The following is a 57,671-nucleotide window of genomic DNA, read 5'->3' as shown; positions in this document are numbered from 1 at the left end:
GCGATACGCGGCGATGCAGAATATGCACGCGAAACGACAGGATGGGGCGGACGGTCGGTGCGGCGCGCGGCGGTCATGCACAATCGGGGATAACGACATCGATGATGTGTCGGATGAAAGCAGAATCAAGGAGGAGAACGATGCTGAGCATCAACTGGAGCGACGTGATGAACGTCATCGCTTCAATCGCGCCGCAGCTGATCGCCATCGGCGTGGTGTTCGTGCTGGCTCTCGCGCTGACCATCGGCGTGAACAGGAAGACGGTGAAGAACGTCGCCACCCGCAAACTCGTGCATTCCGAATCGTGGATCGTGTTCATGGTCGCCGTGGTCGTGGCCGTGTCCATGATGCTGTTCGGCCCGCTGGCCTCGCTGCTCAACAGCGCGACCGCCACCAAGTACACGCTGTCGGACACCACGATCTCCAACGCGAACAAACTCGCCAAGGAGATCCAGTCCGAGGCGATCACGATGCTGAAGAACGAGGACTCCAACCTGCCGCTCGCCTCCAAGAAGGTCAACGTGTTCGGCTGGGGCTCCACCAACCCGGTCTACGGCGGCACCGGCTCCGGCTCGATGAACCAGTCCTACAAGACCACTTCCATCCTCGACGGCCTCAAGCAGGCGGGCGTCGAGACCAACACCGAGCTGAGCAAGCTGTACACCGACTACCGCGCCGACCGTCCGGTCGTGGCCATGGCCGAGCAGGATTGGACCCTGCCCGAAGTGCCGGCCAAGCAGTACTCCGACAAGCTCATCTCCGACGCCAAGGCGTTCTCCGACGAGGCCGTCGTGGTGATCACCCGCGTCGGCGGCGAGGGCGCCGACCTGCCGAAGGACATGACCGCCAAGGGCATCACCTACCACAACAACTCCAAGGACTACAAGGACTTCCAGAAGGGCGGCAGCTTCCTCGAGCTCAGCCAGACCGAGAAGGACATGATCGACCTGGTCACCAAGAACTTCGACAAGGTCACCGTCGTCTACAACGGCGCCAACACCTTCGAGCTCGGCTTCGTCGACAACTACCCGCAGATCAAGTCCGTGCTGTGGTGCCCGCCCGCCGGCCAGACCGGCTTCTCCGCGCTCGGCGAGGTGCTCGCCGGCGACGTGAACCCGTCCGGCAGGACCTCCGACACCTTCGTCAAGGACCTCACCCAGCAGCCGAGCTACAACAACGCCGGTGATTTCAAGTACGACAACATGAAGGAGTTCGCCACCGAGAACTTCGAGGAGGGCAAGACCTCCCCGGCGTTCGTCAACTACGTCGAAGGCATCTACGTCGGCTACAAGTACTGGGAGACCGCGGCCGACGAAGGCGCGATCGACTACGACGACTACGTGCAGTACCCGTTCGGCTACGGCCTGAGCTACACCACCTTCGACCAGAAGATGGGCGACGTGACGTACTCCGACGGCAAGGTCTCCTTCGACGTGACCGTCACCAACACCGGCGACAAGGCCGGCAAGGACGTCGTCGAGACGTACTTCGACCCGCCGTACACCAACGGCGGCATCGAGAAGGCCAGCGCCAACCTGGTCGCCTTCGAGAAGACCAAGGAGCTCAAGCCCGGCGAATCCGAGACCGTGAAGATCTCGTTCGACGATGACGACATGGCTTCCTACGATTCCAAGACCGCGAAGGCCTACGTGCTCGAGGCGGGCGACTACGGCATCTCCATCCAGTCCGATTCGCACACCACGATCGACGAGAAGACCGTGACCGTCGACAAGACGATCACCTACGACTCCAAGTCCAACACGCACTCGGGTGACAAGACCGTCGCGACCAACGTGTTCGACGACGCCGAGGGCGAGGAGCAGGGCATCACATACCTGTCCCGTGCCGACCACTTCGCCAACTACAAGCAGGCGACCGCCAAGCCGACGAACTACACGCTGTCCGCCGACCTCAAGGCCAAGTTCCGCAACCTGTCGAACTACAAGCCGTCCGAGACGAACGACGACTCCGACCAGATGCCGACCACCGGCGCGAAGAACGGCGTGCGTCTGGCCGACCTCACCGGCAAGGACTACGACGATCCGCTGTGGGACAAGCTGCTCGACCAGCTGACCTTCGACCAGATGGACAACCTGATCGCCTTCGGCGGCTACGGCACGCAGGCCGTGAACTCCGTCGGCAAGATCGCCCTGACCGACGTCGACGGCCCCGCCTCCCTGAACAACAACTTCACCGGCGTCGGCTCCATCGGCTTCCCGTCCTCCACCTCCGTGGCGTGCACGTGGAACAAGGATCTGGCCCGCCAGTTCGGCGACGGCATCGGCGACATGGCCCACGACATGCACGTGGCCGGCTGGTATGCCCCCGCCATGAACATCCACCGCAACGCGTTCGCCGGCCGTACCTTCGAGTACTTCTCCGAGGACGGCTACCTGTCCGGCGTGATGGCCTCCCAGCAGGTGGCCGGCGCGCAGGCCAAGGGCGTGTACGCCTTCATGAAGCACTTCGCCCTGAACGACCAGGAGACGAACCGACTGAGCGAGCTCAACACCTGGGCCAACGAGCAGTCGATCCGCGAGATCTACCTGAAGCCGTTCGAGATGAGCGTGAAGGAAGGCGGCGCGGGCGCCGTGATGAGCGCCTTCAACTACATCGGCACCGAGTGGGCCGGCTCGCACTCCGGATTGCTCAACACCGTCCTGCGTGACGAGTGGGGCTTCCGCGGCATGGTCCTCACCGACTACTTCGGCGGCTACGGCTACCAGAGCGGCGACCGCGCGATCCGCGGCGGCAACGACCTGATGCTCGCCACCACCGACGTGACGAACCATATCACCGACAAGTCCGCCACCTCGGTCAAGGCGATGCGCACCGCCTCGCACAACATCCTCTACACGGCTGCCAACAGCTGGCTGTACGAGAACGGCGAGCCCGACGTCGCCACCCCGATCTGGAAGACCATCTCCTACGTGGTCTGGGGTGTGACCGCCGTCCTCGCGATCGGACTCGAGGTCCTCACCATCAAGCGCTACCTCGCCCGCCGCAAGGCCACGAAGTAGCCCCGCCTCCCGGCCTCCTCTGATAGGACATCGCCGTAAAGCAAACGCCGGAGGCGTTTGTAGGCGATGTGTGAGCCGACAGGCGAGCTGATGTGAAGTCAGGCTGACTGGGGGAGAGAAGCGGCCGCAGGCCGCGGGTAACCGCATCATCCAACCGATGCCGTTCCCGCAGCCTGCGGCCGCTTCGCTGTCTCTCCTGATTCCCTGTTCCCGTCTCACCAGTCCGTTCGCCGGCGCACGATCATGATCGCCACGATCAGCAGCGCCGCGACGGCGGCGACGATGGCGATCGTCGGCGTGCTGAGCTCCCGCCGCCCGTCGTCTTCCGTAGTCGACCGGCTCACGGATTCCGCGGTGAACGGGGAGACGTCCACCGCGAGCAGCGCGGCCGGCCGTGCGGAGCCGGCGGCCGGGGCGAGCAGCACGTACCAGACGCCGCCGTCCTGCGAGAACGTCCAGCCGGCCGCGTGGCCGATCGCCGTGCCGGAAAGATCGGAGTCGCCGGCGGTTCCGGAACCGCCATCGCCGTCGTTTCCCCCGACCGTCAGCGTGCGCGTGACCGTTGGGTCGTTCCCGTCGAACGTGTTCACGCGAAGCATGATCGCGTTGCCCGCAGTCCCGTTGCCCGTCGCGCCGCCTCCGTCGCCGATTCCATCACCACCGCGGTCGATCGAATACAGCAGCGTGCCGTCCGGATTGATGGCCGAGACGAGATCGCCCGCCTCCAGCCATTGCATGGTGCTTTCGTCGACCACGAGTCTGCCGTTCGTCATGCCGACGAGCAGGCGTGCGCCGCTCGGCGCGAGCAGGATGCGGTCGAGCGGCAGGTGCCGTCCGAACATCGTGCGCGCCACCGTCGCCCCGCCCGAACCGGTGCCCAAGTCCGAGCCGGAACCGGAATCCGAGCCGGGCTCATAGGCGTCGACGTCGATCGCCAGCACCCGCGAATCGGCGGTGCCCACGTACAGCGCGTGACGGTCCGCTGTTCCGGTGGCGTAGACGGTCGGCGACACGTCGTCCGCGATGTCGTCCATCACGCCGGTGGCGACGTCGACCGCCATCAGCCGCAACGATCGTCCGGCGGCAGCATCACCGTCGTCGGTCGTATCGCCGTCATCGCCCGTATCGCCGGTACCGTCCGCATCATCGACGCCGACAAACCATACCGTCCCGGCCGAGTTCGTCGTGTACGGCGTGACGTCGCGGATTGCGGCGGCGGCACCGTCGTCGTCGGCGTATCGTAGCGGGACGGCGGCGACGTTCTCGCCGCCTGCCGCCGCGAACGTGCGCAACGTCCACGAGCGCTGCGCATCGTCGCCGCCATTGCCGCTGGTGCCGTCGGGTTCGATTACGCCGATACGCGCGCCGTCCGGCGACAGCATGTAGTCGCTTCCGGTCGAGGGATGCAACGTGACCGTGAGATCGTCGACGCCGATCGCGGCGACGCCGTTCGCGCCGTTGACGAGCATCGTCCTGCCATCCGGCGTGAACTCGACGTGCGGCCGGGACGTGGCGAAACCGCCGTCCACCTGTGCGGTGCCGTCCGCGGACAGGTCCGTGATGCGGATCCGGCAGACCGTGCCGCTTTTGTCGATCGCGAACAGGAACCGGCCGCCGGGAGCGGACGTCAACGCGATCGGATCGTCGCCGAGACAGGAGGCGTCGCGCAGCGTCGTGACGGGAAGCGCGCCGGTGCGCTCGATCGCCGATGCCGCGGAAGGAGCTGCCGTGCAGAGCGCGACCGCGGTGCAGAAGGCGAGCATGGCGCGCATCAGCGTGCGCGCCGTCGCCGGAAGATGCGTGTCATGGCCGAACATGGGAGGACTCCTTCATCGTCCGTCGTTTCCGTTGTTTTCCGTCGGATGCCGTATCCGTGATTCCAGCGTATCCGTGGCGTTCCGCGACGTCGTCGCATACGCCCGAAGGCATCAACGTTTGTCGTGACGGCGGCCGGCGTCGCCCGCATCGAAGCGTCCCGTCAACGTTTGATGATGAACCGTCGCGCGCACGGTGCCGCCGCCCGTCGCCGCGTGGGAATCGGCGATACACTGCGGATTATGGAACGGTCCGAAGAGGTACGTGGAAACGATGACGGCGGGACGGGCGTCTCGGTCGGCATCGTCGACAACGACGCCATCACCCTGTACGCGCTGCGCGCGATCATCCCGCGGATGCCGGGCATGCGGCTGGCGTGGGAGGCGACGGCCGGTCGGGAGGCGTTCGTCAGATGCGTGGAGGACGACGACCGCCCCGACGTGCTGCTGGTCGACATGGGGCTTGCGGACATGCCCGGCCCGCTGCTGTGCCGTCTCATCCGGTCCGCCGCGCCGCGCCCGCCGATGCTCGCCATCACCTCGTACCCGATCGAACTGTACGCGTCGGACGCGGCCGAGGCGGGAGCGCAGGGCATCATCGGCAAAACGGACATGCGCGACCTGCAACGGGCGATACGGATCGTGGCCGCCGGCGGAACGGTGCCGTCGCAGGCCGCACCCGACGTGCGTTTCGACGATGCCGGGACGGCGTTCCAACGCATCCGCCGCACGCCCGCCGAACCGGCGGCGACGCTGACATGGCCGGAGATGGAAGTGCTCAACCTGAGCGCGCAGGGGCTCAACCTCAACGAGATCGCGCGACGGCTCGGCATCCAGCCGCCCACCGCACGATCCCACGCGCGGCACGCGCGCATCAAACTGAACACACGGACGTTGGGGGAGGCGTTGGTCAAATGGAATCAGGCGAAACGACGCTGAGACCGGTCGACGACGATCTGGCCGTCCACGGCATGCGATGGCGTGCGCTGCACGACGCCGTCACCGGGGAATTGTCCGCGATCGCGCTGTTGTCGCAGAGCGCGGAAGAAGGGGAGTGCGGCGGTGCCGATGGTGCGCGTGGTCGCGTTGGTTCCGTTGGCTCGGGTGATTTTGTTGGTTCGGGTGATTCCGGTGATTCTGGGGACGGGCGCGCGTTGATGAGGGATATCAACCGGCTGTCCCTCGCGGCGTTGGACAACACCCATGAGGTCATCCGCCTGCTGTCCGAGGCCGATGGGACGTCGGCGGGCGTGGCGGCTGCGTCGGGTGCGGCGGGTGCGGCTGTGTCGGCCGCGTCGGATGTCGCCCGGTATTTCGGGCGGCAGGAGCGGCGGCTGCGGAATCTGGGATTCCGCGGGACGATGACGGTGAACGTCGACGGCCGCCGGATCGCTCCGGGCATGGCGCGACTGATCCGCACGTGTGGCAAGGAGATATGCGCCAATATCGCCCGTCATGCGGATGCGGCTGTGCCGTACCGGCTGACGGTGCGGTGCGAACGCGATGACGTTCGTGACGTCGGCGCCATCATCATCGAGCAGAGCAATGGCGTCACGGGCCATGCCGCCGGTGTTGGCGTGCGTGACGGTGGCGGCGTGCCCGCCGGCACCGCCGCACACGCCGGCCGGCGGACTCTGCGATCGGGCTTCGGCCTCGCCCTCCTGCGTGAACAGGTCGAGCGCCACGGCGGCACCCTATCCCACGAAACCCGCAACGGAACCTGGCGCATCCGCATCCGGTTACCTCGATAGTCGGGGACGGAGACGGAATGCGACGGCGCCTCAATCAGCTCAATCGGATTGCGTTGTATTTCCGTAGAGAGGTGAAAGCATGGCAATAGGGGCCTTTCTCGTAGTTGTTCGGGTACGGGCCGCGAACAGGGCTCCAAGTCCATCCATCTCCGCCACGATTGGCCAAATCGTTTCGCCGCCTTCCCGGTCTGACGTACCGCATCACCGCATCAGCGACCACTTCCATGCGGGGATGACGTGTATCGTGCCGGCTTCGACCGCGACGGTCTCCTCATCATGCAACGTCAGGATGCTTCCGGAACCGAGGTGAGTGCGTGCCATGACCGCGGCCAACGAGCCGATCTCGCGGTTCCGCGTCTTCGTGGCGGTCATGTCCGCGGTCACCTGATACAGCGCGTATGGTTCGGCGGCGAGGGCGTCGCCGACCAGGAAGTCGACCTTCTCCTGCTTGGGGCCGGGCATGGTGTAGGACGTCACAGCCTCCGTCCTGCGTCCGGCGGTGCGGCGGTGCAGTTCGCAGAACACGGCCGTCTCCAATCGTTTGCCGAGATCCTGCTGGTTCGCGCGGGAAACCGCGTAGGCCATGCCCTGATCGACCGCGTACATCTTCGGCACGCTGGTGCTGCCCGGTTTGAGCGCCGTGCGGTATTCGGGCAGCTCGTAGACCAGATACGCCTGCTTGAACAGTTCCAGCAGCGTATTGACTTTGTCCCAATACACTTTCCAGCCGGTGGCTTTCAATGCGGCGACGAGTGCGTTGACGGACAGCTCGCACGCCGTGTTGCGCAATAGGTAGAGTGCGGTCTGCGTGGCCATCGCGATGTTCTCTCGTCCGAACTGTTCCGCGACGTCGCGCGCCACCACGTCGCGCATGTAGCTTTGCAGCATCTCGACGCGATCCGGCTCGATCAGCCGTTGCACACCGGGGAATCCCCCTTCGACCAAATAGCGTTCGTATGCGCCTTCGAATCCGGTGACCTCCTGTGGCGAGAACGCCTCATTAATCACTTTAATCACTGCGGAAGCATCATCGGATTCGCCGTGGCCGTCCGGAACGGCATCCGGCACGGCGATGCCGCGGAACGTGCAGTATTCCCGGAACGACAGTGGCATCATCGCGTGCGCGTGCGATCGACCACGGAAGTTCGTGGCAATCTCCTCGCTGGACAGTTTCGATGATGAGCCGGTGATGACCAGCGTCACCTTCTCATGTTCCGTGATGCGTTGGCAGAATCCCTGCCAGTTCGCACATTCCTGCACCTCGTCGAGGAACAGGTACGCGCCTTCGCTTCGCGCTTCGGGCACCTGACGCCAGTACTCGTTGACGACGTCGTCGAGCACGTCATCCGGCATCGGCAGCAGGCGGTCGTCGGCGAAATTGAAGTAGAGGATGCGGTCGCGCGGCACTCCGGCGGCCAGCAGGTCATGGATCTTCTGGAACAGGTAGAACGTCTTGCCGCAACGCCGGATGCCGGTGATGATGTGCACGATGTTGAACATGGCGGGCTTGTCGAGTTGACGAATCACCTCGTCGCGGCGCGAGGGGGTGGGGATGTCGAGGCGCATGGCCTCGCGTACCAGCATGGCATAGGATTCGCGCGGATTGTCCGGAACCATGGTCGCCTCGTTCCTCTCATACGTTTATCGTCGCAACCTTTACGGTATCACTTCTTAAAAATTTTGAGAAGTAATACAGTGAACTTCTTAAGAATTTTGAGAAGTGGTATGCGTGGATCGTTCCGTAAGAGCCTGCGTGCCATTCGTGCGGAGGAAACGACAGGTTGTGTGCACGCCGCCCCACGCGCCCGCGAATCCTGATTGAATCGAAGCAACGACGATGAAGAAATCGAACGAACAAGCCAATCACTGCAAGGGAGAGTGACATGGAACTCGAAGAGCTTTCGGTGGCCGAGAAGGCGGCGATGCTGTCCGGCGGAAGCGAATGGGATTCACGCGGCAACGACCGCGCCGGCGTGCCCAGCTTCGTGATGAGCGACGGCCCCCATGGCGTGCGACGCCAGCTCGGCGAAGGCGACCATCTGGGTCTCGGCGCCTCCAAGCCCGCCACCTGCTTCCCGACCGCCGGCACCGTCGCCGGCTCGTGGGATCCGGCGCTCGCCGAGCAGATGGGCGAAGCGCTCGGACGCGAGGCGCACGACCTCGACGTGAACGTGCTGCTCGGCCCCGGCCTCAACATCAAGCGCAACCCGCTGTGCGGCCGCAACTTCGAGTACTATTCCGAAGACCCCATCGTCGCCGGCCGCATGGCCGCCGGCCTCATCCGCGGCATCCAGTCGAACGGCGTCTCCGCCTGCCCGAAGCATTTCGCGGTCAACAGCCAGGAGCTGCGCCGTCAGGCCTCCAACTCGGTCATCGACGAACGCACGATGCGCGAGATCTACCTGACCGGCTTCGAGATCGCCGTGCGCGAGGCCACGCCGATGACGATCATGACCTCGTACAACGAGATCAACGGCGTCTACGCGCACGAGAACAAGCATCTGCTGCAGGACATCCTGCGCGATGAATGGGGATTCGACGGCATGGTCGTCTCCGATTGGGGCGGCTCCAACTCGGCCGTCGCCGCCGTCAAGGCGGGCGGCTCGCTCGAGATGCCGAGTCCCGGATTCACGTCCGTGCGCGAACTCGAAGACGCGGTCAAGGCCGGTGCGCTCGACGAGGCCGACCTCGACGCCCGCGCCCGCGAGGTCGCGAAGATCGCCGGCCGCACGCGCCTCGATGGCGTCGGCCGCGACGACCTGCTCGACGAATCCGTCATCAAGGCGCATCACGAGATCTCCCGCCGCGTCGCCGAAGGCTCGATGGTCCTGCTGAAGAACGCCACGACCGGTACAGACGGTACCGACGGCACGCCCACCGCTCCCATCCTTCCACTCAAGCCGGGCGCGCGCGTCGCCGTCGTCGGCGACATGGCGAAGACCCCGCGATTCCAGGGCTCCGGCTCGTCCAAGGTGAACGCCACGCGCGAGGAGAACATCCTCGACGAACTCGGCAAGCTTGCGTCCGAAAACGCCGCGTCCACCGCCGCCGCCCCCACCGTCGCCGGCTACGCGCCCGGCTACGACCGCCAGGGAGCCGTGAAGCCGGAACTCGTGCGCGAGGCCGTCGACCTCGTCTCGCGCGACGACGTGGACGTCGCGCTCGCCGTCGTCGGCCTCGACGAACGCAGCGAATCCGAAGGCCTCGACCGTGCGACGATGGCCATCCCGCAGGCGCAGAACGATCTGATCGCCGCGCTCGCCGCAACCGGCAAGCCGGTCGTCGTCGTGCTCGTCGCCGGCTCCCCGGTCGAACTGCCGTGGCACGATGACGTCGCCGCGATCCTCTACATCGGACTGTCCGGCCAGGCGGGCGCGTCCGCCACCGTGCGCGCGCTCACCGGCACGGTCAATCCGTCGGGCCATCTCGCCGAGACGTGGCCGATGCGCTACGACGACTGCCCGTCCGCCGGCTGGTACCCGTCGACCGGCCGCGATGCCGTCTACCGTGAGGGCCCGTTCGTCGGCTACCGCTACTACGAGACCGCGGGCGTGCCCGTCCGCTTCCCGTTCGGCTACGGCCTGTCCTACGCCACGTTCACGATGACGGGACTCGTCGCCGACGAGACCGGCGTCACCGTGACCGTCTCCAACGACTCCGACGTGGCCGGCGCGACCGTCGTCCAGCTGTACGTGAGCGGCCCGTCGCGCGGCGCGGCAGGCGCGCACGCCGGCGCGGACGGCGCTCACGGCGCCGCCGGCGTGCTGCGTCCCGCGCGCGAGCTCAAGGGATTCGCGAAGGTGATGCTCGCCGCGCACGAGACGCGCGACGTGCGCATCGACTTCGACCGGTACACGTTCCGCCACTTCGACGCCGCCGCGCGCGCCGGCGCCGGCGCGTGGCGCGTCGAGTCGGGTGTGTGGACGCTGTCGGTCGGCTTCGACGCCGAGACGCTGCCGTTGAGCGAGTCGTTCGCCGTCGCCGGCGACGTGGACGCGACCGGCCCCGACCCCGCGCTCGGCCACTATCTGACCGGCGACGTCACGCACGTGACCGACGCCGAGATGGCCGCGCTGTTCGGTCACGACGTGACCGCGCGATCCGTCCGTGACGGCGAATCGGCGACGTTCGGCGTCAACGATCCGATCTCGAGTTGGAGCGGTTCGCGCGGATTCATCGCGAAGACCGTCGCGAACACGTTGAAGAAACGCGAGGCAAGCGTGCGCGAGAAGACCGGTGCACCCGACCTCAACACGCTGTTCATCCTCAACATGCCGCCCCGCGCGATGAGCAAGATGACGCAGGGCATGGTCGATTCGGCCATGGTCGACGCGATCGTCGAGATCGGCAACGGGCACACGTTCCGTGGCCTCGGCTCGCTCATCGGGGCATACTTCCGCAACCAATCCGCCAACAAGCGCACCGCGAAGGAGATCAACCATGACTGACGCAAAGATGGGCCCGATCCGCCGTTGGATCGCCACGCATCCGACGATCTGGGAGTTCATCCTGTTCAACGTGCTGTCGAACATCTCCACGATCGCGCGATTCGTGGTCACGTGGATCGGCACCGCCGTGTTCGTCGCCGCGCTCGGGCTTACCGCGCCGTTCCACTTCCTGATCTTCAACTACCCGGAATCCGGCAACGGCGTGGGCGGCTTCCTCACCTTCCTCTTCGCCGAGGTGATCGCGCAGGTCGTGAACTTCTTCGTGCAGATGAAGTGGGTGTTCAAGTCCGATTCCAGCTTCCACGACGCCGCATGGAAGTACGCGATCCTCGCCGTCGTGATCGTCGTCGTGAACCTCGTGCTGCCCGGCTACGTGACCGCGCTGTGCCAAGGCTGGGGCATGAACGCGGGGCTGGCCGGCACGATCGCCTCCGTCGTGAACACGCTCCTCGCCGTCGTCGTCAGCTATCCGCTCCTCAAGTTCTGGATCATGCCCAAGAACAAGTAGCGGCGGACTCGCATCACCGTCCCGGAATCAGCACGGTGAGAGTGAACCAGTGGTCTTCGGCCGTGATCGACACTTCGCCGCCGTACTGGGCGGCGATGTGCCGGATTGATTTCACACCGAATCCGTGGCCGGTCGCATTGCGTTTCGTGGTGCGCAGATCGCCCGCCGCATCCTTCTTCAGCACCGCGTCATAGTAGTTCTCCACGCGGATCACCGTGAACGCGCCTTGCCGGTACAGGGCGAGCCGGATCAGCCGCCGCTCCGGATCGGCCAACCGCGACGTCGCCTCGATCGCGTTGTCCAACGCGTTGCCGAACAGCGTCGCGATGTCCATCGAACTCATGCCCGCGGCGCCCAGCAGCGCTCCGTCCGCGACCGCCGTGAACGTGATCCCGCGTTCCTCGCACACGCGCGTCTTCGTCGTCAGAATCACGTCGAGTACCGGATTGCCGGAATGTTGCTGCGCACTGTACTCGGCGACCGAACGCTCCAACTGCTCGAATCCCGACGCCGCATGCTCCGGATCGACTTCGGCGCGCAACGCGGCGATCTGATGTTTGAGATCGTGCGCGAGCCGTCCGATCGACTCCAGATTCTCCTTCGACGCGAGATACTCCTGATGCTGGCTCTCCAACTGCGCGTTGATGGAGGCGAGCTCCGCGCTCGCCTCCATCCGCCGCGCCTGCTCCTGCTGTGCGTACAGGATCGCGAACCCGCAGAAGTCGACGAGCGTGCGGATGTAGAACACCTCTTGGCCGATTTTGCCGGAGAACGGCGTGTTCGTCGACACGAAGCTCAGATTGCTCATCGCGAACGTTACCACGGTGATCGCCACCGTGCCGACGGCCAGTTGCGCGCTGACGGTCGTCGGCGCGGACCGGCTGAAGTTGCGCCGCTCCACCGCCCACGCCGCGGCGAAGCAGACCGCGTACACGCCGATCAGGATCAACGTCGCGAACGGTTGGCGCGGCGGCATGCCCGCTCCGTATTCCAGAAACGTCGAGATCTGCCACTGCAATGACGCGACCAGTTCGGCGAGCACGAACGCGCGCGCCGTCACGTACAGTCCTTCGCGTTTGCCGCTTCCGCTGCCTCGCCACACGATCAGCCACATGCAGCCGAACGCGAGCAGCATGCCGAGCGTCCAGAACCACAGCGGCATCGCGCCGGCCAGATACTGCACGCCGATCATCGCCGCCAATCCGACCGCCGCGACCGCCGCCGTGCGCTGTGGCGTCACGCGGCGGTGGATGACGGCGAGATAGGTGACGCACGCCGCCCACTCGCAGATCGCGGTGAACAGGCGCGGGATGTCCGGCATCGCGTTCGTGATCGTCGCGCCGTCGAACGCGCCAAGCCCGCCCATCACGCGCCGCCCATGCCGCCCATGTACGCGGCCAGCGCGGTCATGAACGCCTTCTTGCGCGGGCGGCTCACGCGCAGCATCTCGCCGTTCGACATCACGCAATCCTGATCCGCCATGCCGGTCACGTGGCGCAGATTCACCAGATAGCAGGAGTTCGACCGGAAGAAATCATGCTCAGCCAGCCGCTCCTCATACGATTTGAGCGTGCCCGTCACCGACAGTTTGCCGCCGAGCGTATGGATGACGATCGTGTGCCGGATCGACTCGACATACAGCACGTCGGCGAGTTCCAGCCGCTGCTGCGCGCCGCCCGCATCGATGAGGATCGACGCGTCGGCGCGGCGCCGCACCATGTCGATCGACCGTTTCATCTCCTGCTTGAACGCGAACCACGGCACCGGTTTGAGCAGATACGACAGCGCCCCGACCTGATATCCGTTGATCGCGTACTGCGGCGCCGCGGTGATGAACACGATGACGACCGCGTCGTCGCGCTCGCGGATGCGCCGCGCCGCCTCCATGCCGTCCATGCCCGCCATCTCGATGTCGAGCAGGAGGATGTCGTAGACGGGAGCGTACTTCTCGACGATCTTCGCGCCGTCGTCGAACACGGAGACGGTGAAGCGCACGCCGTCGTGCTTGGTCTCCGCGCTTTCGCTCTGGTAGCGGTTGAGATAGTCCAGGACCGTCTGGCATGCCGAAGCGTCGTCCTCGACCACTCCGATTCTGATGTCGCGCATGACCAACCTCCTTGCCTTGCGTGGCCTCCGTCTCCCGATTGTATCGGCCGGTCGCGCGCCGCGCCGGGAGCGGGCTGCGCGAACGGCCGCGTCCACGTGAACGCGGTGTGCGCCGTTCCTTGCAGGCGTTACGCTGGTGCGCATGGAACGTGAGTGCATGGAACGTGATTGCGCCGGGCCGCTGGTCAGCGTCGTCATCCCGGTCTACAAGGTCGAGCGGTTCCTCGACGCGTGCGTGGCGAGCGTCGTGGCGCAGACGTACCGCAATCTCGAAATCCTGCTCGTCGACGACGGGTCTCCCGACGCCTGCCCGGCCATGTGCGACGCGTGGGCCGCGCGCGACGCCCGTGTGCGCGTCATCCACAAGCTGAACGGCGGCCTGTCCGACGCGCGTAACGCCGGCATCGCCGAGGCGACCGGCGACTACATCTACTTTGCCGATTCCGACGACACGGTCGCGCCGAACCTCGTCGCCGATTGTCTCGCCGCGATGCGCGAGTACGACGCCGACCTTGTGATGTTCAAATTCGACACGATTTCCGAAAACGGCAGGACGCTGTTGAGCGACTACCGGCACAACGATTACGACGACGTGCAGGTGCTCGAGCCGGTCGAGGCCGTCAAAATGCAGGTGCGGGCCGAGATCGACGGCTACTTCTGGGCGTTCCTCGCGCCCGCCGCCGTCTACCAGGGCACCGGGTTCGCGTTCCCCGTGGGGCGCAAGATCGAGGACCTCGCGCGCATCTGCACCGTGATCGGTTCGTCCACGCGCGTCGTGCGCATCCCCGAGACGCTGTACCACTACCGTCTGCGCGCCGGGTCGATCACCGCGACGCTCGACCCGCAGCTCACGCGCGACTGGATGAAGGCGGCCGACGACCGCGAGGAGTACATCGTCGCGCGATTCCCCGAGCTCAAGGGGTTCATGCGCCTCCAGCAGCTCAACTTCCTCGCAAACCTCGACTACGAGACGATGCGCCAGTCGATCGCGGCCGGCCTGAAGATCGACCCGGAGGGCGCGGATGTCCTTCACCGGCGCATCGACGACCTGCGCGCCGAGATCGAGGAGGGCGACGGCGAGGCGATTCCGGACGCGCTGCGTGAACTGCTCGGCACGTTGAAGGCCGCCGTCGCCCGTCATGCGAGATCGGAGAAGGATCGCGATGACGTCGATGGGGGCGACGACCGGCCCTCGCTGGCGGAATTGTTCCGCGACATGCGCGAGGACTGGCGTCAACTGCGCATTCAACGGACCGACGCGAAGTGTTGACGTGTGACGTGCCTGTCATGCGGCGCAGTCGCCGGACCGGCCGGTACATGATAACGACACGCCCGATATGACGATATGACGTTATGACGATATGATGACATTACGAATCCGGGCGACGGGATGGACCGCCGGACGGATCCGGCCGAGGCCATCGCAGGCCACGGCGCACCCCCCGTACTTCGCAAGGAGGCATCGTGCTGTCGTCATATCTCCAATCAGGAGGCGTGCTCGTCATCGACAAGGTGGCGGACTGGCGTGAGGCCGTCGACGTGGTCACCCGTCCGCTACTCGACGCCGACACCATCACCGACGGTTATGTCGAGGCGATCAAGACGTCGATTTCATCGCCCGGCGGCACCTATATCGACCTCGGCGGGGGCGTCGCGCTCGCGCATGCCCGACCCGAGACCGGAGTGAAGACGACGTCGCTATCCGTACTGCACGTCGGCGAGCCGTTCGCCCTAGCCGATGACGCGTCGCATCCGATCTCCACGATGTTCTGTCTCGCCGCCGAGGACGCCAATGCGCACATCGATCTGATGCAGGCGCTGGCTTCGCTCCTCACCGACGCAGACAGGCTCGCCGCCGTGAATGCGGCCGGAAGCGTCGCCGAGCTCACCGCGGCGCTCGCCTGAGAGTCGCGCGCCTCCCCGTTACATTTCCCTTTTCCTTCTTCCCATTCCAACGATTTCCGTTTTCCCAGAAAGGCAGACCAATGAAGATCATCACCGCATGCAGCACCGGACTCGGCTCCAGCTTCATGACCCAGCTCAACATCGAGAAGGCGCTCAAGAACCTTGGCGTCGACGGCGTGGAGACCGACCACATGGACATCGCGTCAGTCGGCCCGACCTCCGCCGACGTGCTGTTCGTCGGGCGTGACATCGCCGAGGCCGCGACCGGCCTGATGGGCGACGTCGTCGTGCTCGACAGCCTCATCGACATGGAGAACATCACCAAGCAGGTCACCGCCGCTCTCGAGCGCCACGGCGTCGAGGTGCCGAACAAGTAGTCCCGAGGGCCGTCAGGTCCGAAGAACCCAGAGAACGAAGAACAACAGAAAGGATAGGTAGGGAACAACCATGAACGGCGTTTTGTCAGTGTTGCTGGACATCTTCCGCCAGCCATCGATCATCGTGGCCCTCATCTCGCTCATCGGCCTGGCCGTGCAGCACAAGAAGGCCACCGACATCATGAAGGGCACCATACGCACGATGGTCGGCTTCCTCGTGCTCGCCGCCGGCGCGTCCGTCGTCTCCGGCGCGCTCGATCCGTTCGGCAGCATGTTCCAGCATGCGTTCCACGTGCAGGGCGTCGTGCCGAACAACGAAGCCATCGTCGGCACCGTGCTCGTGAAGTACGGCTCCGAAGCGGCCCTGATCTTCTTCTTCGGCATGATCGTCAACGTCCTGCTGTCGATGACCTCCCGCTTCAAGTACATCTACCTGTCCGGCCATGTCGCGTTCTACATGGCCACGATGGTCGCCGTGATCCTCGAGGTCGCCGGTCTGCCCACCTGGGGCGTCATCCTGTGGGGTGCCATCGCCCAGGGCCTCATCGTCACCATCTCCCCGGCCCTCGTGCAGCCGTTCATGAAGGACGCGGCCGGCACCGGCGACGTGGCGCTCGGCCACACCGGCGGCGCGGGCATCGCCCTCGGCGGCCTGGTCGCCCGCCTCACCCGCTCCAAGAAGCACCCGTCCAAGTCCACCGAGGACATCAAGTTCCCGTCCGGCCTCGGCTTCCTGCGCGATACCACCGTCATCATCGCCCTGTCGATGGCCGTCATCTACGTGATCGTCGCCCTGTGCGCCGGCGGCTCCTACATCGAGAGCAAGCTGTCCGACGGCCAGAACTTCATCGTCTTCTCCCTCCTGCAGGCCGCCACCTTCTCCGCGGGCGTGTTCATCATCCTCGCCGGCGTGCGCGTGGTGCTCGGCGAGATCGTCCCCGCCTTCAAGGGCATCTCCGAGAAGCTCGTGAAGGACTCCAAGCCGGCCCTCGACGTGCCGATGATCTTCACCTTCGCCCCGAACGCCGTGCTCATCGGCTTCATCTCCAGCTTCGTCGGCGGCATCGTCGGCATGGGCATCATGGCGCTCGCCGGCACGACCATCATCATCCCCGGCATCGTCGCCCACTTCATGACCGGCGGTGCCACCGGCGTGATCGGCAACGGCCAGGGCGGCATCCGCGGCGCGGTCATCGGCTCGTTCGTCAACGGCCTCGCAATCACGTTCCTGCCGCTGTTCCTGTTGCCGGTGCTCGGTGAGACCGGCATGGCGAACGCCACCTACTCCGACGCCGACTTCGGCGTGGCCGGCATCCTGCTCGGCCAGCTGGGCGTCAACGGCGGCCAGTTCGCGCTGATCGGCGGCATCATCGCCGCGGTCGTCGTCTTCTACATCGCGTCCTTCGTGATGAGTCGCCGTGACAAGAAGGCCGTCGCCGCCGAGTGACGGTGGGGATGACGGTCCGCTCCGACGGACCGGCCCGTTGTGCGGGTCGACATGAGATTGCCGGGAATGGCCATGCGCCGTTTCCGGCAATCGTCATATCGTATGATGTCGGCCGTCGTGTGATGGCGCCATCCCGCGCCGGGCGCCGTCGGCTGTCGTGCGACGGCGGGACACGGTAAAGTCATAACGTACGGAAAGGAGCTGGAAACATGGCGGAGGGCGTTCCCAAATACGTCGCGGTCAGGGACAACCTGCGGCAGCGCGCCCGGGCCATGCGGCCGGGGGAGAAGCTGCCGGCCGAACCCGAACTGTGCGAGCGGTACGGGGTCAGCCGCATCACGCTGCGCCATGCCATCGGCGATCTCATCCAGGAGGGGCTGCTCGTGCGCGAGCAGGGACGCGGCACCTTCCGCACCGAGACCGCCGTGGACGGTTCCGGCTCCGACGGCGTGGCCGGCGTTCGCGGGGGCGTGGGCGTCACGGGGGCGCAGAGGAAGTCGCTCGGCAGCACGATCATGGGCTTCTTCCGCCAGCAGGCCACGCTCGGCAATGTGGTGAGCACGAAGGTCATCGACAACAGTATTGTGCGCAACGCCAAGGCCGCAGAACGCCTCGGACTTGACGCGGACGCCGATCTCGTCCGACTCGAGCGGTTGCGCTTGATCGGTGACTCGCCGCGTCAGCACGTGGTAACGTTTCTCGCCGCCGCGCGCTTCCCGAAGGTCCATGATGACGGTTTCACGGCCGATTCGCTGTACGAATACCTCGAACATACCTACGCGGTCAATCTCGTGGAGAACGACGTGACCGTGCGTGTGCGTGTGCTCGATGGCCGCATGGCCTGGTACTTCGGCGTGCCGGATGGCACTCCCGTGCTTGAAATGGAGTCAACGGTGAAGGACGAGTTCGGTGCAATCATCGCATGCAACACCGCCCTTGAATCGCCCGATGCCAGCGAGGTCTCGTTCGTGGTGCGCACCGGCAGCGACTCCGTCTCGATGAAGCTGTGATGCGGGTCGCGTGTGCGACATGTGTGTCGGGCATTGTTCGGGGAAACGCCCATGCGAAAGCGTTTTCCTTGCGTGAGCGTGAACACCGTGTATAGTGAGCGGCAGGTTCGGCGGGAACGATTCCGCCGGTCCTGATAAGTAAACGCTGAGGTTTGCAGATCGTCATCGTATCGCAGCGATGCGGCGGGGCGACGAACGGATCACGGCACAGCAATCAACCGAATAATCCCTTTACAACGGATCGTGAGGCACGTACCTGCCTCTGAAAGGATTGAACAACCATGGCTGAAGTCATTTTCGACCACGTCACCCGCGTCTACCCGGGCAACGACAAGCCCTCCGTGGATGATCTGAACCTCGACATCAAGGACGGCGAGTTCCTCGTCCTCGTCGGCCCGTCCGGCTGCGGCAAGTCCACTACCCTGCGCATGCTCGCCGGCCTGGAGGAAGTCAACAAGGGCCGCATCCTCATCGGTGATAAGGACGTCACCACCATGCAGCCGAAGGACCGTGACATCGCCATGGTCTTCCAGAACTACGCGCTGTACCCGCACATGACCGTCGCCGACAACATGGGCTTCGCCCTGAAGATCGCCGGCACCCCGAAGGAGGAGATCCGCAAGCGCGTCGAAGAGGCCGCGAAGATTCTCGACCTGACCGAGTACCTCGACCGCAAGCCGAAGGCCCTGTCCGGTGGCCAGCGCCAGCGCGTCGCCATGGGCCGCGCCATCGTGCGCAAGCCGAAGGTGTTCCTCATGGACGAGCCGCTGTCCAACCTCGACGCCAAGCTCCGCGTCCAGACCCGTACCCAGATTGCCGCTCTGCAGCGTCAGCTCGGCGTCACCACCCTGTACGTGACCCACGACCAGACCGAGGCGCTGACGATGGGCGACCGCATCGCCGTCATCAAGCTCGGCAAGCTGCAGCAGGTCGGCGCCCCGACCGAGCTGTACGACCGCCCGGCCAACGTCTTCGTCGCCGGCTTCATCGGCTCCCCGTCGATGAACATCAACGTGCACCCGGTCGTCAACGGCAAGGCGCAGATCGGCGAGGACACCATCGACCTGCCTGCCGAGGCCGTCGACAAGCTCACCCCGGAGGACGGCGGCAAGATCGTCGTCGGCTTCCGCCCGGAGGACGCCTCGCTGGCCCCGGCCGACGATCCGAACGCCTTCTCCCTGAAGGTCGTCAACGTCGAGGATCTCGGCTCCGACGGCTTCATCTACGGCAACATCATCACCGACGGCTCCGCCGCCGAGGAGGCCCAGGTCATGTCCGACCAGAACAAGCTCACCACGGTCCGTGTGAACCCGCGTGCGCTGCCGAAGGTCGGCGAGACCGTCAAGATCAAGATCGATCCGGCCAAGATGCACCTGTTCGCCCCGTCCACCGAGCTGCGCATCAACTGACGCGCGGTTCCGGCCGCTCTGAGATGACCGAGGCGGCCGAGGTGACCTGAAAGACTTGGTCGACTCGCCGACGCCGGCGAATCGGCCAACCATTACACGAGACGTCTCTCTTCCTCTCTACTCCGTCTCGTGGAGAAAGCCCCGCTGCGTTGCGGGGCTTTCTTTGTTGCGCACCGTCCGGTGTCGTGCGCCGCCTCCCGCCGGCTGGAGACGGATACAAGGGCCGCCGGCAACCGCACGGCACTACATTCGCACGATGCGAAGAGCCGGATGGAAATACGTACAGTATGTGCGAATTATGTCATTATTGGCGCTAATGAGATGCATGAATGATTGAATAAATGCCCGTATAAGGGGATATGATGGTGTACAAAACGTGATATTGATGTAATCAATACATTATGTGATTAAGAATTGGGGCATGTAACAGCAATGACACCAGATGAATTGATGCATGCAATACGTGGTGGTGAATCATCGACCGTGGAGTTCAAGCGGTGCGGCGACCTCCCCCATGCGGATACGTTCGAGACCGTCTGCTCGTTCTCCAATCGCATGGGCGGCGATATCTATCTTGGCGTTTCGGATGATGGGGAAGTCGTCGGCGTGGCGACGGACCGAGCGGTGGAAATCGAGCGGAACATTGCGAACGTGGCTGTGAACCGGAAACTGTTCGTACCGGCTCCGACGGTGGAGACGGAACGTATCGAATGTGAAGGACGGACCGTGGTGCGCGTGTGGGTTGCTCCCAGTTCGTCGGTGATTCGGTTCAAGGGAGTGGTGTACGACCGCGTGGCCGATGCCGACGTGCGGATCGATGGGGACATCCAAATCGGACAGATGTACCTTCGCAAGCAGAACTACTATTCCGAGCGTCGCATCTTCCGCTACGTCACGCCGTTTGACCTGCGCGCGGATCTCATCGCGCGCATGCGGAGCATGGCCGTCGCGCAACGTGCCGGACATCCATGGGGGATGATGTCGGACGAGGAGCTGTTCCGCAGCGCCAAACTGTATGACCGTGACTATACGACCGGTGAGGAAGGATTCAACCTCGCTGCGGTGCTGCTGCTCGGCAAGGATGAGGTGATTTCCTCGATCTGTCCCGCTTACGTCACCGATGCGGTCGTGCGTCGCGAGAATGAAGACCGATACGATGACCGGCTGATGGTTCGCACGAACCTGTTTGACGCGTATGAGCGTCTCAGCGCATTCGTGCGCGGCCACTTGCCTGACCGATTCGCCTTGGATGGTGATAAACGGACCAGTCCACGCGACCTGATCGCCCGGGAGCTTGTGGCGAACAGTCTGATGCATCGCGAGTATTTCAGCCCGGTCATGGCGCGCATCGTGATGGACAAGGAGTCGATTCGTACGGTCAATGCGTCACGTGCGTTCTTCGAGGGGCGTATGCGGCTGGGGGAATTCACGCCGATGCCGAAGAACCCGATTATCGCCGACGTGTTCGTGCAGACCGGCATTGCGGAGACGCTCGGCAGCGGGTTGCGTGCGTTGGTCAAGGCATCGCGGCTGTACACCGGTGTCGATCCGGAGTTCACGGATGGTGACGTATTCACTGCGATGGTGCCGGTCGTCTCGCCTGCGGGGGCGGACTCCGTGGCGTCCGGCACCGGAACCTCGACCGAACGTGTGGTCGTGAACGATACGGAGAGCAGGCCGCAGAACGATCCGATAGTGGCTGCGATGATGCGACGACTGCATGCCGCCGGCATGGTGACGGTTCCGCAGCTGGTGGAAGACACGGGTGCGGATGCGCGCACCGTGCGTAAACGTCTCAACGCGATGGTCACGGACGGCACGTTGCTGGTGGAGGGCAAGACCCGCGGCCGGCGCTACGTCTTGGCGGCGGCGTCGAAGCCGTGATAACCGTGACGGGTTTCGGGTGATTTTGCCCGCGATGGCCTACGTTGGGCTGGGGTGCTGGGACAATGACCCGTATGGTTACTAAGAAAGGACCGACCAAGGGGTCGGGTGGCAAGCACAGGAACGCGCTTCGCGGCAAGGGGCCGACGCCCAAGGCCGAGAACCGCGAATACCACAAGGCATACAAGATGAAGAACGCGGCGATGCGCCGCCAGATGGCCGATCCGCGTCTCGCGGCCCGCCGCCGCGCTGACAAGTTCTCGACGAACGACACCTCCGATCTGGTGTTCGGCCGCAACTCGGTGCTTGAGGCGCTGCGCGTTGGCGTGCCCAGCAACACGCTGTACGTCGCCTCGCGCATCGAACACGACGACCGCACGCGTGAGATCGTCAAGCTCGCCGGCGTGCAGGGCCTGCACATGATGGAGGCGGACCGTCTGGAGATGGACCGCATCGCCCGTTCCGGCAACCATCAGGGCGTCATCCTCAAGGTGGAGCCGTACCAGTACTCCTCGCTCGCCGAACTGGCCGATCGCGCGGACAAGAAGGCGCGCGCGATGGAGGCCGCGAACTCGGCGGCCGCGCGCATCGCCGCACGTCCGCTGTTCATCGCGCTCGACGGCGTGACCGATCCGCAGAACCTCGGCGCGGTCATCCGTTCCGCCGCCGCGTTCGGCGCGAACGGCGTGATTCTGCCGGAGCGCCGTTCCGCGTCGGTGAACGCCGCCGCGTGGAAGGTGTCGGCCGGTGCGGCCGCGCACCTGCCGGTGTGCCGCGTCGTCAACCTGACGAAGGCCATCGAAAGCCTCAAGGAACGCGGCTACTACGCGGTCGCGCTCGACGGCGGCGGCAGCAGCCTCGTCGGCGAGACCGGCTTCGAGACCGATCCGCTGGTCGTCGTGCTCGGTTCGGAAGGCAAGGGCGTGAGCCGTCTCGTGCGCGAGGCGTGCGACGCGATCGCCGGCATTCCGATCTCCAGCCAGGTCGAATCGTTGAACGCGTCGGTCGCGGCGGGCATCAGCCTGTACGCGGTCGCGAACGCGCGCCGCAAGGCCGGCGAGGCGGCCGAGTAGGTCCGTCATCGGCGGCCAGAGGGCGGCGGAAGGGTCGGCGGTCGATAGGGCCGCCGACCGACCGGCCGCGGGCGAACAGACACAGGCACGCACGGCAGAGCACACAGGTACAGATAGGCAACAAGGTAGGTAGGCACGACGATGCAAGCATCGATGAATCTGTCGAAACTGGATCCGCGAGCGGCGAAGGCGACGAGCGTCCTCGCCGAAGCCGGGACCTCCGGCAACGCGGAACCGCGGGCGTTGAACATCACGGCGGCGAGCTCGAATCCGAAGATGTTCACGCTGCCGTGGCACAAGCCGCTCGCCACGTGGCCCGAGGATCTGCTCGCCAATCTGCCGCGCGGTATCTCCCGCCACGTGGTGCGTTTCGTGCACGTCGGCGACGAGGTGTACGCGATGAAGGAGATCACGCGGCAGATGGCCGAACGCGAGTACGAGATTCTGCGTCGACTGCAGAAGCTCGAACTGCCCTCCGTGCGCCCGGTCGCCGTGGTGACGGGACGTCACAGCAAGGACGGCGAGCCGCTCGAAGCGATTCTCGTGACGAAGCATCTCAAGTTCTCGCTGCCGTACCGTGCCCTGTTCGCCCGCAATCTGCGCCCGGACACGGCCGAGCGTCTCATCGACGCGTTGGCCGTGCTGCTCGTGCGCCTGCATCTGGCGGGTTTCTACTGGGGCGACGTCTCCCTGTCGAACGTGTTGTTCCTGCGCGACGCCGACGCGTTCTCCGCGTTCCTCGTGGACGCCGAGACCGGCGATCTGCAGGTGAACCTCACCGAGGGACAGCGCGAATACGACATCGATCTGGCGCGCACGAACATCATCGGCGAACTGATGGATCTGAGCTCCGGCCAGCTGCTGCCCAGCGACGTGGACGAGATCGAGGTCGGCAACCGTCTGGTCGAGCGCTACCATTCGCTGTGGAGCGCGTTGACCGACACCGACAAGTTCGGCCCGGACGAGATGTGGAAGATCGAGAAGCGCGTCAACAAGCTCAACGAACTCGGCTTCGACGTGGACGAGCTGGAGATGAAGACCGACGACGATGGCAAGCGCGTGCTCGTGCGCCCGCGCGTCGTGGACGCCGGCTATGCGAACCGCAAGCTGCTGCGTCTCACCGGCCTCGACGTGCAGGAGAACCAGGCTCGCCGGCTGCTCAACGACCTTGACGCCTACCGCGCCTCCACGTGGCGCGAGGGCGAGGATCTGGAGATCGTCGCCACCGATTGGATGCGTGAGGTGTTCGAGCCTACCGTGCGGTCCATTCCGCGCGAATACCGTTCGCAGATCGAGCCGGCCCAGTTCTTCCACGAGGTGCTCACTCACCGGTGGTTCCTCGCGGAGAAGGCGGGCCACGACGTGCCGATGGGCGAGGCGGTGACCAGCTACATCAAGAACGTCCTGCCCAGTCAGATGCTCGACAAGAAGGACATCGACACTCTCCTCGAAGAGGCCGATTCGGGCGTCGTCGACGACGAGTACACCTACAACGACCCCGACGACGGCTACAACCCTGACTTCGACCCCGACGCGGCGGTGTGGTCCCACTAAGCGGTCGGGATGTTAAGCGGGGGAGCCCGGTGGGCTCCTCCCCGCTATGCACGGTTATTCGGGGGTAGAGCCGTGACGGTCGAGGAACGACACGCGGTGGGCAACGGGCGGGGGACTGTTTATGCCGGCGGGCGGAAACGTGTGGAATAATGGGGCCACATGCGTCGGCGGCAGTCGCGTCGGCGTCCATAACCGCGCAGCATGCGGGCCGTCGGAGAGACAACCGGCGTGCATTCCCGTGTGTTGACTACTCCGCGGCTATACCAAGGAGATCATCATGGTTGATCGCACGAAGGATCAATCCGCCGCGTCCGCAACGATCGAGGGCGCGCCCACCCGGCAGGGGTTGCCGAACGACGTCGACCCGAGCCTGACCGATGCGCTCGACGTCGCCAAAGCGCTCGACGTCGACCCGAACGTCGGCCTGAGTTCGGCCGAGGCCACGCGCCGTCTGGAGCAGTTCGGCACGAACGAGCTCGCCGGAGCGCCTCCCGTGCCGAAATGGAAGAAGTTCCTCGCCCAGTTCAAGGATCCGCTCGTCTACCTGCTGCTCGCCGCCACCGTCATCTCCGTGATCGCCTGGTTCATCGAGAAAGCGAACGCGGTGCCCGGCGCGGAAGGCGGCGAGGCGCTGCCGTTCGACGCGATCGTCATCGTGCTCATCCTCATCGTCAACGCCGTGCTCGGCTACATCCAGGAAGCGAAGGCGGAGGCCGCGGTCGAGGCGCTCGCCGGCATGACGGCCCCCACCACATCCGTGCTGCGCGACGGCAAGGTCGTGCGCATCAACACCGTCGACGTCGTCCCCGGCGACGTCATCGTGCTTGCGGAAGGCGACTCGGTCTCCGCGGACGGCCGTCTCGTCACCGCGGCGAGCCTGCGCATCGCCGAGGCGTCGCTCACCGGCGAATCCGTGCCTGTCGGCAAGAAGCCGGACACGCTCGTCGAAGCCAAGGCGCTCGGCGATCGTGCGAACATGATCTTCAACGGCACGTCCGTCACGCAGGGCACCGGCCGCGCCATCGTCACCGGTACCGGCATGGACACGCAGGTCGGCAAGATCGCCGGTATGCTCTCCGCCACGGAGGACGAGAAGACCCCGTTGCAGAAGGAGATGGACTACGTCTCCAAGATCCTCGGCATCGCCGTCGTCATCATCGCCGTGGTCGTGCTCGCCGCGCTCGCGTTCCTCGAAGGATTCAACGACATCCACGACGTCATTGACTCGCTGCTGCTCGCCGTGTCGCTCGCCGTCGCCGCCGTGCCGGAAGGCCTCGCCGCGATCCTCACCGTCGTGCTCGCGCTCGGCGTGCAGCGCATGGCCGCACACAACGCGATCGTGAAGAAACTCCACTCCGTCGAGACGCTCGGCTCCGCGTCCGTGATCTGTTCGGACAAGACCGGCACGCTGACGCGCAACGAGATGACCGTCGAACGCATCGTCACGCCGAGTGGCGAAGTGCATCTCACCGGCACCGGCTACACGCCGGAAGGCAAGATGACCGCCGCCGACGGTTCACCGCTCGCATCTGCCCCGGCGCTCAAGGCGGAGGCGCTCGCCACGCTCGCCGCCGGCACGATCGCGAACGACGGCGACCTGCGCGAGGAGAACGGGCGCTGGGAGGTCGTCGGCGATCCGACCGAGGTGTCGCTCATCGTCGCCGCGCGCAAGACCGGAGCGATGAAGGGCTACGGACAGTTCACGCGCGTCGCCGAAGTGCCGTTCACGTCCGAACGCAAACGCATGTCCGTGATTGCGAAGGACGCGACGGAGGGCGGCGAACTCACCGTGTTCGCGAAGGGCGCGCCCGACGTGCTGCTCTCGTACTGCACGCGCATCGAGGTCGGCGGGCAGGTGCGCCCGTTGACGGAAGGCGACCGGCAGACGATCCTCGCGACCGTCGAACGGCTCTCCTCCGAGGCGTACCGCACGCTCGGCGAGGCGTACCGTCCACTCGGCACCGCGAACCTGTCGCAGGTGCCCGACATCCAGACGAACGCTGCCGGTCAGGTCGCGGACATCGCCGACCAGGCGGACGCAATCGAGACCGACCTCATCTGGAACGGCATGGTCGGCATCATCGATCCGCCGCGCACCGAAGTGCGCGACTCGGTGGCCGAGGCGCATCGTGCCGGTATCCGCGCCGTCATGATCACCGGAGACCATCCGTTGACCGCCGCGCGCATCGCCTCCGACCTCGGCATCATCGACCGCGACGGCAAGGCGCTCACCGGCGACCAGCTCGACGCGCTCGCTGGCGACCAAGCCGCGTTCGACAAGGCCACGTCCGAAGTGTCCGTGTACGCGCGCGTCGCGCCCGAACACAAGCTGAAGATCGTCGAATCGCTGCAGCGGCAAGGCAACATCGTCGCGATGACCGGCGACGGCGTCAACGACGCCCCGGCCGTCAAGACCGCGGACATCGGCGTCGCGATGGGCATCACCGGCACCGAGGTCACCAAGCAGAGCGCGAAGATGATTCTCGCCGACGACAACTTCTCCACCATCGTGGCCGCCGTGCGCGAAGGTCGCGTGATCTTCGACAACATCCGCAAGTTCCTGCGCTACCTGCTGAGCTCCAACGTGGGCGAGGTGTTCACCGTGTTCTTCGGCGTCGTGCTCGCCGGATTCCTCGGCATCACGCAGCCCGAATCCACCGGCGTGACCGTGCCGCTGCTCGCCACGCAGCTGCTGTGGATCAACCTGCTCACCGACGCGGCGCCCGCGCTCGCGATGGGCGTCGACCCGCAGACCGAGGACGTGATGAACCGCAGACCGCGACGCATCACCGACCGTGTGATCGACGCCTCGATGTGGGGCGACATCATCTTCATCGGCATCATCATGGCGGCCGTCACGCTGATCGGCATGGACATGCACCTCGCCGGTGGCCTGTTCACCGACCGTTCGGTGGACGCGCTCGGCCATGAGGCGCAGATGACCGAGGCGCGCACGATGGGCTTCACGATCCTCGTGTTCGCGCAGCTGTTCAACGCGCTCGCCTCGCGCTCCCACCTGCAGAGCGTGTTCGTCGGCCTGTTCTCGAACAAGTGGCTGTGGGGTGCGATCGGCCTGTCCATCGTGCTGCAGCTCGTCGTGATCTACGTGCCGTTCCTCAACACCGCGTTCGGCACCACGCCGCTGAGCCCACTGGCCTGGCTCGAATGCATCGGCCTCGCCGCCTTCGTCCTCATCGCCTCCGAACTGCGCAAGTGCGTATTGCGCGCGATGGCGAAGCGCTGAGCATAACAGTACCGGTCAGGTCATCAGGGATGAAGAATCTTGTCCCGGTAATAGGCGAAGAACGTCTTCTTCCCGGTGATGACGGAAACCTTTCCGGTGAGTCCGTACCGGAGCCGATTGAGCTGGCTCGCGGCTCCGGCACGGACGCGTGCCCGCACTTCGAAATAGTTGCCTGATTCGGTGCGTGTCGGCGAGGTCGCTATCGACGTCACCGATGCCATGAGAACCAATGGTTTGGCGGAATGTCGGTAGCTGCTTAACCGCACAGACTGCCCGACATGTACGGAGTCGATTTCGTCCGTAGTCACGGGAAACACCATATCGAGCGGTGTCTTTCTGCGTAAAGGTGGATAGAGCTCCGCCACGACGCTGCCGGTGGGAATGGTCCTCATGCCTTTCGTGGAAGCGTTGAGGTGGATGGTGCCGTCAGCCGGTGCGGTCACGGTGCTGTCTTTTGCCGTGGCGTTTGCCAATGTGATGTTGGTCTCCATCTCGACACGTGTTGCGTTCGCTTCGGCAAGTTCCTTATCGGCATTGAGCAGGTATTGGGCTTGTAGCGCGTTGACGTCGTTCATTGCACTGGCGTTCTGTGCCATGGCGGTACCGGTGCTCGCTTGTTGGGTGCGCAGTGTTCCGTTGGTTTCGTTGAGTTGTCGTACGGAGTCATCGATGTCGGCGAGGGTTTGTGCCGTGATGGCGGCTTGCGACGATCCGGTGCCGTCTCCTGATGCCATGACGTTTCGGATTTGCGCACGGAACAGCTCATAGGTTGATTGGAAGGTGTTGTCACTTGGCAGGTCGCTGCCGGAGACGATGGCGGAACGCAGTTCGGCGTAGTCATCGAGACGCTCCTGATTCTGCGCGATCTGATCGTCGATGGAGGTGCGTGTCGCTGCCACTTCGTCGTTTTGCGCCGCAGCGGTTTGGGATTGCTGCGCGGCTTCGCTGTTCAGTTGCGCTTTCCGTGCCCGGTAGTCGGCGAGCATGCTGCCATAGCCGAATTCGTCAGGGCCTGTGAAATCCACCGAATCATCCACCAAACCGGCTTTCAGCTGTGTGATTGCGTGCTGTCGTCGCTTGATGGTGCTGAGTTGCGTATGGAACTCGGCAAGTTGCGCGGCGTTCTGTCCGTTATCGTAGACGAGTAGGGTCTCGCCTTTGCGCACGTTGCGGTTCTCCCGAAGATGGTTGGTGATGATGCGTTTCCCGCTGGTGGACTGGATTCGTATGATGCTGGATGCCGGCATGATCTCACCGGTGCTGGTCACGGTGATTTCCCGTGTGCCGATTAACGAAAACAACAGTGCGGCGATGACGATGGCGAAGATCGGCATGATGATCAGCGTTGAGAAATTGTCGTACCGACGGCGGCAGAACTCCGCGCTTTCCAGCTGTGTGATGTCGATGACGCAGGCTTGCGAGGGATTTCCGTGGCGCGTCGTGCGCGAGGCTCGTAGTACGTGTGAGGCGTATCGTCGCGGGGGTAGGTGGTGTCTTGGCATGTTTGTTCAGTCCTGGAACAGGTGGTAGTAGCGTTCGTGTGCGGCCATGAGTTCGTCATGGGTACCGTGCTCGATGATGTGTCCGTCCTCCATCACAAGAATGGATTCGCATCGTTTGGCGACGTTGAGCCGGTGCGCGATGAAGATGATGGTCTTGTCGAGCTTCAGCAGGTTGTTGATGATGCGTTTCTCCGTGGCCATATCGAGTGCGCTGGTCGCTTCGTCGAGTATCAGCACCTGAGCATCGGTGAGTAATGCGCGTGCCAGTGCGATGCGTTGCTTCTGTCCACCGGATATCGGCGAAGCCTCGCTGGAGAGTTCGGTGGCGTATCCCATCGGCATATGTTCGATGTCATGTCGTATCTCGGCCGATTCCACGGCCCGCATGATGTCGTCCTGCGTGATGTCCGGGCGTGCGCCGAGCGTGAGATTGTCCATGACCGTGCCGGAGAAGATGTACGGTTCCTGCGGCAGATAGTTCACATACCTACGCAGGGTGCTTCGGTTCACCTGTTCGACGCCGGCATTGCCGATGCGTACTTCACCGTCCGTCGCGTCGTAGAAACCGACAAGCAATTTGGCCAGCGTGGTCTTTCCGGATCCGCTCGTACCGACGACGGCGAGCTTCTCGCCTGTCTCGACGGTAAGATTAATGTCGGAGAGCGTGTCTCGTCCATATCCGAAGCGATAGGATACGTGGTCGAATCGTATCGGTCCGTCAAGTTGCCGTGGGTCGGTGATGACCTGATTGATCCGGCGTTCCGATTCGACGCGGAATACCTCATTGAGGCGGTTGTTGGCGACTCTGGCGGATTGCAGTTTGGTCTGCAGATTGATGATGTTGAGCATGGGGTCGGTGAAGCATCCGAGCAGTGTGTTGTAGGTCACGAGTTGGCCGACACTGATGGTGTTGTCCATGACGAGGCGCGATCCCATCCACAGTACAGCGATGTTGAGCAGAAGTCGTGCGCCGGTCTTGAGAGCCTCCTGAAGGTTCTCAAGTTTGTCGTAGTCGAAGGATTTGTTCAGGTAGGCGATGAATTCCCTGTCGATACGTTCGTATCGTTCCTGTTCGCTGGTCAACGCCTTGATGGTCTCGATGCCGTTGATGTCTTCGATGATCGATGAGCTGACGATTGCGTTGGCTTGCATCATGTCGTTATTCATGCGTTCGAACGGTTTGACGAAGACGAGGATGATGATGGCGTAGATCGGCAGTGCGGTGAGAGTCATCAGAAACAGAGATGTGTTTTGCATCCCGAGTGCGACACCGATGATGATTACGGTGCCGATGTCGAGAAACATGGAGATGACGGTGCTTGCCAGCGCGTCGATAATCGAGTTCGCGTCGGTGAATCGGGAGATGATCTCGCCGGTGCGACGTGTGGAGAAGAAGCTCATCGGTAGCTCGAACACGTGCCTGATGTAGGAGAGCACGACGTCGATGGTGAGTCGTTGGCCGAGGATCGTGAGCAGGTATTGTCTCGCATAGGAGAGCACTTGTTGGAGGATGTATGCGATGACGAGCCCCAGTGATACGACACCGAGTGTTGAGGACATGCCTGAGGGGATGTACGTGTCGATCAGGCTTTGCAGGTAGTAGGATCCGGCGAGGGTGATGATGGTGACGAGCAGTGCGGCGATTACGATGTTCGCGATGATCTGACGGTTCTTCACCAACAATGGCGTGAAGCTCCATAATCCGGCTTTCCTGTCCTTCTTCGGCCGGTAACGTGGCGTGGGGGCGATGAAGAGAGCCACGCCTGACCACTCACGTTTGAAATCCCGCTTGTCTACCTTATGAATGCCTGTCTGCGGATCCGGGTCGGCGACGACAAGATGGCTATCCGTGGCATTGTAGACGACGACATAGTGAAGGAGCTTGCCGTCCTTGAGGATGTGCGCGATGAACGGGTACGGGATGTCGTCCATGTCGAAGAGGGTCATGTCGGCTCGAATCGCCTTGGTCTCGAAGCCGATGCGTTTGGCAGCTTCGACGATGCCGAGCGCCGTGGTGCCGTTCCTGTCCGTCTTCGCGAGTTCCCGTAGGTGCGCCAATGAGTATTCGGAGCCGTAATGCTTCGCCACTGTGGCCAGTGCGGCCACGCCGCAGTCGCGCATATCCACCTGCGGCACGTAGGCATACCGATGTGGCACGTGTTGCCTCCATTACGGTTGATGACTGATGTCTATGTTTGTCGACGCCTATTCAACTGTGAGATGACTGCTGGAGAGCGGCGGCGGGGTGAAATGTAGACGGGCGTCCACAGAAACCACTGTTCTGTGGACGCCCGTCTACATCGTGAGTCGATATCGTCACTGCGCATCCGCCTGCGGCTTCGTTTTCTTCCGTTCCAGATGCATGTCGATCAGCCGGCCGACGATGAAGATCAGCAGAATGACGGCATCCCATAGGACATCGTCAAGATGTTTCCCCGTGGTGAGGAAATTCTGCCATGCGTCCACCCACCAGATCGCATATGCGATGAGGGAGAAACGCAGCCAGAATGGTTTGAAGAACAGACGGATGGAATTCATGTGTATCACCTATGCTTTTTCAATTCGGAACCGAATCCGTGGAAGAATCCCCGGCCGAAATCAATGACCCAGCCGATGGGGGCCCACGGAACGCGCCCGCCCTCACAGGCGGCGAGATCCTTTTGCGACAATTCGTGGAAATGATGGCTGTCCATTGCGATCTCCTTCGATGGACGGTTCAGCGCCAACGCGGAAGCGGAGTGGCGACAGGGGAGTACTGGATACCGTAGGTGCCATGCGTGTAGGTGCGGACGAACTGACGGCCGAACCAGTTGCCGGCCGCATAGGCCCAGCTGCCCCTGCCTCCCTCGATGTTCGCCAGAGACTTGTTGTCGAGCTGCTTGAATTCGCTCATGACATGACCTTTCCGTGGTGGAATACATGCGGGTTCTGGTATGAACCTGCATGTAGTCCACCACGGAAAGCGGTGGAATATTCAAGATTCCGGTCGATTCGACAACGATTGTCCACCGGTTTTACCGAGAATCGACAGTTGTTGACAAATGGGCGGCTGGGAAGGCTGATGTTCCACAGACGTTTTATGCGAATAGTCTGTGAAGCACTTCGATTAGGCGATTTCTGCGGCCACCGTTGCATTCAGCCAATTCTTCAGTGGAGAGTGCCGCATAATGCGTTGCTTGGTCATTGGGCGTTGGAATCATTTTCATTCTCCTTTGCTTGTGGTCCAGTTGGGGTGGATGACGGTTTCGGAGTCATTCTTCCCGTATGGCGGGAGCGGCGGGGACATACACGTTCAGCAGCCACGTTCCATCTTCATATGAGGTGATGAATTGGCCGCCTAGGGCATAAACCTCATCACGATGCAACTTCAGTCCCTTTCCCGAGGGAACGCCTCTTACGGATTGCACGCCGTGTCTGCAGGAATTGGTTTGCATGATACGTACCCCTGCCTCACTGATGCGTATGGTCATGGAATACTCGTCATCGTGCGCTGAGCAATGACGAAGAATGTTGGTGTATGCCTCCTGCACTGTCGTGCGGATACATTGCTCGCGTCGCTTGTCCAAGCTGCCTTCGCCGAGTACGGTTGAGGTCCCGAGGAAATCCGCTTGATGCAGTTCCTCGTCCCAGTGTTGGCATTCCTTCTTGATCGCTTCATGCAGCGAAGTCTCAGATGTGTTCACTTCGGTGGGGTTGTCCGTCGATGAACTTGTTGCCGGATGAGAGTCTAAAAGGTCAATGACACAGTGGACTTGACGTAATGCTTCCCGGGCCCGTTCCGTTATCTCGCCATAATTCGGATCATCACGATGTGAATCGGCCAGCATGATGATCCGGGAAAGATCGTTGGATACTGCATCATGGATTTGACGGGACAGCTGATTGTCTCTTCTCTGTATGGCCAATTCCTGTTCGGCCTGTCGCAGTTGCAGTCGTTCTACTGTGAGGGAGTTTTCCCGTGCCTGAGTGAGAGCAAGCCGAGAAGCAAAGTATGGGATGAAACAGAAGCAGAATGCGATGGCTGCATCGAACCCGTCAATGGTGCCTCCATCCCCGCTCAGTCGCCAGACCAATACGATGAACATAACAAGAGAAAGCACTGCTGGCACGAATGCCCGCTTGGCTGAGTAGCTCACAATAAGCATGGAACATACCAACACCACCATTTTGCAGAATTCCATTCCGGTATTGATGAACTGACTGCATAGATACGCGATAAGAGCAACGGAGACGCCGACAGTGGTATTCCATATGATGACAACGGCCATTCCCGCTAACATCAAGCCAGTGCATATCAGGCCATATGTTTGATGGGATCCCGTTCCATCGTCGATGGCAGTGCCCAGCAGGATACCCATGATTCCGCAGACAGCCGTAACGATGACGAACCGGTGGGCCTGTACACGCTTCCGTGCTCGGCGCATCAGTGGTGACAGTATGTTCACCGCCAAGCCTCCCTTACCCAGATGGCGATGGCCTGGCTGAGCGTATGTGCGCCCAATTTCCTCACCGCGCGATGCGTCTGCGTTCGGATCGATGATTCACTGACTCCGAAGGATTCGGCGATTTGCGCGTATTTGTTACCTTCGATCAGCAGGTTCATAATCTGCGTTTCCTGCGCGCTGAGCTTGGGACGGTTCTCAGGTCCGCTGGCGATGAGACGACTGTGGGCGTCAATCGAGGTATCGAATCGCACTCCCTCCACGGGACTGAACACGCCGCCGTGCACGAGGGCGTTGTATCCCTGCACCAACATGGATGTATCCGATTTGGTGACCAGTCCTTGGGCGCCCGCCTCCGCCAGCGGGGCCGCATAATGACGCAGACTGTACGAGGTGATGCCGAGAATCGGCACATTACTGGTCTCATAACGGATACGTTTGGTCACGTCGAGGCCGTTGACATCGAAGCCCAGCGACATGTCCAGCAGCAGCATATCCGGGGCAAGCTCGGGATCCACGCAACGGCGTGCCGCGTCGCCGCCGGAGACCGTATACCACAACACCTGCGTACCGGGAAGCCATTGCGGCATGATCTTCACCATGAAGTTCAACGTCATCCGGTCATTGTCGACGACGCCAAGTCGTACTGGTGTGAACGCGGTCGCGCTGGACGTCGTCTGGTGCTTGGATTCGTCGGTCATACCGGTCAATATAGCCATCCGTCTATGTCTGCGAGCGGGATTTCCTCCTTTTTGTGGACGGATGACTACAAGCCGGCGGAAATCCAGTCAGTTCGAGCCGCTGACGGTGGCGTCGGAATCGCCGCTGCCGGCATCCGAACCGGTTCCGGAATCACTGCCGGCGCCGCCGTTGGTGCCGGAGGACGATCCGGAGTTGTTCTGGCTCTGCGGCTGCCGCTGGTTCTGCTGCTGTTGGGCCTGCTGCTGCGCCTGGGCGTCGGCCTGTTGCTTGGCGGACATCGACGCGTTCACGTCGGACATCGCCTTCTCCAGCTGCGACTTCGCGTTGTTCACATCCGATTCGGACGGGTTCGACTGGCCGGCCACGTTGTTCGCGTTGGTGATGGCGCTCTGCAGGGAGCTGCGCGTGCTTTCGTCGGCCACCTGTCCGGCGGAGTTGTTGAGCAGGCTCTGCGCGTTCGCGATCGAACTGTTGAGGTCGGACTTCAGCGTATTCGAGGTCTGCGAGCCCTTGCTGTCGCTCACGGCCTTCTCGGCGTCGTCGATCTTCGACTCCATCTCCTTCGCCTGCTTGCGCGTGTCCTTGAACTTCTGCGTGTTCGACTTCAGGTCGTCCTTGGACATGTCCGCCGAGCAGGTGGCGTCCGTCTTGACGTTCTGCGCATCGGTGATCGTCTGGTTGAGCGTGGTGAGCGTATTCGCGTCCGCCACCTGGCTGCTGTCCGTGTTCGCGACGGTCTGCTGCGCTTCGGTCACCTTGGTCTGCAACGTCTTCAGCTCGTCGTTGGTCTTGTTCTCCGCGTTCGTGCACGCGGCGTACAGGATCTTGCCGCTGTTCGCGCGGTAGAACAGCACGCCGCCGACAATCAGCGCGATCGCGGCGATCACGGCGACGACGATGCCGACGATCTTCCCGTTCGGCAGTTTCCGTCCGCTGCGACGGCCTGTCGTCTTGCCGTCGTCGGTCTCGTCGTCTTCGTCTTCGTCATCATCGTCCGGTGCGATGGAGGGAGGCATAGCGGTCGGTGATGATTGCGCCGAACGTGCCTCCTGCTCGGCTTGCTCCAGCATCTCCGGGGTGAACACCTGCGTGGCGGCTTCTGCGGGTTCGGGCTGCGCTGCGACGCCCATGGCCGTCGTCGACTGTTCGACTCCGGTGAGCGGTTGCGGCTGCCCGAACGGTTGCGCCGCGGGGAAGGCCATCGTGGCCTGCTCGCCGAACACCTCGGCCTGTCCCGCCGCCGGCTGTGGTTGCGCGTAGACCTGCGTGGCCTGTGTAGACTGCGTCTGCGCGAGGGCCGCGGCCGGCTGCAGCGGGTTGAACGCCTGCGTGGGCTGATCGACGGACTGCATCTGCGCGGGGGCCGCCGTCGTGGTCATCGGCATGGCTTGCGTCGGTTGGTTCATCGTCGGAGGCATCGGTTGTGACATGACCGGCTGCTGCATCGGTTGCGTGAATGCCTGCGTCGCCTGCTCCTGCATGGGGGCCGACATCGGCTGCAGTGGGTTGAACGCCTGCGTGGGTTGTTGCATCGGTTGCGTGAATGGTTGCGTGGGCTGCGTCATCACCGGCTGTTCGGTCGGCTGCTGCATGACGGGCTGCTGCATGACGGGCTGAGTGGGCTGTTGTGCAACGGGCTGCATCGGTTGCGCGATCGGTGACGCGGTCGGTTGCGGTGCCGCCGGCTCCTCGAACTCCTTCAGAGGGTCGAATGCCTGCGTGGATTCCCCGATCGAGGTGCCTTCGAGGTTGGGCGCTGCCGGCGCCGAATGGCGTCCATGGCGCGGTACGGTCGTGCTCGTGCCTCCGGCGAATCCCGGCTGATCGGTCTGCGCGAACTGCCCCGGCTGAGTGAACTGCCCCGGCTGAGTGAACTGCCCCGGTTGCACGGTCTGCTGCACCTGCACGGGTTGCGCGACCTGCACGGTCTGCGCAGGTTGCACGTACTGGACAGACTGAGTGAACTGGGCGGGCTGCACGGACGGCTGGGGTTGCATGGTCTGCTGCGCGAATTGACTGGCCTGCTGCGTCACGGGTTGCACAACGGGCTGTGCGACGGGCTGTTGCGCCACGGCCGGCTGCATCCGGGGTGTGGTCGGCGTCGTCGCCGGCTGTTGCGGGGCTTTCTTCTGGAAGTCGAATTGGAATTCACCGCTCGGGTCGGTCATCGCGTCTCCTCAATCCCGTATACGCCCGTATACGTCTCGCATCGCTGTCTCTCTTCATTCATAGTAACGATATTCATCGTAACGATGGCCGTCATCGGTCATGCGTCGATGGTCGCGTACCGTCGCGTGATCACGCGTCATCGCGGATGAGCGACAGACGTCCCGTCCGCGCGGTTCGCACGTGCAGGCGGGACGTCCGCGCACGTCAGTCGTCGATGTGAGCGCGGTAGAAATGCTCGTAGGAACGGCTCGGCGTCGGGCCGCGCTGACCCTGATAGTGCGAGCCGACGCCGGCGGAACCGTACGGATGCTCGGCGGGGGAGCTCAGCTGGAAGAAGCACATTTGGCCGATTTTCATGCCCGGCCACAGCTTCACCGGCAGCGTCGAGACGTTCGACAACTCCAACGTGATATGTCCCTCGAAGCCCGGATCGATGAAGCCGGCGGTCGAATGGGTGAGGATGCCGAGACGGCCCAGCGAGCTCTTGCCCTCCAGACGCGCGGCGATCGTCGCGTCGAGCTTGACGTACTCCCACGTGGCACCGAGCGCGAACTCGCCCGGATGCAGGATCCACGGCTCGTCCGGGTCGACGGCGAACTCCTCGGTGAGCGCGCCCTGGTTCTCAGACGGGTCGACGTAGGTGTAGGCGTGGTTGTTGAACAGGCGGAAGAACCGGTCGAGCCGCACGTCGATCGAGGCGGGCTGGACCATCTCCGGGGTCCACGGGTCGAGCGAGATATGCCCATCGGCCTGCGCGGCCAGAATGTCGCGGTCGGACAGCAGCATGAAAGCTCCTCACGGACGAAATACTACGAATGTGATACCGCCCACAAGACTAGCGCCCACCCAAAACAGGTGCTTCGCATTGCTGTGGTGCGCATGGCCCCATGCGGCTGCGATGCTGATTTCCCTCCCGCTGGCGGGAGGTGGCGCGCAGTGCCGGAGGGTGGTCGCGGGCCGGGAGCGCCGTGGTGCCGGGGGTGGTCGCGGCCTGGGGATGCTGTGGTGCCGGGCCATGCGGTTGCCGCCTTCTTATCTTCCTCCTGCTGGCGGGAGGTGGCGCGTAGCGTCGGAGGGTGGTTTGCGATGGTGCGTTGCCGTCGTGTTTGGCTGATGCCGGTGGTGTCGTTGGCGTAACCACCCCCACCCGGCTTATGCCGGGAGCCCCCGCCGGCGGGGGCGAAGAGATCGTGGTGTCGGAGGGTTGTCTCGGCTGGAGGCGCCGTGGTGTCGGAGGGTGGTCTGCGGGCCGGGAGCGCCGTGGTGCCGGGCCATGCGGTTGCCGCCTTCTTATCTTCCTCCTGCTGGCGGGAGGTGGCGCGTAGCGTCGGAGGGTGGTTTGCGATGGTGCGTTGCCGTTGTGTTCGGTTGATGCCGGTGGTGTCGTTGGCGTAACCACCCCCACCCGGCTCACGCCGGGAGCCCCCGCCGGCGGGACGAAGAGATCGCGGTGCGGTAGGTGGGAGGTGGCGTGCAACGCCGGAAGGTAGTCGCGAGCTGGAAGTGCCGTAGCATCGGATCAGGTGGCACGGCCCTCTTCTCTCCCTCCCGCTGGCGGGAGGTGGCGCGTAGCGTCGGAGGGTGGTTTGCGATGGTGCGTTGCCGTTGTGTTCGGTTGATGCCGGTGGTGTCGTTGGCGTAACCACCCCCACCCGGCTCACGCCGGGAGCCCCCCGCCGGCGGGGGCGAAGAGATTGCGGTGCCGGAGGGTGGTCGTGGCTGGAGGCGCCGTGGTGTCGGGCCATGCGGTCGCAGCCTTCGTATCTTCCTCCCGCTGGCGGGAGGTGGCGCGCAGCGCCGGAGGGTGGTCGCGGATTGGAATCCGATGCGTCCGCCAGCATGAGGCTGGCCGTTTCGGGCGCGGGGCCGGCCGTTTGCAGACGTGGGCCGGCTGGTCGTTCAGACGTGGGCCGGCCGTTTCAGGGTACGTGCGGCGGGCGCGTGCGGCGCGCGGCTCCCCATACCCCGCTTCCCGCACCTTATGTCCCATACTCTGCGTCCTACGTCCCGTGTCCCGGACGGGGCTGCTCCACAACACGTGCCGGAGAGCCTGTTGTGGAGCGGCCTCCCGCCGCGACCCCCGCGAAAACCCCTGTTTTCGGTGTCCCGACCTGTAAAGTGCGCCACAACTCCCAGGAATCCCGGATTCCGCTCCTGTTGTGGAGCGGGACTGCTCCACAACATCCGCCGGTATCGTTCCCACCACGAGTCGTGGAGCAGAAGGACCCCCATAACGCGCCACAACTCCCACGAACCGCCTTCCACAACCGTGTTGTGGCGCACCACCGTGCCACAACACGATTCCCGCACAGCGTTGTGGAGCACAGGGATATCCCCAGGTTCGAAGGCCGGCCTCCCGCATCACCCCGGGAGGTCGCTCCCAGCCCGGCCGCCCATCCCTAGCGTCAGAAATCCCGGACGAAGCCGCTCATCTCCGGGATATGTGACGCTGGGAGAGACTGAGCGTCACAAATCCCGGACGACGGGGCCGTTCTCCCGAATCCGGGACGCTGAGAAGGGCTCAGCATCCCAAAATCCGGACGAAGCCGCTCATCTCCGGGATATATGACGCTGGGAATGACTCAGCGTCACAAATCCCGGACGACGGGGCCGTTCTCCCGAATCTGGGACGCTGGGAATGACTCAGCGTCAGGAATCCCGGATGAAGCCATTCGTTTCCCGAATCTGGGACGCTGGGAGAACCACCCAACGTGTGCCGTCCTCCGATTCTCAGAAATCTCACAGGCAAACACATCGGTAAACCCAGAATCACATGGTTATCTATGAACTGTCAACGAAAGCTGGCATGGAGCGCAAGCCCCGAAAACTGAACCTTTCTTCTTCTCTCTCCTTTCTCTGGCCCCGGTGGTTCCCGCCACCGGGGTTTTCCTTTGCCGAAAGGGCGGGCTATAGGCCCAATTGTGTGTCTGGTGGTCGAGTCGTTCGACTGCCATGCCCGGCCCGAACCGTGCATAAACCATGCCGAAACCGTGACCCGGAACCGCACCACACCGCGGTAGACTGGACGAGGCGGGCGATGGGTGCCCGGCACAAGGCGGTACATGGCAGACGTCGGCACGAAGGGGAAACGACATGCAGGACGAGGAATACGATTTCTTCGAGGGAAGAGACGAGCGACGGCGGGACAGACGGCGGAATCGGCCGCGAGGACGGTCGGCATCCCAGTCACCGCAATCTGCCACACCTCCCGTGCCGATGCCGCCCGGTACGCGCATCGGCCGCACCCACGAATCCACCTTCCGTGCCGGTCATCGCCCCGGCGGCGTCAGTCGCACGGTCGCCGCGATCGCGCTGCTCACCGGGCTGCTTGCCGTCGCGTTCGGTGCCGCCTCCGCCGCGCACGAACTCGCCCCCGCGTATCTCGATCCGGACGGCAAGGTGCCCGGTCGCCTCATCGCCGGCACCTGCGCCGCCCTTATCGCCGTCACGTTCATTCTCGTCATCATCGCGCGCGCGACGACGCCGCGACGTTCCAGCCGTCGTGGCGTCGCGTCCGGCGGCATCATCACGTTCGTGCTCGCGGCGCTGCTGCTCGCACTCGGCGTGGTCGTCGGCGTGCTGTTCCCGCTCGGCCTGATCCGTCCCGTCGTGCGCGACGAGGCGCCGGTCGGCAGTGACGACAACATGAAATTCGGCATCGAACGCGTCACCGGCACCTGCACGGACGGCTGGAACGACATCGACGTCGCCGGTTATCCGGGCGTCGACAGCGCGTCGGTCTGCGTCACGACGCGCGTCGCGTACGTCACGTTCGACTCCGACGTTGCTGCGCACACGTATGCCGGCGCGATTACGTCGACGATCACCGGGCTGCTGGAGGAACATGCGGACGACGCGCGCGCGCAAGGCGATTGGCGCACGCTCGGCACCGGACAGTGGATCGCGTTCGGCAGCGAAAAGAACATGACGATACTGCAACGCGAATGGGGTGGTACGCTCACCACCGTGAACACCACGCAATCATCCGGCGACGATTCCGGCGACTCTTCGGGCGACGAGGCGCAACCATCATGACCGTTGATCTGACCATCGCCCAATACTCGCGCGGCGGAGGCGCCACGCACCCCACGCACCCGCTGTTCCTCTGCCTGCACGGATGGGGATCGAACGAGATGGAACTCGCCGACCTCATGCGTCAGATCGCGCCATACAACGATTTCGCGAGCCTGCGCGGGCCGATTCGTCTCGCCGCCGGAAACACGTATTCGCCCGGCGCGTTCGCCTGGTTCGGCGAACAGGTGCCGTTCGGCGAGGATCTCGACCGTGCCGCCTACGAGATGGCTCAATCGATTGACCGATGGGTGACGAACAATCTGCCGGACGAGCGGGAGGTCGTGCCGCTCGGATTCGCACAGGGCGGGCTGCTCGCGGTCCATCTGCTGCGCGTCAACCCGAAACGGTACCGGGCCGTCATCTCGCTGTCCGGGTACATCGCGCCGGGGCTTGTGCCCGGCACCGCGCCCGCCGACGGGCTCATCGAACGCTACAACATCCCCGTGTTCTACACGTATGGCAAGAACGACGAGGTTGTGCCGAAGTACGAACTGTTCGCCGCACAGGCGTGGCTCAACGAACGTACGTGGCTTACCACGAAGAGCTATCGTGCGCTCGACCACAACGTGAGTCTCGAAGAGCTCGCCGACCTGCGCGAATGGCTGCTCGGCCACGACATCACGTCCGGTGTGCTGTGACCGTACAACAAGTGGAAACCGGCCGGTCTCGCTCGTCTCATCGCGCTTAGAGTGACGGTATGAACGCGAACGCAGCAACAGACGCCAAACGATCCCATGCCGGCGCGCCGGCGGCAGCCGGTAGCGCCGCAGCGGGGGCCTCGGCCTCCACGGTTTCCGCCGCTCCGACCTCCGTCCCTTCGGCATCCGCCTTGGACGAGAACCATCTCGACGAATCCCCACGCGGCCTCGTCATCATGGCCGTGGTGGGCGTGGCCGTCGGCATTCTGTCCGGATTGTTCGGCATTGGCGGCGGCACCGTCATCGTGCCGGCGCTCGTCTGGCTCGGACTCACGCAGCGCCACGCGGCCGCCACATCGATGATGGCGATCGTACCCACCGCCGTCTCCGGCGTCGTTTCCTACGCGTTCGAAAGCGACGTGGATTGGATCGCCGCGCTCATCGTGTTCGGTGGCATGTTCGTCGGTGGTCAGATCGGCTCATGGCTGCTGTCCAAGCTGCCCGAACTCGTGCTGCGGTGGGCGTTCGTCGTGTTCCTCCTGTTCGTCATGGTCAATCAGGCCATGTCGAACCCGTCGCGTGATTCGCGCATCGTGATGAGCGTCGGCACGGTGATCGGCCTCGTCGCGTTCGGCGTGATCGCCGGCATTCTGGCCGGTCTGCTCGGCATCGGCGGCGGCGCGATCTGCGTGCCCGCATTGTCGATCCTCTTCGGCGCGAGCGACCTGATCGCGCGCGGCACGTCGTTGCTCGCCATGTTCCCGAACGCGATCACCACGTCCATCGCGAACACGCGCCGGCATCTCGTGCACGTGAAGGCGGCGGCGGTGATCGGCGTCGTCGCCGCGCTCACTGCGCCGCTCGGCACGTGGATGGCGGCCGCGGTCACGCCGCGCGCCGGCGCGATCATGTTCACCGTGTATCTGGGCGTCCTGCTCGTGCGTTCCGTGTTCGTCGCGATGAAGGCGACGCGCGTACGCTGAACTCGTACGCCGCACGCGCGTCATTCCGTACGCGCGTCATTCCGTACGCGCGTCATTCCGTACGCGCGTCACGCTGAACGCGCGTCACGCCGCACGCGAAATATGATTTCCCCACCCGTTTTCTATACTCGTGACAGCGCAGAGAAGGCGGGAGGAACCGGAATACCATGGATGTACTCGAACTGATTCTATGCATCATCGCAGCGGTGGTGCTGTCGTCGTTCCTCAGTCGATTCATCCCGAAAGTGTCCACGCCGCTCGTGCAGATCGTGCTCGGCGCCGCCATGACGCTCCTGCCGTTCTTCCCCAACGTCGAACTCAATCCTGAAGTGTTCATGGTGCTGTTCATCGCGCCGCTGCTCTATCTGGAAGCGCACGAGATCGACAAGTCGGAACTGCTCAAGACGCTCAAGCTCAGCCTGTCGCTCGCCATCGGCCTCGCCATCGCGACGATGGCCGCGGTCGGATTCATCCTCAACGCGATATGGCCCGTGATTCCATTGGCGGCGACACTCGCGCTCGGCGCGGCGCTCGGACCCACCGATGCGGTCGCCGTCAGCTCGCTCGGCCGTGAGGCGTCGCTCACCGCGCGCCAACGCGGCGTGCTCAAAGGCGAATCATTGTTCAACGACGCATCCGGCATCGTCGGCTTCCAGTTCGCGCTCGAAGCGGCCGTGACCGGCAGATTCGCCGTTGGCGAGGCGGCCGGCGACTTCGTCGTCTCGTTCATCGGCGGCACGCTGTTCGGTCTGGCCGTCGGCATGGTCGCCAACTGGCTGTTCGAGACGATCCGGTCGCTCGGCTGGGAGACCACCACCACGCGCATCCTCATGGAACTGTTCCTGCCGTTCCTGCTGTATCTGGGCGCGGAGGAGATCCACGTCTCCGGCATCCTCGCCGTCGTAGCCGCCGGACTGTTCATCCGATTCGACCACACCGGCATCGGTCCGAACGTGGCACGCACCAACATCGTCGCGTCCAGCGTGTGGGGCGTGCTCTCGTTCACGCTCAACGGCGCCGTGTTCATCCTGCTCGGCATGCTGCTGCCCGGTGCGATGACCGCCAGCTGGTCCGACCCGTGGGTGAGCAACAAGCTGCTCATCGGCATGATTCTGCTCGTCACTGGCGTGGTCATCGTGTTGAGGTTCATCTGGGTGTCCGCGATGCTGCGCATCGCTCGCGACGTCGCCACCGGCAAACGTCGCAGGATGACGACGGAACGTTGGCGGTCCGCCGCGGTGATGACGTTCGGCGGCGCCAAAGGCACCATCACCCTGTCGTTGATGTTCACCATCCCGTACTACATCGCCGCCGGCACACAGTTCCCGATGCGCGACGAACTCATCTTCATTGCGTCCGGCGTGATCATCGTGACGCTGTTGCTCGCCAACTTCCTCCTGCCGCTGCTCGCTCCCAACCGCAACAAGGACGCCAGCAACGAGCTCAACGAGATCACCATCGAAGTGCTGCGCCGGACCGTCGAGGAACTCACTGGACGCATCACGCCCGACAACCGTCGCGCGGTGCTTATGGTCATCGACTCGTATACGAAGCGCATCAGCCGTTTGAAGCATCGTCTCGGCGCCATCGACCCGCAGGGCTACGGCGAGCTGCAGATTCAGGCGCTCAAATGGGAGAAGCAGTTCGTGCGTGACCGTCTCGCCGACATCAAGGCGCATCCCGATCCGGACAAGGCGGTGCAGGAGCTCAATGTCGAAGTGTGCGAACGCATGCTCGACCAGATCATGAACACGCTGCGCCATACGACCGCCGGTCCGGAGACCGGACGACTCGGCTGGCAGCTCAAGGGGCGTCTGCGCGGATGGTGGCACCGCACGACGAACCTCGCCAAACGCACCATCAACAAGATCCGCCGCACCACGCCGCTGGTGAGCGAAGACCAGATCTTCGCCCATACGCGGGTGCTGCAGGTCGCGGCCATCGACCATGTGATCGACAAGCTCGGCGAGGAGATGAGCTACGACCGGTACAACACGGAGTTCTGCTCGGCGCTGATCCTCGACTACCGTCGCGCGGAAGCATCGCTCAAGGCCCGTCCGAACGTGGAGGGCAACGCCGTGGCGCTCGGGCAGGCCGACGAGATCAAGAAGCAGAGCTACGCGATTGAGCTCGGCATCGTGCAGGACATGCTCGAAGCCGGCGACATCTCCCGCTCCCAGGCCCGTGAGCTCCGCCGCAACGTCTACGTCATGCAGGTCGACGCCGATTCCGGCATCTGATGGGGGCGGTATGCGATACGACAAGGAGATGGGGGAGGCGCTCGCGCTGGCCCGTCGCGCGGGCGACGCCGGCGACGTGCCGGTCGGCGCGTTGGTGATCGACACGGCGACCGGCGCAATCATCGGCCGGGGGTTCAATACGCGTGAAGTGGACGGCGATCCGCTCGCCCACGCCGAAATCATCGCGATGCGTGAGGCCGCCGCATCCCGCGGCGATTGGAACCTCGCTGACTGCACGCTCGTCGTCACGCTCGAACCATGCCCGATGTGCGCGGGGGCGTGCCTCCAGACCCGCATCGGCACCATCGTGTTCGGGGCGTGGGATGCGAAGCTCGGTGCCTGCGGGTCGGTCTGGGACATTCCCCGCGATCCGCACGTCGGACACGAACCGGAGGTCCACGGCGGCGTGCGCGAACCCGAATGCGCGGCGCTCCTCGCCGGCTTCTTCGCGGGTCGCCGCTGAACCGCACCGAACGCGTCGATTCCGTATTGTTTCCAGCAGCTGTGAACACTCGGGAGGATGGAAAGAAAAGACGCCTGGTCTACCATCGGGTATCAGACGACCGTTGTGAGCCCTCACGGCCCCGCGACCTCTCATGGATGCGGTCCGCCTCCATGGAATCGCAACGGGCTACGTAACCGTACCGCAAGGAGACCAGCAATGACGCGTATCGCACGATTCACGGGAACCGCCGCCGACGGCACCCCGATCACCCTCATCTACGCCGAGCAGACCGGAACCGAGAAGACCGGAACCGCGCATACCGGCACCGAGCAGGCCGGCACCGCGCACGAATCCGCGGCGCACCTCGCCCCGAACGCCCCCGTCGCGTTCGCGCTCGCCTTCCCCGGCGACGAGCTGCCGCGCTTCGTGCATTGGGGCAAGCCGGTCGCCGCGCCCGAAACCCTCGTCAGCCAGGTCGACGCCCTCAGGCCCCAGCGCGTGTCCGGCGCGCTCGACGAGACCATGTGGCCGTCGATCCTGCCCACGCAAAGCGAATCGTGGATCGGTCAGAAGCGTTTCGAAGTGCGCCGCGCCGGCATCGAACTGTTCCCGCGCTTCACCGTCACCGGCATTGAGACGACGCTCGACGCCCGTCCCGCGCTCGACGTGACGCAGGCCGTCGACGCCCCCGAATCCACGCCCGCCGAAGCGCGTGTGGACGCGCCGGTCGTGACCGTCGAGACTCCGGTCATCACCGTCACCGCCGACGATGCCGCACAGGGCGTGCGTCTCGTCTGGACCGTCGAACTGCTGCACGGCGGCCTCATTCGCCAACGTGCGCAGGTCACCAACCTCGCCGATACGGCGGACATGCCGCTCGAAATCGGCAAAGTCGAGCTCGGCTTCCCGCTGCCCGCCGTCGCCACCGAGATTCTCACCACCACCGGCCATCATCTGCGCGAACGCAGCCCGCAGCGCCAGCCGCTCACCGTCGGCCGGTTCGAGAAGGTCTCGATGGCCGGACGCCCCGACTTCGACGCGAGCCTCCTGCTCACCGCCGGCACGCCCGGCTTCGGCTTCGAGCACGGCGAAGTCTACGCCGTGCACGTCGGCTGGAGCGGCAACAGCGTGCTCGCCGCCGAACGCCAGCCGTACACGGACGGCGTGATCGGCGGCGGCGAAATCCTGTTCGGCGGCGAAGTCACGTTGCGTGGCGGCGCGACCGGCGCGTCCGGCGCGGCTCCCGCCGCGACCGCCGCGACCGCCGGCGACGCCGCGTACACGACGCCGTGGGTGTACGGCGCGACCGGCGACGGCCTCAACCAGGTCGCCGCGCGCTTCCACACGTACCTGCGCGACCGTCACCCCGAACTCGCGTCCAAGCCGCGCCCGGTCATCCTCAACACGTGGGAGGCCGTCTACTTCCAGCATGATTACGACACGTTGACCGCGCTCGCCGACAAAGCCGCCGAAACCGGCGTCGAGCGGTTCGTCGTCGACGACGGATGGTTCGGCTCCCGCCGCGACGACACGTCCGGACTCGGCGACTGGCAGATCTCGTCCGATGTGTGGCCCGACGGGCCGAAGAGCCTCAAGGCGCTCGCCGACTACGTGCATGGCTTGGGTATGGAGTTCGGCCTGTGGTTCGAGCCGGAGATGGTCAACCCCGATTCTGACGTCTACCGCGCGCACCCGGATTGGGTGCTCAGCCCCACGAAGGATCGTCTGCCGATGCAGGGCCGCTCCCAGCAGGTGCTCGACCTCACCAACCCGGAGGCCTACGCGTACATCTACGGGTGCATGGACAGGCTTGTCGGGGAGCTCGGCATCGACTACATCAAGTGGGACCACAACAAGCTCGTCACCGAGGCCGTCTCGCCGCGTACCGGCCGTCCGGCCGTGCATGCGCAGACGCTCGCCGTCTACCGCATCTTCCGCGACCTCAAAGCCGCGCATCCGGGCCTCGAGATCGAAAGCTGCTCGTCCGGCGGCGGTCGCGTCGACCTCGGCATTCTCGAACTTGCGAGCCGTATCTGGGTGTCCGACTGCGTCGACCCGGTCGAACGCGCCGACATCCAACGCTACACGTCGCTGCTCGTGCCGCCGTGCATGATGGGCGAGCATGTGGGTGCGAGCCCCGCGCACTCCACGCAGCGCGCCACCAGTCAGGAACTGCGCATGGCGATGGCGTTCTACGGTCACATGGGCATCGAATGGAACCTGCTCAAGGAACCGGACGCCGACGTGGCCAAGCTCGCCGCATGGGTCGCCGAGTTCAAGAGGCACCGCGCCTGGTTTGCCGTGGATGCGTGCGTCCACACGGACACCCCCGACCCGGCCGTGCGCGTCGACGGCATGGTCAAGCCGGACCGGACCGCCGCGTTCTACCGGTTCACGCAGCTCACCACCTCGGTCACCTATCCGGCCTCGCCGGTGCGTCTGCCCGGTCTCGACCCGGACGCCGTCTACCGCGTGCAGCCGCTGCACCTCGATCTCGATCTCGCGGCGCTCGGCATCGGCAACGGCCAGTCCCCGCTCGGCTGGTGGACGCCCGACGGCGTCCTCATGACCGGCCGTGCGCTCGCCACCTACGGCCTGCGCCCGCCGAGCCTTCACCCGGCTCAGTCGGTCCTGTTCACCGCCGTGCGGCAGTAGGAACCACCCTCCGTCGCTTCGCGACACCTCCCGCCAGCGGGAGGGGGATGGGGCACGGCGCATGGGTTGTGCCCCCGCCGGCATGGTCTGCGCCCTGCCGGCATGGGTTGTGCCCCCGCCGGCGGGGGCTCCCGGCGTAGCCGGGTGGGGGTGGTCGCCCGGCTGCCACCACCCGATCAGCCGATGTACCGCACGATCGCTCGGGAGGCGGCGGCCTTCGCCCACAGCTGCCAGTCATGGTCGACGACGGTGAACTCGACCTGCGCCGCCTGACTGTGCCGGTAGCGGCGGATCCCGTCGCGCACCGCGTCGATGCCGATGGTCGCGAGGAACGCGGATTCCCCGGCGACCATCACCTTCGACGGCATCGCGATGTTCGCGATCGTCGCGATCAGCGACCCCAGTCGGAAGCACGTGCGGTCCGTCAGTCGCGACGCGAGCGGCATCCCGGCGCGTGCGTCCGCCGCGAAATCCTCGAATGTGCACGGATGCCCGATCATCTGCGCGTACTGTTCCGCGATCGCGTCGTCGGTCAGGCATTGCGCGCACCCGATGTGCCCGGACGTGCAGCGCGGCCCCTCCGGGTCGATGAGCACGTGGCCGAGCAGGCCGTAGCTTTTATCCGGATACGTGACCGGCTCGCCGCGCACCGCGAGCGAATAGCCGACGCCCACGCCGATCGTGAGCACGGCGAACGCCTCCAATCCCACGCCCGGACCGAACCAGCTCGCGTCGACGAGCAGCGCATCGATGTCGTTGTACACGGTGCACGGCAGTCCCGTCGCCTCCTCCAGCATCGCGGCGAGCGGCACGTCGTGATCCCAGCGCAGGAATGGCGCGAACGTGACGTCGCGTTCGTCGCGCACGTGGCCGCCGACCGCCACGCCCACCGCCGTCGGCGTGGGCAGTGGCGTTCCGGCCACGTCGTCGCGGCACTCGCGTACGAGCGTCGCGAGTGCCGCCGTCACCTGCTGCGGCGAGCGTCCGGGGAACGCGCGTTCGTGACGTGACGATACGACTTCGCCGTGCGCGTTGACGACGGCCGCGATCGCCGACGCGCCTTGCGCCTTGATGCCGATGAACGTGCGTGCGTCCGCGCGCAGACGCAATGCGGTCTGCGGACGGCCGCGTCGCGTCGCGCCTTCCTTCGTTTTCGGCGTGAATCCCTGCGGCAGCGGTCCAGTGGTGACGGCGTCGCCGGGAATCTCCTCGATGACTCCCGCGTAGATCAGATCGCTGGTGATGCGCGACATGGCTCCTTGCGACAATCCCAGCATCTGCGCGAGCGTGGTGCGCGCGATCGGCCCGTATTTCGCGATGGCGCGCGCCACCCGATGCATGTATTCGGATCCTTCGAACCATCGGGGGAAGTCCTGTGCGTCCGTGTGTGTGCTCGTATGCGCGTTCGCATGAGCGTTCGCATGTTCGGCATCCTGCGATTGCATGGTTCTTCCCGTTCCGTCGACCATGACACCATCCTTCCGGGAGATTCGCCGGATACCTTCCGACATGGGCCGTGCGCGCCGGCGCGTGCCAGGCGCGGACCGGTCCGAATTCCATTCCTAGGATACATAAATCGAGTGGGTTTAGTTTCCAGCGGCGATGGACTCGCTCGCGCTTGGAATGAAAAACCTCGAACCGTATCGTTGGGGGCATGCCCGGCGGCATTGAAGCCGCAGGAGTCAGAGAACAGTTAAGGAGTCTACGAATGAAGTGCGATTCCCCCAATCCGAATGTGGAATCGATGCGTTCGTCGCGTCTGCCGCGTCCACTGCGCATGGTGGCCACTCGTCTTGCCGCGGCCATCTGCGCGATCGCGGTCGGCGTCGGACTGGCCGGTTGTGGTGCGAACACCGCCGGCACCATCACGCTTGATTTCTTCCAATTCAAGTCCGAGGCGGCCGACTGGTTCAAGCAGGCCGCGACGGAGTTCGAACAGGAAAATCCGACCATCAAGATCAACATCAACAACTCCGCCAATGCGCAGACCGACCTGCGCACCAGGTTCGTGAAGAACCGTGTGCCCGATGTCATCACGTTCAACGGCGACATCAGCTTCGGCAACTTCGCCGCATCCGGCGTCTTCTATGACTTCACCGACGAGCCGATCGTCGAGAGGCTCAACCCCGGCATGGTGAACATCGCGAAGAACCTCGTGCAGACCACCGACCAGTCGAAGAAGCGCCTGTATGGTCTGCCGTTCGCCGGCAACGCTTCCGGCTACATCTACAACAAGGCGATTTGGCGCAAGGCCGGTATCGATCCGGAGAATCCGCCGACCACGTGGAGCGAGTTCACCGCGATGCTGCAGAAGTTCCGCGAGCAGGGCATCAACCCGGTCGAGGCCACCGTCGCCGACGCGTGGACCACGCAGGCGCCGCTCGCCTCCCTCGCCGGCACGCTCGTGCGTGAAAGCGAGTACACGGACCTCAAGCAGGGGACGACGAACTTCCAGAAGATGTGGAAGGAGACGGTGACCAAGGAGGTGGAGCTCTTCAAGTACGCCGACGGCGACAAGGGCATCACCTATCAGCAGGGTACACAGAACTTCGCCAAGGGCTCCGCGGCGATCATCCCGCTCGGCACCTACGCGATTCCGCAGATTCTCATGATCAACAAGAATGCCGACTTGGGATTCGCGCAGATGCCCGCCACCGATGATGCTGACGAGCAGATCCTCACCGCCGGCGACGACGTGATGATCACGATGGGCGCCACCACCAAGCACAAGGCCGAGGCGATGAAGTTCATCGAATTCCTGATGAGTGAGAAGACGCTCAACGACTACGCCGACGCGAATTCCGCCATCACCCCGCTCAAGAAGACGCACTTCGGCAACAAGGCCCTTGAAACCGTGCGCCCGTTCTTCGAGAAGAACAAGGTCGCCGACTTCTGCGACCACTACATCCCGTCCTCGATCAACATCGGCGGCTACCTGCAGACGATGGTGACCAGCGGCAACACGAACCGCTTCCTGAACCAGATGCAGACCGAATGGGACAAGGTCCAGGCCAGGACCTTCACGAACTGAAAGGAAGGAGAGGGATCATGACAACCGCAACGAAACCCGCCACCGCCTCACAGGCGAAGCCCGCGAGGAAGCGCTCCGCGTTCTCCGACCGCAAGGTCGACCGCGCCTTCTACTGGATGGCCGTGCCCGCCGCGATCATCTTCGCGATCTTCCTGTACGTGCCGTTCCTGCAGGGCGTGATGTACTCGTTCACCAACTCGCAGGGCTACGGCGACTACGACTTCATCGGCATCAAGAACTACATCGCCCTGTTCCAGGACAACCGCGTGGGCCACGCCTACCTGTTCACGTTCCTCATCGCCGTGGCGATCACCATCCTCATCAACGTCATCGCGATGTTCATCGCGGTCGCGCTGAACGGCAAGATCGCGTTCAAGAACGGCTTCCGCGCGATCTTCTTCGTGCCCTACACCCTGTCCGTGCTGGTCATCGGCTACGTGTTCAAGTACATCTTCATGAACCCGCTGCCGGCGCTCGGCAAGGCGCTCGGCATCGGCTGGCTGTCCGAGTCGCTGATCACCAGCGAGCAGTACTCGTGGGTGCCGATCGTCTTCCTCGCCGTGTGGCAGGGCGTCGCCTACTCCGTGCTACTCTACCTCGCCGGTCTGCAGACGATCGACGACGAGATCTACGAGGCCGCCGCGCTCGACGGCGTCAACGCCTGGCAGAAGTTCTGGAAGATCACCTTCCCGCTGATCGGACCGTTCTTCACCATCAACCTCGTCCTGTCCATGAAGAACGCGCTCGGCACGTTCGACCAGGTGGTCGCCCTGACCGACGGCGGTCCGAACTCCGCCACCGAGACCGTGACCTATCTCATCTGGAAGGGCGGCCTGACCGGTGGCGAGTACGCGTACCAGACCGCTAACGCCGTGCTCTTCTTCATCGTCCTCGCGATCATCGCGTTCATCCAGCTCAAGTTCTTCGGCAGCAAGGAAAAGGTGTGAGTGTCATGAGTGCCGCAGTGTCTGAATCCGCCGTCAAGTCGGGTGCCCAGTCGGGTGCCCAGTCCGAGAAGTTCCGCAAGGACCACAACATCAACTGGTGGCTCACGGCCGCCGTCGCGGTCCTGTCCCTGACGATCTTGATCCCGCTCTACTTCACGATCGTCACCGCGCTGAAGACCCCCGCCGAGGCCGGCACGTTCTCGCTGCCGACCACGTGGGAGTGGCACAATTTCGCCGACGCGTCCGCCAAGGTCAACTATCCGAAGGCCGCGCTCAACTCGGCGATCATCACCGTCGCCGCCGTCGTGCTGACCCTTCTGACCAACACGTTCGTCGCGTATGCGGTGGCCCGCAACATGGACAAGCGGTTCTTCCGCTTCCTGTACTACTTCTTCATCGCGGCCATGTTCGTGCCGTTCCCGGTCGTCATGCTGCCGATCGCCAAGCAGATGGGTTCGTGGCATCTCGACAATCAGGTCGGCCTGATCCTGCTGTACATGGTGCTGGGTCTTGGCACGAACCTGTTCATCGCGACGGGCTTCATCCGGTCGATTCCGGTTTCGCTTGAGGAAGCCGCGCGCATCGACGGTGCCGGCACGTGGCGCATCTTCTGGAAGATCATCTTCCCGCTGATGAGCCCGATCAACGCCACGATCGCCATCACCACCGCGCTGTGGGCGTGGAACGACTTCCTTCTGCCGCTCATCGTCCTGACCGACCAGTCCAACCAGACGATCCCGCTGGCTCAGTACGTCTTCAGCTCCCAGTTCGCCACCAACTATCCGATGGCCTTCTCCAGCTACCTGATGGCCATGGCTCCGATCATCATCGTCTACATCTTCGCCCAGAAGTGGGTAATCGGTGGCGTGATGCGTGGAGCGGTCAAGTAGCGGAGAACCCGCAATCGAAGGGTGTCGGGAGTGGACGACGCCTCAGACCACGATGACCTCTCGCCGACTTCTTCGGCGAGAGGTCATCGTCGTATGAAACGCCCCTTCGCTATTTCTTTCCGCCGCGCCCGGAAGACTTTCCGATGGGAATGAAAATCGTGGAATCCTATCCTGTTCGGTAGGAACGCAACCTACCAAGGAGTCGACGATGACCGCTTTCAACCGTGAGAACCTACCCGACGCCATCCGCACGAACGGCGCCACCCCGAACCCGTGGTGGACGAACGCCGTGGTCTACCAGATCTACCCGCGCTCGTTCCAGGACACGAACGGCGACGGCTTCGGCGATCTCAAGGGCATCACCTCGCGCCTCGACTATCTCGCCGACCTCGGCGTCGACGTGCTGTGGCTCTCCCCGGTCTACAAGTCCCCGCAGGACGACAACGGCTACGACATCTCCGACTATCGCGACATCGACCCGCTGTTCGGCACGCTCGACGACATGGACGAGCTGCTCGCCGAAGCGCACAAGCGCGGTCTCAAGATCGTGATGGACCTCGTCGTCAACCACACCTCCGACGAGCACGCGTGGTTCGAAGCCTCGAAGGACAAGGACGACCCACACGCCGACTGGTACTGGTGGCGTCCCGCGCGTCCGGGCTTCGAGCCCGGCACGCCCGGCGCCGAACCGAACCAGTGGGGCTCCTACTTCGGCGGCTCCGCATGGGAGTACTGCCCGGAACGCGGCGAATACTACCTGCACCAGTTCTCGAAGAAACAGCCCGACCTCAACTGGGAGAACCCGGCTGTGCGTCGCGCCGTGTACGACATGATGAACTGGTGGCTCGATCGCGGCATCGACGGTTTCCGCATGGACGTCATCACCCTGATCTCCAAGCGCACCGACGCGGCCGGACGTCTCCCCGGCGAAGCCGGCTCCGAACTCGAGGACCTGCCGGTCGGCGAGGAAGGCTACTCGAACCCGAACCCGTTCTGCGCGGACGGCCCGCGGCAGGACGAGTTCCTCGCCGAAATGCGCCGCGAGGTGTTCGAAGGGCGCGACGGCTTCATGACCGTCGGCGAGGCGCCGGGCATCACCCCGGAACGCAACGAGCACATCACCAACCCGGCGAACAAGGAACTCGACATGCTCTTCCTCTTCGACCACATGGGCGAAGGCGAAGGGCGCTCCAAGTGGGAGCTCGTCCCGTTCCGCACCCCGTGGCTGCGCGGCGTGCTGGCGAACCAGCAGGCCGCCGTCAGGAACGCCGGCTGGGCCAGCTTGTTCTTCTGCAACCACGACCAGCCGCGCATCGTGTCCCGTTGGGGCGACGACACCAGCGAGGAGGCACGCGTGCGTTCCGCCAAGGCCTTCGGTCTGCTCCTGCACATGCACCGCGGCACCCCGTACGTCTACCAGGGCGAAGAGCTCGGCATGACCAACGCGCACTTCACGTCGCTCGACCAGTACCGGGACCTCGAATCGATCAACGCGTTCCGTCAGCGCGTCGAAGAGGCGAAGATTCAATCCGCCGAATCGATGATGGTGTCGCTGGAACTCATCAGCCGCGACAACGCCCGCACTCCTATGCAGTGGGATGCGTCCAAGTACGCCGGCTTCACCGCGCCCGACGCCCCGACCGAGCCGTGGATCGGCGTCAATCCGAACCATGTCGGCATCAACGCGGCCGCCGAATTCGACGACCCCGACTCCGTGTATGCGTTCTACAAGCGGCTCATTGCGTTGCGGCACGACGATCCGGTCGTCGCGGCTGGCGACTGGACGCTGATCGACGCGGACGACCCGAACGTCTACGCGTTCACGCGTTCGCTCGAAAGCGCACCGGGAGTGGCTGGCGGCACGCTGCTCGTCGCCGTCAACCTGTCTGGCCGCACCGTCGATTTGTCGGCCGAAGCGTATGCCTTGGTCGACAACGGCGTCACCGAGCACGACATCGTGATCAGTACCTATGGCGCGTCCCACGCCGTCGTCTCGCTCGCCAACCGCGAGCTCGACCCGTGGGAAGGCGTCGTCGTGCGGCTCTGACGGTTCTTTGACGGTTCGCCGTCGATTCCTCGTCGATTTCGCGTCGATTCGCTAGGCGGGCACACGGCCATGCTCCGGCCGTGTGCCCGCCTACAATACGCACTATGGAACAGAAAGACGTCCTCAAAGCATTGCAGCGTGACCATGCGGCCGAACTCAAGAAGGCCGCCGAGCGGTTGAAGGGGACCGCGCGCCACACCGAAATCATCCCGTCTCCCGCGCTGAGCGAGATGACCGGACACGAGATTCTGCTCAAGCCGGAGAACCTGCAGGTCACCGGCTCGTTCAAGATCCGCGGCGCGTACAACAAGATCGCCTCCCTCTCCGACGAGGAGCTGGCGCGCGGCATCGTCACCGCCTCCGCCGGCAACCACGCGCAGGGTGTCGCCTACGCGGCGCGCGAACGTGGCGCCAAAGCGACGATCTGCATGCCGACCATCACCCCGCCGCTCAAGGTGGACGCCACCAAGGCGTATGGCGCCGACGTCGTCCTCTACGGCGACGTCTTCGACGAGGCCGCCGCACACGCCGCCGAACTGAGCGAGAAGGAAGGCATGATCTACGTGCCGCCGTTCGACGACTACGAGGTCATCTGCGGCCAGGGCACCATCGGTCTGGAGATCCTCGAAGACGTGCCGAACGTGACCGACGTGGTCGTGCCGCTTGGCGGCGGCGGTCTCGGTGCCGGCGTCGCGCTCGCCATCAAGACGTTCAAGCCGGAAGTGCGCGTGATCGGCGCGATTCCGGAAGGTAGCCCCGCGTGGAAGAACTCGTTCGCCGCAGGCCGAGTCACCGAGGCGGATCAGGTCGTCACCTCCGCCGAGGGCGTCGCCGTCAAGCATCCGGGCGATCTGCCGTATGCGCTGCTCAACGAGTTCCTCGACGATCTCGTCACCGTCACCGAGCGCGACATCAACGAGATGATTCTGCTCATGCTCGAGAAGCACAAGCTGGTCGTCGAGGCGGCAGGTGCGGTGTCGCTCGCCGCGCTCGAACATCTCAACCTGCGTTCGCGCAAGTTCGCCTCCGCTCCCGGCCCGCACGTGGTCGTGCCGATCATGTCCGGCGGCAACATCGACACGGTGACGATGGGCGCGGTCATCCAGAAGGGCATGATCGCCCGCGGCCGCATCATGAACTTCGAGGTGGAGCTGCCGGATACGCCGGGCCAGCTTGTCAAGGTCGCCTCGCTGCTCGCGCGCGAACGCGCCAACGTGATCGCGCTCGACCACGACCAGTTCAAGGCGTCCGGCCACTACACGAACGCGGTGTCGCTCGGCGTGACCGTCGAGACCAACGGCCCCGACCACATCGACCGCATCCTCGCCGCGTTGCGCGCCGAAGGCTTCCAGCCGAAGCGCATCTACTGAGTGCGATTGCGGTTGGGCCGTCGGCTGAGCCGACTGGGGAGAGCTGGCTGGGAGCGATGTCGTTTCTTAGGTAGGTTGGCCGTTTCCTAGGTTCTGTCCGGCTCCATACGCGGAGGGGTGTTGCAACGTGATGGTTGCAACACCCCTCTTGCCGATTCACCTACCTAGGGAACGTCGTATGTACCTAAGAAACGCGTTGATATACGGTCTGCGGTGGTTCAGCTGTTCGCGGCGATCGTTTCGTCGACGAGTTTCGGCAGCGCGACGGCGATGTCGTCGTGGATAAGGCGGTCGGCGAGACGGTCGTACTGCGTGCGGCCCATGTTCATGATGGTGATCGGCACGCCCGCCTGCGCGGCGACCGGCACGATGCTCGCGGCGGGGAACACTTCCAGCGTCGAGCCGATCACCCACAGCTCGTCGGCCTGCGAGGCGAGCTTGTAGGATTTCTCCATCGCACCGTCGGGCAGTGCCTCGCCGAAGTAGACGACGTCCGTCTTGATTATGCCGTTGCAGGGCATGTCACCCTGGTATTTGAGCGTGCGGTGGCAGCGTGGATCCGGCTCCTCGTCAAGACGGGCCATGATGTCCGCCGTGTTGTACTTCGCATGGCATTTCATGCAGTGCGAGGTGCCGATGGTGCCGTGCAGGTTCACGATGATGCTTGGGCTGTTGCCGGCCTTCTCGTGCAGCGCGTCGAAGTTCTGCGTGGCGAGCAACGTGAGCATGCCCGCCTTCTCGAGCTTGACGAGCGCCTTGTGCGCGACGCCCGGCTGCGCGTTCCACACGGGTGATTCCTTCTGCCAGCGCCACGAGTATTCGCGCGCTTCCTTGTCGGTGAGGAACGCATCGATGTCGTAGACGCTCATCTGATCCGGATGCTTGGTCCACACGCCATCCGGACCGCGGAAATCGGGGATTCCGGCGGATGTGGAGATGCCTGCGCCGGTCAGGACTGCGATCTTCTTCGTCATACCTACAGGTATACGCCGGTGGTATGTCCGTTACTCCGTCATTTCCCCCGTGTGTGGTCGTGCTGTTTGATGTTGATGTGCTGTTTGGTGGCGGTGGCGTCGGTATGTGTTGGCGGGCTGTGCGTTTCTCTCCCCTCCCGCTGGCGGGAGGTGGCGCGTAGCGTCGGAGGGTGGTTGGTGGGTTGTGCTGTGGTGGGTGTCGGTTGCTGGTTTGGTGGGTTGTGTTGTGTCGCGTGGTGTTGTGCCGTGGTGGTGTGTGGTTGTTTCCTCCCGCTGGCGGGAGGTGGCGCGTAGCGTCGGTGGGTGGTCTGACGTGGCGGGAGTGGTGTGTGTTGTGTGTGTTCGACACGCCGGTGTTTTGGCTTGTTTTCGGGGGTTTGGGGGTGGTTGTGTGGTGTGTGGTTTGCGTGGTTGTCGGGGTTGGTGTATGTTTGTCTCTTGCTGCCGGTCGGCTTCTGGTTCCTGTTCTTGTGTGGTTCCGGGGTTGGTCGTGTGTGGTGGTTTGAGAACTCAAGAGTGTGTTGTACTACTTACTTCTTTATAGTCAATGATTGCCAGTCCGATTCCCGCTCCGGGTTTTCTTGGAGTCCACGAGGGTGGTTGATGGGGGTCGGGGTTTTTGTGCGAACCGCTTTTCCTTATTAAGTGGTTCCGTCTTTTTTCTTTTTTGAGAGTCGTTTTTCGATTTCTCTTCATGAATTTTTTTGTGGAGGGTTCGATTCTGGCTCAGGATGAACGCTGGCGGCGTGCTTAACACATGCAAGTCGAACGGGATCCTGCCAGCTTGCTGGCGGGTGAGAGTGGCGAACGGGTGAGTAATGCGTGACCGACCTGCCCCGTACTCCGGAATAGCTCCTGGAAACGGGTGGTAATGCCGGATGCTCCAGCATGCTGCATGGTGTGTTGGGAAAGGGTCTTACCGGTACGGGATGGGGTCGCGTCCTATCAGCTTGACGGTGTGGTGATGGCGCACCGTGGCTTCGACGGGTAGCCGGCCTGAGAGGGCGACCGG

At 64.0% G+C, this 57,671-nt stretch carries 41 protein-coding genes and 1 rRNA gene; 27 read left to right on the top strand and 15 right to left on the bottom strand.

Annotation, left to right across the window (positions count from 1 at the left end; translation table 11 throughout):
- Nucleotides 1-140 precede the first annotated feature (140 nt).
- A complete protein-coding gene (locus AC1AYR_RS07280) occupies nt 141-3,020 on the top strand; it encodes a beta-glucosidase (protein ID WP_476512128.1) in 2,880 nt (959 codons plus the stop codon).
- Nucleotides 3,021-3,235: 215 nt separating this feature from the next.
- Here AC1AYR_RS07280 and AC1AYR_RS07275 read toward each other — a convergent pair whose 3' ends face one another.
- Nucleotides 3,236-4,837 carry a hypothetical protein gene (locus AC1AYR_RS07275; protein WP_476512127.1) on the bottom strand — a complete coding sequence of 534 codons (1,602 nt, stop codon included), beginning with the start codon at nt 4,835-4,837 and terminating at the stop codon, nt 3,236-3,238.
- A 240-nt stretch (nt 4,838-5,077) separates the two neighbouring features.
- Here AC1AYR_RS07275 and AC1AYR_RS07270 point away from each other — a divergent pair, with 240 nt between their 5' ends.
- Nucleotides 5,078-5,773, top strand: coding sequence for a response regulator transcription factor (locus tag AC1AYR_RS07270; protein ID WP_476512126.1), 696 nt, complete (start codon nt 5,078-5,080; stop codon nt 5,771-5,773).
- Between the two features lie 32 nt (nt 5,774-5,805).
- Nucleotides 5,806-6,585, top strand: a complete 780-nt coding sequence (locus AC1AYR_RS07265) for a sensor histidine kinase (protein WP_476512125.1) — start codon at nt 5,806-5,808, stop codon at nt 6,583-6,585.
- A 201-nt stretch (nt 6,586-6,786) separates the two neighbouring features.
- Here AC1AYR_RS07265 and AC1AYR_RS07260 read toward each other — a convergent pair whose 3' ends face one another.
- Complete coding sequence (locus AC1AYR_RS07260) at nt 6,787-8,202, bottom strand: ATP-binding protein (protein WP_476512124.1); 1,416 nt, start codon at nt 8,200-8,202, stop codon at nt 6,787-6,789.
- Nucleotides 8,203-8,468: 266 nt separating this feature from the next.
- On the opposite strand from AC1AYR_RS07260, the gene AC1AYR_RS07255 reads away from it, so the two are divergent.
- Complete coding sequence (locus tag AC1AYR_RS07255; protein WP_476512123.1) at nt 8,469-11,033, top strand: glycoside hydrolase family 3 C-terminal domain-containing protein; 2,565 nt, start codon at nt 8,469-8,471, stop codon at nt 11,031-11,033.
- Nucleotides 11,026-11,541 carry a GtrA family protein gene (locus AC1AYR_RS07250; RefSeq protein WP_034525698.1) on the top strand — a complete coding sequence of 172 codons (516 nt, stop codon included), beginning with the start codon at nt 11,026-11,028 and terminating at the stop codon, nt 11,539-11,541. The genes AC1AYR_RS07255 and AC1AYR_RS07250 overlap by 8 nt, the downstream gene beginning before the upstream one ends.
- A 13-nt stretch (nt 11,542-11,554) precedes the next feature.
- On the opposite strand, the gene AC1AYR_RS07245 is transcribed toward AC1AYR_RS07250, so the two are convergent.
- A complete protein-coding gene (locus tag AC1AYR_RS07245; RefSeq protein WP_476512155.1) occupies nt 11,555-12,907 on the bottom strand; it encodes a sensor histidine kinase in 1,353 nt (450 codons plus the stop codon).
- Nucleotides 12,907-13,647, bottom strand: coding sequence for a LytR/AlgR family response regulator transcription factor (locus AC1AYR_RS07240; RefSeq protein ID WP_476512122.1), 741 nt, complete (start codon nt 13,645-13,647; stop codon nt 12,907-12,909). The genes AC1AYR_RS07245 and AC1AYR_RS07240 overlap by 1 nt, the downstream gene beginning before the upstream one ends.
- Before the next feature lie 157 nt (nt 13,648-13,804).
- On the opposite strand from AC1AYR_RS07240, the gene AC1AYR_RS07235 reads away from it, so the two are divergent.
- From AC1AYR_RS07235 to AC1AYR_RS07190, 10 genes are all read left to right on the top strand, one after another.
- Nucleotides 13,805-14,917: a glycosyltransferase family 2 protein gene (locus tag AC1AYR_RS07235; protein ID WP_476512121.1), complete on the top strand. Its 1,113-nt coding sequence runs from the start codon at nt 13,805-13,807 to the stop codon at nt 14,915-14,917.
- Nucleotides 14,918-15,111: 194 nt separating this feature from the next.
- Entirely contained in the window at nt 15,112-15,552 is a 441-nt protein-coding gene (locus AC1AYR_RS07230) for a PTS sugar transporter subunit IIA (RefSeq protein WP_034525706.1), read from the top strand.
- Nucleotides 15,553-15,632: 80 nt separating this feature from the next.
- Nucleotides 15,633-15,929: a PTS sugar transporter subunit IIB gene (locus AC1AYR_RS07225; protein WP_476512120.1), complete on the top strand. Its 297-nt coding sequence runs from the start codon at nt 15,633-15,635 to the stop codon at nt 15,927-15,929.
- A 70-nt stretch (nt 15,930-15,999) separates the two neighbouring features.
- Nucleotides 16,000-17,376, top strand: coding sequence for a PTS ascorbate transporter subunit IIC (locus AC1AYR_RS07220; RefSeq protein ID WP_476512119.1), 1,377 nt, complete (start codon nt 16,000-16,002; stop codon nt 17,374-17,376).
- Between the two features lie 209 nt (nt 17,377-17,585).
- The gene (locus AC1AYR_RS07215) at nt 17,586-18,386 is read left to right on the top strand and encodes a GntR family transcriptional regulator (protein ID WP_476512118.1); all 801 of its coding nucleotides are present in this window, start codon (nt 17,586-17,588) and stop codon (nt 18,384-18,386) included.
- Between the two features lie 281 nt (nt 18,387-18,667).
- A complete protein-coding gene (locus AC1AYR_RS07210; RefSeq protein ID WP_476512117.1) occupies nt 18,668-19,795 on the top strand; it encodes an ABC transporter ATP-binding protein in 1,128 nt (375 codons plus the stop codon).
- A gap of 432 nt (nt 19,796-20,227) precedes the next feature.
- The gene (locus AC1AYR_RS07205; protein WP_476512116.1) at nt 20,228-21,679 is read left to right on the top strand and encodes an RNA-binding domain-containing protein; all 1,452 of its coding nucleotides are present in this window, start codon (nt 20,228-20,230) and stop codon (nt 21,677-21,679) included.
- Nucleotides 21,680-21,753: 74 nt separating this feature from the next.
- Complete coding sequence (gene rlmB, locus AC1AYR_RS07200; protein ID WP_476512115.1) at nt 21,754-22,752, top strand: 23S rRNA (guanosine(2251)-2'-O)-methyltransferase RlmB; 999 nt, start codon at nt 21,754-21,756, stop codon at nt 22,750-22,752.
- 153 nt (nt 22,753-22,905) lie between these two features.
- Complete coding sequence (locus tag AC1AYR_RS07195; protein WP_476512114.1) at nt 22,906-24,306, top strand: DUF4032 domain-containing protein; 1,401 nt, start codon at nt 22,906-22,908, stop codon at nt 24,304-24,306.
- 277 nt (nt 24,307-24,583) lie between these two features.
- The gene (locus AC1AYR_RS07190; RefSeq protein WP_476512113.1) at nt 24,584-27,550 is read left to right on the top strand and encodes a cation-translocating P-type ATPase; all 2,967 of its coding nucleotides are present in this window, start codon (nt 24,584-24,586) and stop codon (nt 27,548-27,550) included.
- 23 nt (nt 27,551-27,573) lie between these two features.
- Here the strand turns inward: AC1AYR_RS07190 and AC1AYR_RS07185 are convergent, their stop codons facing one another.
- The 9 genes from AC1AYR_RS07185 to dcd form a co-directional block, all read right to left on the bottom strand.
- Nucleotides 27,574-29,052 (bottom strand): bacteriocin secretion accessory protein, encoded by a 1,479-nt coding sequence (locus AC1AYR_RS07185; RefSeq protein ID WP_476512112.1) that lies wholly within the window; start codon nt 29,050-29,052, stop codon nt 27,574-27,576.
- Nucleotides 29,053-29,058: 6 nt separating this feature from the next.
- Nucleotides 29,059-31,209, bottom strand: a complete 2,151-nt coding sequence (locus AC1AYR_RS07180) for a peptide cleavage/export ABC transporter (RefSeq protein ID WP_476512111.1) — start codon at nt 31,207-31,209, stop codon at nt 29,059-29,061.
- 159 nt (nt 31,210-31,368) lie between these two features.
- Nucleotides 31,369-31,590 (bottom strand): hypothetical protein, encoded by a 222-nt coding sequence (locus AC1AYR_RS07175; protein ID WP_476512110.1) that lies wholly within the window; start codon nt 31,588-31,590, stop codon nt 31,369-31,371.
- A gap of 5 nt (nt 31,591-31,595) precedes the next feature.
- Nucleotides 31,596-31,745 (bottom strand): hypothetical protein, encoded by a 150-nt coding sequence (locus AC1AYR_RS07170; protein WP_476512109.1) that lies wholly within the window; start codon nt 31,743-31,745, stop codon nt 31,596-31,598.
- Nucleotides 31,746-31,768: 23 nt separating this feature from the next.
- The gene (locus AC1AYR_RS07165) at nt 31,769-31,945 is read right to left on the bottom strand and encodes a bacteriocin (protein ID WP_476512108.1); all 177 of its coding nucleotides are present in this window, start codon (nt 31,943-31,945) and stop codon (nt 31,769-31,771) included.
- 358 nt (nt 31,946-32,303) lie between these two features.
- On the bottom strand, nt 32,304-33,410 hold the full coding sequence (locus tag AC1AYR_RS07160; protein WP_476512107.1) for a sensor histidine kinase: 1,107 nt from the start codon (nt 33,408-33,410) through the stop codon (nt 32,304-32,306).
- A gap of 83 nt (nt 33,411-33,493) precedes the next feature.
- The gene (locus AC1AYR_RS07155) at nt 33,494-34,195 is read right to left on the bottom strand and encodes a response regulator (protein WP_476512106.1); all 702 of its coding nucleotides are present in this window, start codon (nt 34,193-34,195) and stop codon (nt 33,494-33,496) included.
- Nucleotides 34,196-34,282: 87 nt separating this feature from the next.
- Nucleotides 34,283-36,364 (bottom strand): FIVAR domain-containing protein, encoded by a 2,082-nt coding sequence (locus tag AC1AYR_RS07150; RefSeq protein WP_476512105.1) that lies wholly within the window; start codon nt 36,362-36,364, stop codon nt 34,283-34,285.
- Between the two features lie 205 nt (nt 36,365-36,569).
- Nucleotides 36,570-37,151 (bottom strand): dCTP deaminase, encoded by a 582-nt coding sequence (dcd, locus tag AC1AYR_RS07145; protein WP_034525725.1) that lies wholly within the window; start codon nt 37,149-37,151, stop codon nt 36,570-36,572.
- Nucleotides 37,152-39,581: 2,430 nt separating this feature from the next.
- On the opposite strand from dcd, the gene AC1AYR_RS07140 reads away from it, so the two are divergent.
- The 6 genes from AC1AYR_RS07140 (at nt 39,582) to AC1AYR_RS07115 (ending at nt 47,400) form a co-directional block, all read left to right on the top strand.
- The gene (locus tag AC1AYR_RS07140) at nt 39,582-40,400 is read left to right on the top strand and encodes a hypothetical protein (protein ID WP_476555152.1); all 819 of its coding nucleotides are present in this window, start codon (nt 39,582-39,584) and stop codon (nt 40,398-40,400) included.
- Nucleotides 40,397-41,077, top strand: coding sequence for an alpha/beta hydrolase (locus AC1AYR_RS07135; RefSeq protein ID WP_476512103.1), 681 nt, complete (start codon nt 40,397-40,399; stop codon nt 41,075-41,077). The genes AC1AYR_RS07140 and AC1AYR_RS07135 overlap by 4 nt, the downstream gene beginning before the upstream one ends.
- Nucleotides 41,078-41,136: 59 nt before the next feature.
- Complete coding sequence (locus AC1AYR_RS07130; RefSeq protein WP_476512102.1) at nt 41,137-42,060, top strand: sulfite exporter TauE/SafE family protein; 924 nt, start codon at nt 41,137-41,139, stop codon at nt 42,058-42,060.
- Between the two features lie 167 nt (nt 42,061-42,227).
- Nucleotides 42,228-44,300 carry a Na+/H+ antiporter gene (locus AC1AYR_RS07125; protein ID WP_476512101.1) on the top strand — a complete coding sequence of 691 codons (2,073 nt, stop codon included), beginning with the start codon at nt 42,228-42,230 and terminating at the stop codon, nt 44,298-44,300.
- A gap of 10 nt (nt 44,301-44,310) precedes the next feature.
- Nucleotides 44,311-44,763 (top strand): nucleoside deaminase, encoded by a 453-nt coding sequence (locus tag AC1AYR_RS07120; RefSeq protein WP_476512100.1) that lies wholly within the window; start codon nt 44,311-44,313, stop codon nt 44,761-44,763.
- Between the two features lie 198 nt (nt 44,764-44,961).
- Nucleotides 44,962-47,400 carry an alpha-galactosidase gene (locus tag AC1AYR_RS07115; protein WP_476512099.1) on the top strand — a complete coding sequence of 813 codons (2,439 nt, stop codon included), beginning with the start codon at nt 44,962-44,964 and terminating at the stop codon, nt 47,398-47,400.
- Nucleotides 47,401-47,576: 176 nt separating this feature from the next.
- Here AC1AYR_RS07115 and AC1AYR_RS07110 read toward each other — a convergent pair whose 3' ends face one another.
- The gene (locus AC1AYR_RS07110) at nt 47,577-48,740 is read right to left on the bottom strand and encodes an ROK family transcriptional regulator (protein WP_476512154.1); all 1,164 of its coding nucleotides are present in this window, start codon (nt 48,738-48,740) and stop codon (nt 47,577-47,579) included.
- Nucleotides 48,741-49,108: 368 nt separating this feature from the next.
- Between AC1AYR_RS07110 and AC1AYR_RS07105 the strand changes: the two genes are divergently transcribed.
- The 5 genes from AC1AYR_RS07105 (at nt 49,109) to ilvA (ending at nt 55,685) form a co-directional block, all read left to right on the top strand.
- On the top strand, nt 49,109-50,431 hold the full coding sequence (locus AC1AYR_RS07105) for an ABC transporter substrate-binding protein (RefSeq protein ID WP_420796383.1): 1,323 nt from the start codon (nt 49,109-49,111) through the stop codon (nt 50,429-50,431).
- Between the two features lie 17 nt (nt 50,432-50,448).
- Entirely contained in the window at nt 50,449-51,378 is a 930-nt protein-coding gene (locus AC1AYR_RS07100; RefSeq protein ID WP_034525736.1) for a carbohydrate ABC transporter permease, read from the top strand.
- A 5-nt stretch (nt 51,379-51,383) separates the two neighbouring features.
- The gene (locus AC1AYR_RS07095; protein WP_034525738.1) at nt 51,384-52,268 is read left to right on the top strand and encodes a carbohydrate ABC transporter permease; all 885 of its coding nucleotides are present in this window, start codon (nt 51,384-51,386) and stop codon (nt 52,266-52,268) included.
- A 208-nt stretch (nt 52,269-52,476) separates the two neighbouring features.
- Nucleotides 52,477-54,315: a glycoside hydrolase family 13 protein gene (locus tag AC1AYR_RS07090; RefSeq protein ID WP_476512098.1), complete on the top strand. Its 1,839-nt coding sequence runs from the start codon at nt 52,477-52,479 to the stop codon at nt 54,313-54,315.
- Between the two features lie 104 nt (nt 54,316-54,419).
- Nucleotides 54,420-55,685 (top strand): threonine ammonia-lyase, encoded by a 1,266-nt coding sequence (gene ilvA, locus AC1AYR_RS07085; RefSeq protein WP_476503259.1) that lies wholly within the window; start codon nt 54,420-54,422, stop codon nt 55,683-55,685.
- A gap of 218 nt (nt 55,686-55,903) precedes the next feature.
- On the opposite strand, the gene AC1AYR_RS07080 is transcribed toward ilvA, so the two are convergent.
- Nucleotides 55,904-56,659, bottom strand: a complete 756-nt coding sequence (locus tag AC1AYR_RS07080; RefSeq protein WP_476512097.1) for a Sir2 family NAD-dependent protein deacetylase — start codon at nt 56,657-56,659, stop codon at nt 55,904-55,906.
- A gap of 703 nt (nt 56,660-57,362) precedes the next feature.
- Here AC1AYR_RS07080 and AC1AYR_RS07075 point away from each other — a divergent pair.
- Nucleotides 57,363-57,671: ribosomal RNA gene (locus AC1AYR_RS07075) — 16S ribosomal RNA — on the top strand; the annotation flags it as partial.

The organism is Bifidobacterium sp. LH_417 (genome assembly GCF_056357035.1).
Note: the sequence above shows the minus strand (reverse complement) of the source record. Positions and strands in the feature narration are given on the sequence as shown.

Coding starts and splice junctions, on each gene's coding strand:
- AC1AYR_RS07275 (WP_476512127.1), bottom strand. CDS start 4,837: ATGTTCGGCCATGACACGCATCTTCCGGCGACGGCGCGCACGCTGATG.
- AC1AYR_RS07195 (WP_476512114.1), top strand. CDS start 22,906: ATGAATCTGTCGAAACTGGATCCGCGAGCGGCGAAGGCGACGAGCGTC.
- AC1AYR_RS07280 (WP_476512128.1), top strand. CDS start 141: ATGCTGAGCATCAACTGGAGCGACGTGATGAACGTCATCGCTTCAATC.
- AC1AYR_RS07175 (WP_476512110.1), bottom strand. CDS start 31,590: ATGAATTCCATCCGTCTGTTCTTCAAACCATTCTGGCTGCGTTTCTCC.
- AC1AYR_RS07220 (WP_476512119.1), top strand. CDS start 16,000: ATGAACGGCGTTTTGTCAGTGTTGCTGGACATCTTCCGCCAGCCATCG.
- AC1AYR_RS07165 (WP_476512108.1), bottom strand. CDS start 31,945: ATGAGCGAATTCAAGCAGCTCGACAACAAGTCTCTGGCGAACATCGAG.
- AC1AYR_RS07215 (WP_476512118.1), top strand. CDS start 17,586: ATGGCGGAGGGCGTTCCCAAATACGTCGCGGTCAGGGACAACCTGCGG.
- rlmB (WP_476512115.1), top strand. CDS start 21,754: ATGGTTACTAAGAAAGGACCGACCAAGGGGTCGGGTGGCAAGCACAGG.
- AC1AYR_RS07160 (WP_476512107.1), bottom strand. CDS start 33,410: ATGGGTATCCTGCTGGGCACTGCCATCGACGATGGAACGGGATCCCAT.
- AC1AYR_RS07270 (WP_476512126.1), top strand. CDS start 5,078: ATGGAACGGTCCGAAGAGGTACGTGGAAACGATGACGGCGGGACGGGC.
- AC1AYR_RS07260 (WP_476512124.1), bottom strand. CDS start 8,202: ATGGTTCCGGACAATCCGCGCGAATCCTATGCCATGCTGGTACGCGAG.
- AC1AYR_RS07125 (WP_476512101.1), top strand. CDS start 42,228: ATGGATGTACTCGAACTGATTCTATGCATCATCGCAGCGGTGGTGCTG.
- AC1AYR_RS07110 (WP_476512154.1), bottom strand. CDS start 48,740: ATGCATCGGGTGGCGCGCGCCATCGCGAAATACGGGCCGATCGCGCGC.
- AC1AYR_RS07130 (WP_476512102.1), top strand. CDS start 41,137: ATGAACGCGAACGCAGCAACAGACGCCAAACGATCCCATGCCGGCGCG.
- AC1AYR_RS07205 (WP_476512116.1), top strand. CDS start 20,228: ATGACACCAGATGAATTGATGCATGCAATACGTGGTGGTGAATCATCG.
- AC1AYR_RS07185 (WP_476512112.1), bottom strand. CDS start 29,052: ATGCCAAGACACCACCTACCCCCGCGACGATACGCCTCACACGTACTA.
- AC1AYR_RS07250 (WP_034525698.1), top strand. CDS start 11,026: ATGACTGACGCAAAGATGGGCCCGATCCGCCGTTGGATCGCCACGCAT.
- dcd (WP_034525725.1), bottom strand. CDS start 37,151: ATGCTGCTGTCCGACCGCGACATTCTGGCCGCGCAGGCCGATGGGCAT.
- AC1AYR_RS07265 (WP_476512125.1), top strand. CDS start 5,806: ATGCGATGGCGTGCGCTGCACGACGCCGTCACCGGGGAATTGTCCGCG.
- AC1AYR_RS07155 (WP_476512106.1), bottom strand. CDS start 34,195: ATGACCGACGAATCCAAGCACCAGACGACGTCCAGCGCGACCGCGTTC.
- ilvA (WP_476503259.1), top strand. CDS start 54,420: ATGGAACAGAAAGACGTCCTCAAAGCATTGCAGCGTGACCATGCGGCC.
- AC1AYR_RS07090 (WP_476512098.1), top strand. CDS start 52,477: ATGACCGCTTTCAACCGTGAGAACCTACCCGACGCCATCCGCACGAAC.
- AC1AYR_RS07235 (WP_476512121.1), top strand. CDS start 13,805: ATGGAACGTGATTGCGCCGGGCCGCTGGTCAGCGTCGTCATCCCGGTC.
- AC1AYR_RS07255 (WP_476512123.1), top strand. CDS start 8,469: ATGGAACTCGAAGAGCTTTCGGTGGCCGAGAAGGCGGCGATGCTGTCC.
- AC1AYR_RS07240 (WP_476512122.1), bottom strand. CDS start 13,647: ATGCGCGACATCAGAATCGGAGTGGTCGAGGACGACGCTTCGGCATGC.
- AC1AYR_RS07150 (WP_476512105.1), bottom strand. CDS start 36,364: ATGACCGACCCGAGCGGTGAATTCCAATTCGACTTCCAGAAGAAAGCC.
- AC1AYR_RS07245 (WP_476512155.1), bottom strand. CDS start 12,907: ATGGGCGGGCTTGGCGCGTTCGACGGCGCGACGATCACGAACGCGATG.
- AC1AYR_RS07120 (WP_476512100.1), top strand. CDS start 44,311: ATGCGATACGACAAGGAGATGGGGGAGGCGCTCGCGCTGGCCCGTCGC.
- AC1AYR_RS07100 (WP_034525736.1), top strand. CDS start 50,449: ATGACAACCGCAACGAAACCCGCCACCGCCTCACAGGCGAAGCCCGCG.
- AC1AYR_RS07190 (WP_476512113.1), top strand. CDS start 24,584: ATGGTTGATCGCACGAAGGATCAATCCGCCGCGTCCGCAACGATCGAG.
- AC1AYR_RS07095 (WP_034525738.1), top strand. CDS start 51,384: ATGAGTGCCGCAGTGTCTGAATCCGCCGTCAAGTCGGGTGCCCAGTCG.
- AC1AYR_RS07210 (WP_476512117.1), top strand. CDS start 18,668: ATGGCTGAAGTCATTTTCGACCACGTCACCCGCGTCTACCCGGGCAAC.
- AC1AYR_RS07225 (WP_476512120.1), top strand. CDS start 15,633: ATGAAGATCATCACCGCATGCAGCACCGGACTCGGCTCCAGCTTCATG.
- AC1AYR_RS07170 (WP_476512109.1), bottom strand. CDS start 31,745: ATGGACAGCCATCATTTCCACGAATTGTCGCAAAAGGATCTCGCCGCC.
- AC1AYR_RS07140 (WP_476555152.1), top strand. CDS start 39,582: ATGCCGCCCGGTACGCGCATCGGCCGCACCCACGAATCCACCTTCCGT.
- AC1AYR_RS07115 (WP_476512099.1), top strand. CDS start 44,962: ATGACGCGTATCGCACGATTCACGGGAACCGCCGCCGACGGCACCCCG.
- AC1AYR_RS07080 (WP_476512097.1), bottom strand. CDS start 56,659: ATGACGAAGAAGATCGCAGTCCTGACCGGCGCAGGCATCTCCACATCC.
- AC1AYR_RS07105 (WP_420796383.1), top strand. CDS start 49,109: ATGAAGTGCGATTCCCCCAATCCGAATGTGGAATCGATGCGTTCGTCG.
- AC1AYR_RS07135 (WP_476512103.1), top strand. CDS start 40,397: ATGACCGTTGATCTGACCATCGCCCAATACTCGCGCGGCGGAGGCGCC.